Below are 53,704 nucleotides of genomic sequence, written 5' to 3' on the forward strand. Positions count from 1 at the left end.
GCGTTGGATGGGTATTCGCCCAACCGTTCGCGGTGTCGTCATGAATCCGGTCGATCACCCACACGGTGGCGGCGAAGGCAAGACCGGCGAAGGCCGTCATCCTGTCGATCCATGGGGTAACCTGACCAAGGGCTACCGTACCCGCAACAACAAGCGCACGCAAGTGATGATTGTTTCGCGTCGCAAGAAGTAAGGCTAACCCATGACACGTTCACTTAAAAAAGGTCCCTTTGTCGACCATCATTTGGTAGCCAAGGCTGATAAAGCCGTTACCAATAAAGACAAAAAGCCGATCAAGACCTGGTCGCGTCGCTCAATGATCCTGCCCGAGTTCATCGGCTTGACCATCGCCGTGCATAACGGCAAACAGCACGTACCGGTCTACATCACCGATCAGATGGTTGGCCACAAGCTGGGCGAGTTTGCATTGACTCGTACCTTCAAAGGTCATCCGGCTGATAAAAAAGTTGTGAAGAAATAAGGAAAGACCATGGAAACACGTGCAACCCTCCGGGGCGTTCGTCTGTCGGTCGACAAGGGCCGTCTGGTCGCTGACCTGATCCGCGGTAAGACCGTGGAACAAGCGCTCAACATCCTGACTTTCACGCAGAAAAAAGCTGCTGGAATCATCAAGAAAGTTGTTGAGTCTGCTATCGCTAACGCTGAACATAACGATGGCGCTGACATCGACGAGTTGAAGGTTAAAACCATCTACGTCGAACAAGGCGCTACGCTCAAGCGTTTCTCTGCGCGCGCTAAAGGCCGCGGTAACAGCATAAGCAAACCAACGTGCCATGTGTACGTTGTTGTTGGCAACTAAGGGCAGCAGGATATGGGACAAAAAATTAACCCAACCGGTTTTCGGCTGTCAATCAGCCGCAACTGGTCCAGCCGCTGGTATGCAAGCAACCGTGATTTCGCCGGCATGTTGGCCGAAGACATCAAGGTTCGCGAGTACCTCAAAGCCAAACTCAAGAACGCTGCGGTTTCGCGCGTCTTGATCGAGCGTCCCGCTAAAAATGCACGCATCACAATTTTCTCGGCACGTCCGGGCGTTGTGATCGGCAAAAAAGGCGAAGACATCGAAGCGCTGAAAAAAGAACTCAGCCGCCAACTTGGCGTGCCAGTTGCAGTGAATATCGAAGAAGTTCGCAAGCCGGAAATTGATGCCAAGCTTATCGCTGACAGCATCACCCAACAGCTTGAAAAACGCATCATGTTCCGCCGTGCTATGAAGCGCGCTATGCAAAACGCTATGCGTCTGGGTGCCTTAGGCATCAAGATCATGTCGTCTGGCCGTCTCAACGGCATCGAGATCGCACGCTGCGAGTGGTACCGTGAAGGCCGTGTGCCTCTCCAGACCCTGCGCGCCGATATCGACTATGGCACCTCTGAAGCCAAGACCACCTACGGCATTATTGGCGTTAAGGTCTGGGTCTACAAAGGCGATACCCTGGGCCGCAATGATGCGCCAGGCGCCAAGATGGTGGAAACACCTGACGAAGAGCGCAAGCCGCGCGGCCCACGCCGTGATGCACGCCCTGGTGAGCGTACTGATCGCCCAGCCCCACGTGGTGCCCGCCCAGCGGGTCGCCCAACGGGTGGTGTGAACACTGCGCCTGCTGATGGCAGCGACAAGCCGGCTGAAGCTACCGATGGTAGCGAAGCTCCGAAAAACACCGTTAAGCGCGTCCGTAAAGCCGCGCCAGCTGCAGCAGCTGACGGTGCAAAGTCCGAGTAATCGGTCAACAACGAGAGATAAATCATGCTGCAACCCGCGCGTAGAAAATATCGTAAAGAGCAAAAAGGCCGCAACACCGGCGTAGCCACACGGGGTAACTCCGTGGCTTTCGGTGACTTTGGTCTGAAATGCACTGACCGTGGCCGTCTGACGGCCCGTCAAATTGAAGCCGCACGTCGTGCGATTTCCCGTCACGTTAAGCGTGGCGGCCGTATCTGGATCCGTGTCTTCCCAGACAAGCCAATTTCCCAAAAGCCTGCTGAAGTGCGAATGGGTAACGGTAAAGGTAATCCAGAGTATTACGTGGCTGAAATTCAGCCCGGTAAAATAGTCTTTGAAATCGTCGGCGTGCCCGAAGAACTGGCTCGTGAAGCGTTCCGCCTGGCATCTGCCAAGCTGCCGCTGCGCACCACGTTCGTCAGCCGCATGATCGGCCAGTAATCAGGAGAATGAAGAAATGAACACTACTGAACTACGCCAAAAAGACGTTGCCGGTTTGAAGACCGAAGTCAAAGAGTTGCAAAAAGCACACTTTGGCCTTCGCATGCAAAAAGCCACGCAACAGCTAAGCAACACTGCAACGCTGCGCTCGACGCGCCGTTCTATCGCTCGCGCCAAGACTATTCTTGCCGAGACCATCGTCAAGCAAGGAGCAAAATAATGACGGAAGTTAAAAAATCCCTCAAGCGCACCTTGATTGGTAAAGTGGTGAGCGATAAGCGCGCCAAGACTGTGACTGTTTTGGTCGAACGCCGTGTGAAACACGAGCTGTACGGTAAAATCGTGTCCCTGTCGAGCAAATACCACGCCCATGATGAAAAGGGCGAGTACAAAATGGGTGACATGATTGAAATCACCGAAAGCCGTCCAATTTCTAAAACCAAAAACTGGATTGTTTCCCGTTTGGTTCAGAAAGCGGCTATTGTCTAATTCCTGATTTTTTCAGGCTTTGACTTTAAGGCAATAAAAACGGCTCACTATGTGGGCCGTTTTTGTTTCTGCGTTTGCCTCGCCAGTTCTTCGCTTTTAGGCCCTGTAACTAGCCGGTTGGCAATTGCTTTTGCCACTTAGGTAAAAATGCTTTCCGCGCCTTTATTTTTTCGTAAAATTTTTATCCAAACTGGAGCAACCCAATGATTAAAGTCGGTGACACCCTGCCTAGCGCAACCTTGATGGAGTTCTCTGAAGTTGAAGGCAATGGTTGCAGTATTGGCCCTAATGCGGTCGAAGTGAGTACAGCTACAGCTGGTAAGACAATCGCTATCTTTGGTCTGCCAGGCGCTTTCACACCGACTTGCTCGGCTAAACACGTGCCCGGCTATCTCGATGGCTTTTCTGACTTCAAGGCCGCTGGTGTGGACGAAGTTTGGTGTATCAGCGTTAACGACGCATTTGTGATGGGCGCATGGGCGCGTGAGCAAAAGAGCGATGGCAAGATCCGTATGTTGGCCGATGGCAGTGCTGCACTGGCTCAGGCAACCGGCTTGACACTTGACTTGACGTCGCGCGGCATGGGTTTACGCAGCACGCGTTATTCCATGTGGGTTAAGGACGGCAAGGTGATGAGCTTGAACATCGAAGGACCGGGTAAATTTGAGGTCAGCGATGCCGCTACGCTATTAGCGCAGATCAAAGGCTAATTTTCAGCATTGATTTTGGGCAGTAAAAAAGCCTGCGACCTTTTGTTAAGGCGCAGGCTTTTTGCTTGGGCTGTCTGTCTCGTTTTATAGTCTGTCTGGCGCGAATTAAAGGTCAGCCTTAAGGTAATGGGCACCGGCCACAGGATTGAAATAGTAGGGTGCGATTGCCTCAAAGCCTAAGTCTACATAAAGTGCACGAGCCGACTCCATGTCGCTTAGCGTGTCGAGCAACATATGGCTGTAACCCGCCATGCGAGCAGTCTCTAAGACGGCTTCGGCTAATTGGCGTCCCAAGCCCATTCGGCGAAAAGCGCGGCGCACATAAAGACGCTTGAATTCGCAAGCGTTGGGATAGTCGACGGTCTTGAGCGAGCGCATAGCGCAGCAGCCAGCGATCTCTCCGTCGATTGTCGCTAACAGTAATGCGCCTTCAGGTTGCGCATACTCGCCTGGCAAGCCTTTTAGCTCGGCTTCGAAATCTTGAAAGCCCAAATCAATATCGATTTGCGCTGCGTACTCCTGCAAAACAAGACGTGTTGCTTCGAGCTGGTCGGCCGTTGTCGGGGTAATTAATTCAAATTTAGAGTTTTGCACTGTGCCAAGACTTATTTAATTGTTTGGCCCACTATACAGACCCTAAGACCAGCAGCATCAACTAGGCCGCAGCTACAACACAGATAGTCAACATTAGCGCTGTAAAAATGCGCCAACATGACCCGTCCAGACATGGCGTGGCATTGCTTTAGCGGCGATTAGGGAGGCACTTGTAAATGCTTTAAGGCTGACAATAAAAGCCAGTGGAAAGCCTGTGATGGCGAATCCCAGACCCTGTCGTTTGGACTCAAAAGTCACCTTTAAAAGCGGCACCTTTAAGCGTCAAGCTTGAGCCAGCAGCTTTTCAATCAGTTTGTGCAGATCATCAAAGTCAGGCTCGCCAACATACTGCTTGACGATTTGACCGCGCTTGTCGACCAGGTAAGTGGTGGGCGTGAGTTGTACATCGCCCCAAGCCTTGGCGACTACTCCGGTGTTATCTATGGCAACTTTGAACGGCAAGTCGCGTGTCTGGGCAAAGTTAACGACATAGCTTGGCGGGTCGTAGCTCATCGCTACTGCAACGGTGTCGTAGCCTTTGGCTTGGTATTTGTTGTAGGTTGAAATGATTTTTGGCATTTCAGCGACGCAAGTCACGCAGCTAGTGGCCCAAAAATTAACCAGCGTGACTTTGCCCATAAAGTCAGCCGTGCTGTGCTTGCTGCCATCAAGCAGAACAAAGGTCGATTGCGGTGCGGCTCTGGCGCTGCTGCAGCCGTAAAGGCCTGCACCGGCTGCGACACAAAGCACGGCCAGCAATGCGCTGCGGCGTGCTATGGTGCGGTAATTTTTTTTCATTCTGAGGAGGACTCCATCATGCGACGTAGAGAGTTTAACCAGGCCGGAGCCGGGGCGTTTGGCGCACTGGTCTTAGCCGCCATTAGCCAAGCCCATGCTTTGTCCTTAGGCGAGCTGACTGGCGTGACTAACACCGATGCGGGTAATGGCTTGAAAACCATTCTTGAAAAAGGCGTAACTGCCGCTGTTGCTAGCCTTGGCAAGCCAGATGGATTCCTCGGCAACCCGAAAGTTCGCATTCCTTTGCCCGGTTATCTTGAAGATGTATCCAAATTACTAAGAAATTTCGGTCAAAGCAAGCGCATCGATGAGCTGATCACAGCCATTAATCGCGCTGCTGAAGCGGCTGTGCCCTTGGGCAAGAACTTGTTGCTAGAGGCAGTGCGTCGTATGAATGTTGACGATGCTAAGCAAATTTTGTCTGGTGGCGATAATGCTGTGACTACATTTTTCGCAGGAAAAACGCGCTTGCCACTCAGTGAAAAATTTCTACCCATCGTTAATCAGATGACTGAAAAAGTCGCTTTAGCGGCCAAATACAACGATTTCGCGGGTAAAGCGGCTGGTTTCGGACTGGTCAAGCCAGCTGACGCCAATTTGCAGCAATACATCACCGGCAAAGCGCTGGATGGCTTGTATCTAATCATTGGTGATGAGGAAAAGAAAATTCGCCAAGACCCGGCTGCTAGCGCAAGTGCAATTTTGCGAAAAATTTTTGGAGCTGGACGATAGGTGGACAAATAAACGATCATTAAATGCCGTAGATCAGCAGCTAATTCTCAGCGTTGGACTTTTTTGCGAACAGACAACAAAGTCAGTAAACCCTAAAAACCGTTACAAAAAATAACTTTTTAAGTCTGTTTGCCGCGCGCTAGGAGGACCCGATCATCACTCAGATGTTAGGTCTAGATCAGCATCGTAGAAGTCAGTCGACGCAATGCCGGCCGATCAGTCGGCGACTGCGACGCCCGGGCGGTTAAAAAAAACAGCAGTATTGGTGTGACATTCACTTTGAGCGCGCGGACCAACACCATGGTCGTCGTACGCTGGGCTGAAAAGTCCAGCAGCGGTATGGCGTTGTATTGCGTGTTGCTTCGCTACGCATTCAAGCTCTGTGCTCGCATGGGCACTAGACAACTGCGCCTGACCAGCTCGCGATAAAGCTAGCCGGTCAGGCTGATCTGTAGCCCAGTGGCTGGTTCCTGGAATGCGTTTGGACGGCGCCGACATCGCGCTGTTTTCTAAGGAAACTGACGCAGGTAAACCAGCAGGCTAGGCTGGCGCGTGTAGCGGCAAATTGCGGCGAAGACATGAGGCTGTACGGCGTCGTACAAGGCCATTTAATATCAAACTACACGCTCGCTTTTTAGCACCGCGAGCTTTTCTTTTGAATAACCCAGCACATCGTGCAGAACTTCATCCGTGTGTTGGCCCAAGCTAGGCGGCGGCATATCACTGCGCACCGGTGTCAGGCTGAGCTTGATGGGACTGGCGACTAAACGCAAATTGTCATTCAGCGGATGCTGCCAAGTCGTGACCATATCGCGCGCCGCTATCTGCGGGTCAGCGAATACTTCAGCTAGATTGTTAATCGCCCCGCACGGCACCTTAGCGGCTTCTAGTGCTGCCAGCCAGTCAGCTTTGCTGCGCTGGAGTAGCACCGCCTCTAGCAGCGGCACGAGCGCGGCGCGATTAACCACACGGTCGCGGTTTTTGATGTACTGCGGATTACTGGCCAGCTCAGGGCAATTGGCGACCAGACAAAACTTTTGAAACTGTTGGTCGTTACCGACTGCCAGTATTAAGTGGTCACGACTGCCATCGGCCATTGGCGCTACCTCAAACACCTGATAGGGCACGATGTTTTGGTGTGCATTGCCCACTCGGGTTGGCGTGGCGCCGCTAACCAAGTAGTTAGCGCCCAGATTGGCTAGCATTGCAACTTGGGTATCTAACAGTGCCATGTCTACCTGCTGGCCTTGCCCGGTTTTTTCCGCATGCCGTAGCGCAGCGAGTATGGCCACCGTGGCATACATTCCAGTCATTAAGTCAGCCACTGCAACGCCAACTTTTTGCGGCCCACCGCCGAGATCGTCGCGCTCACCGGTCACGCTCATCAGGCCACCAATGCCTTGAATGGCATAGTCGTAGCCGGCACGATCGGCGTAAGGTCCGGTCTGGCCAAAACCAGTGACTGAGCAGTAAACCAAGCGCGGGTTGATAGCGCTCAGACTTGCAAAGTCCAGGCCGTACCTAGCCATATCGCCGACTTTGAAATTTTCTACAAAAATATCGCAATGCTTGGCCAGCTCGCGGATTAAGGCCTGACCTTGTGGCTGTGAAATGTCACAGGTGACGGATTTTTTGTTGCGATTAGTGCCTAGATAGTAGGCTGCCTCTTGGGACTGCGAGCCATCACTGTTGGGCAAAAACGGTGGGCCCCAGCTGCGGGTATCGTCGCCGCTGCCGGGGCGCTCAATTTTGATCACCTCTGCGCCTAAGTCGGCCAAGGTTTGAGTACACCAAGGGCCCGCGAGAACACGGGAAAGGTCAAGAATGCGTATGCCAGCTAATGAATTCATTTGACTATTTTGCCCTGTTGCCAAAGGCTTTTCGGCCAAGATCGGGCGCACCACTAATGCTAGAGCAGAAATTGGCTGGATAACTTCTTCACCAGCTTGTTTAAGTCTTGTTCTTTAAGCCGTTGAGGGCTTTTGTGGTCATGTTTTTCTGTCCGGTAGTTGCGGATCATGGATGGTCAAAAAAATAGAAATTCAAAACACAACAAAAAAATGCACTCGCATTGAGCTGTGAAGTCTTTTCGGTAAGGCGCATATAGCGAGGAACATCTGGCAAGACGCATAGGGCAGGCCGCACATCGCATGGCGCTTATGTCATGGCGCAGACAACACGTCGCCAGCCGTCGCGTAGTGAAACGAGGCGTAACATTGCCCAATGTCAACATTGAAATTTTCATCCTTGAGTCGCCGCAGTGCGCTTGTCGCAAGCTTCGCTACAGTCTTGTTACTGTCTGCTTGCAGCCCCGCCTTAAACTGGCGCGACGTGCGAACCGAGGACACTGGGCTCGGTTTCTTGATGCCTTGCAAACCAGACGCAGCAAAAAAAACTTTACCCATGGGCGAGCAACTTGCCGAACTCAAACTGCTGTCATGCACTGCTGGTGGCGCAACTTTTGCAGTCGCCAGTGCCGATATTACGAATGCAGCGGCTACCTCGGCTGTATTGGCGCAGTGGCAGGCCGCAGCGCTGGCTAATATTCAAGCTGGACCCAGCGCGGTTAGCAGCCCTTTCAAACTACTGGGTGCCAGCACTGAGCCGGCCGCAGTAATGGTTAAAGCCCAAGGCAAACGACCAGACGGTGTGCCTACCAATAGTCAGACGGTTTATTTTGCTCAAGGATCGCGGGTATTTCAGGTGGTAATTTATGCGGAAAAAATTGCACCCGAAGCAGCGCAAACTTTCTTCTCAAGCCTTAAATTGGAATGAATACATCAGATTTTGACCTGCGCAATGTGTTGCTTAAGCGCCGCATATGCTTGAGGCGCTAGTGTGGACGGTCTGAAAGTTGATAATCATCAAATAATGAACGGCATTTTTATCATCGCCCACGCCCCGCTAGCTTCCGCTTTGCGCCAATGTGTCCTGCATGTATTTCCCGATAAACCGGAAGGAATCATCGCACTCGACGTACAGCCTAATATGCCGCCGGAAGAAACCTTGGCGCAGGCGCGCATTTTGCTCAGTCAACTCGGCACAGCGCGCACGCTGCTGTTAGTCGATGTGTTTGGCGCGACGCCCTGCAACGTGGCGCAAAAACTGGCCGATGGCATCAATACAAAACTTATCACCGGCATCAACCTGCCCATGCTACTTCGCACTGTTTGCTACCGACACGAGCCGCTAGAGGCGCTGGTGTCGCGCGCATTAATCGGTGCGACTCAGGGCGTGATGCAAGTTGCCGTCACCGCACCGCAAAATCAAGCACGTAAAAATAATGATCAAGAACAGCACGAGCATCAGCAATAAATTGGGCTTGCATGCGCGCGCCTCGGCCAAACTCACCAAGCTCGCCGGCAGCTTTCCCTGCGAGGTCTGGCTCACCAAGGGTGAGCGTCGGGTCAACGGCAAAAGTATCATGGGCGTGATGATGCTGGCCGCTGGTATCGGCAGCGTGGTGGAGGTTGAAACTATCGGCAACAAGGAGCAAGAGGCGATGGACGCATTGCTGGCGCTGATCGCTGACAAGTTTGGTGAAGGCGAGTGAATGTTGCCCCCACGCATGCTCACTTCGTGTAGCAAGCTGCCCCCCGAGGGGGCGAATTTCCCTAGGGGCGGCCCGTCGGGAAATTGCTTGCCCCACGCTCGCTCACTGCGCGCACCTCGCTACGCCCACTCTCGCTCGCTGTGTAGCGCTCAAGGATTTGCATGACTTTTTCTATTCACGGTTTAGCTGTCTCGCGTGGTATTGCGATAGGTCGTGCGGTGTTGGTTGCGTCGAGTCGCGCCGATGTGGCGCATTACTTTATTGATCCTGCTCTTACGGAGGAGGAAATCTTGCGAGTGAGGGCGGCGCGCAATGCGGTGATTGATGAGGTCACCAAGGTGCAAAAAGAGTTGCCTCGCGATGCGCCCCAAGAGCTGGCCGCCTTGCTCGATGTGCACTTAATGCTGTTGCAAGACGAGATGTTAATCAGCGGCGTCAAACATTGGATTACTGACCGCCACTACAACGCCGAATGGGCGCTGACCACGCAGTACGAAATCATCGCGCGCCAATTCGATGAGATGGAGGACCAGTATTTACGTGAGCGCAAGGCTGACTTGGAACAAGTCATAGAACGTATTCTTCGCTATATGAAGGGGGTCTCCTCACCGATACAGCCTTTGATGCGCGCCGGTGAAGGTCGCAAGCATTCGCAGCAAGACCTGCTACTGGGCGACACCAACGATGTGCCTTTGGTGCTGGTCGCGCACGACATCTCGCCGGCCGACATGATGCAGTTCAAGAAAAGCCTGTTTGCCGGTTTTGCCACCGACGTGGGCGGTAAGACCTCGCATACCGCCATCGTCGCGCGCAGCTTAGACATTCCAGCCGTGGTCGGTGCTCGCAGCGCCAGTCAGCTGATTAAGCAAGATGATTGGGTCATTATTGATGGCGAAGCCGGCGTGCTCATCGTGGATCCTTCGCCCATCATCTTGGCTGAATACGGTTTTAAGCAGCGGCAAGGCGAGCTAGAGCGCGAACGTCTGAACCGTCTCAAGCACACACCCTCGCTGACCATTGACAGCCAACGCGTAGAACTGCTGGCCAATATTGAAATGCCAGAGGACACATTGGGCGCGGTCAAAGTCGGCGCCATGGGCGTGGGTTTGTTTCGCAGCGAATTCTTGTTCATGGGCCGAAGCGGAAATCTGCCTGACGAGCAAGAGCAATATCTCGCCTACCGCAAGGCTGTCGAGGGCATGGAAGGTATGCCCGTCACGATTCGCACGGTGGACATTGGCTCAGACAAGCCGCTAGAGCGTAGCAAGCACCAAGAAACCCATTTAAATCCCGCGTTAGGCTTGCGCGCTATTCGCTGGAGTCTGGCCGATCCACCCATGTTTTTGACTCAGTTGCGCGCCATTTTGCGCGCTGCTGCACACGGTCAGGTCAACCTTTTAGTGCCCATGCTGGCCCATGCTAACGAGATACGCCAGACTTTGGCCTTGCTCGACCATGCGCGCAGCATGCTAGACATCGCTGGCATGGCCTACGGTCAGGTGCGCTTAGGCGCGATGATTGAGATTCCTGCTGCTGCGTTAACGTTAAAGCTGTTTCTCAAGCATTTTGATTTTCTGTCTATTGGCACCAACGATTTGATTCAGTACACGCTGGCGATTGACCGGGCTGACGAGGCCGTTGCTCACCTCTATGATCCCTGCCACCCGGCCGTCTTGCGCTTAATTGCCGACACTATTGCTGAGTGCAATTTACAAGGCAAAGGCGTGAGTATTTGCGGTGAGATGGCTGGCGACATCAGCATGACGCGCTTGCTACTAGGTCTGGGTTTACGTAGTTTTTCCATGCACCCTTCCCGCATATTGGCGGTGAAACAGCAGGTTCTTCGGGCCGATGCCAGCAAGCTTCAGGCGTGGGCGCAACAGGTGCTAGCCAGCGAGGATCCCGCCTCCTTGTTGCAGTGATTTAGTGTTTTTGTACGCGCGAGCCCAGCAGCGCAGCACCCACAATCATGGTGGCTGCCAAGCCCACGCTCCAGCTCAGCGAGCGCCCGCCAAAAAGCATTAAAAGCGCGGTTGAGCCCAGCGGTGTGAGATAGCTCAACAGCCCAATTTGCCGCGCATCACCGAGTTTGAGTGCCTTATCCCATAAAAAGAAAGCCGCACCCAAAGGGCCCAAGCCAGTCAGCGCCAACAGCCAATAGTCACGCTGCGACAGTTGAACAGCAGGTTCTAGCAAAAAGTGGCACAGCAAGGCGAGCAGCCCTGCCAGCAAACCAAACAGACCGATAGCTGCCGTCGGTATGTGTTGACCGACTTGAGCCATACGCTTGGTTTGTAGTGAAAAATTAGCCCAGATAAACGCCGAGCACAGCGCCAGCAAATAAGCCAGTGCAACGCCCCAGCCAGCGTTAACAAACTGATCAGTCGCAGCAGTGCGCGCGCCCAAAATCGCTACTGCTGCGCCGCTAAAACCCAGCAACGCGGCTAGGTAATGCAAGGGCCGTAAAGTCACGGCCGGTAAATAAAGCGGCGCTAGCACCACCATTAGCAGTGGCCATAAGTAGTTGATTAAATTCACCTCTACCGCAGGCGCCATGCGCAGCGCGATGAAGAGCAGAAAGTGAAATCCAAACAAACTCAGCACGCCCAGCGCCAGCGGTTTGGGTTTGATACGCCAGAGCTGCGGCTGGCGCAGCACATGCGGCAGCGCCAACAAACTGCCGAGAATCAGCGCCGCACCAGTGAGTAAAAAAGGCGGCACATGCTTGAGTGCAACACCTAGCAGCGCAAGCAAGGACCACATGGCGATAGCGCCTAGTGCGTAGAGATTCGCTTGCATGAATGAAATTTTCTTGTTTATAAGAGCAGGCCGACAGTTCGAGTGCGTCACGCACAGAGCGGGCCTAATCAGGATTTAGACTGTATCCCATAGGTTCCAGTAGTGAGGCCAAATCGCTCTGCGTCATGATGGGCTGCGTGCCTTGTGTCATCTCACCATACATGCTGTCGGCCAATGCGGCTTTTCGCTCTTGTAACGCCAGTATGCGTTCTTCAATCGTGTCTTGAGCCACCAGCTTGTAGACCATGACCGGCTTGGTCTGGCCAATGCGGTGCGCACGATCTGTTGCCTGGGCTTGGGCGGCGGGATTCCACCAAGGATCGTAGTGAATCACGGTGTCGGCTTCGGTCAGGTTTAGGCCAACGCCACCAGCTTTGAGGCTAATTAAAAACAGCGGCACTTCGCCAGAGGTAAAACGCTCAATTAGCTGCTCGCGGTTTTGCGACTGTCCGGTGAGCTTGACCCATTTAATCTGGCGTTTTTCAAGTTCTTCTTCGATTAATTCCAGCATGCTGGTGAACTGCGAGAACAGCAGCACACGCCGACCCGCCAGCAGCAAATCGGGTAACAACTCCATGAGCAGTTCGAGCTTGGCTGAAGACTTGATTTTTTTCGCCGCCGGCAGCGCCACCAAACGCGGGTCGCAGCAAACTTGGCGCAGCTTGAGCAGCGCGTCGAGTATTTGAATTTGTGAGCCGGCTAAGCCTTTGTTGGCCAGCGCTTCGTGCACGGTTTTCTCGGTGCCAAGGCGTATGGTTTCGTACAAATCGGCTTGCGGCTCGGCCAGTGTCACCACCGATATACACACTTGCTTTTCGGGCAGATCGGTTGCCACTTCGCTTTTTAAGCGGCGCAGCATAAAGGGTTTAAGGCGATGGCGCAGGCGCTCGGCGCGCTGCTGGTCGCCATGCTTTTCTATCGGTGTGCGATACAAGGATTTAAAGCGCGCCTGACTGCCGAGAAAACCGGGCATTAAGAAATTAAACAAACTCCAGAGCTCGCCAAGATTGTTTTCCATCGGCGTGCCGGATAAACACAAACGGTGTTTGGCGTCGAGCGCGCCGGCAATTTGCGCCGCATGCGAGCTAGCGTTTTTAATGTTTTGCGCCTCGTCCAATACCACCATGTGCCAAGACTGAGCTTGCCAGCGTTCGCGGTCGCGCTGCAGCAGTGAGTAAGGTGCGATCACTAAGTCAAAGCTACCCATTTCAGTAGCGGTCTCATGGCGACTATTGCCTTGCACCACCAAGGTTCGCAGCGAAGGCGTGAAGTGCGCCGCCTCTTTGCGCCAGTTGCCCATTAGGCTCACGGGTGCGATCACCAGCACCGGCAGAGCCAGTCGGCCGGCTTCTTTTTCTATCAAAATATGGGTCAGCGTTTGCAGGGTTTTGCCCAGCCCCATATCGTCGGCGAGTATGCCGGACAAGCCGTGGGTATGCAAAAACTGCAACCACTGCACACCGTCGAGTTGATACGGCCTGAGCTGTGCTTTGAGTCCGCTTGGTAGTGTCACTGCCGGCAGGTTTTGGCGGCTCGCCAGCTGACCCAACATTTCTTGCAAACTGTCTTCGCCCTGCCAGTGACCACCGGCCTTGGGGTGTTGCTGCAGTTCGGCTTCTAGGCGCATGGCTTCGAGGCGGGACAGACGCAGGGAGGTGCCGCTTAGCTCAATTTTGAGTTCGTTTTTCTTGCGTAATCCGCGCTCGGTCATGAGTTCAAGCAGCGCTTGCAGCCAAGGCCTGAGCGGCTCGCAAGGCAGGCGCAAATAGCCGTCGTCTTGCTTAATGTAGAGGTAGGTCGGCAACTGCAAAGTGCTAAAACTGGGCGGGTTAGCACTCGTGTCAGTGCTTTGAATAGTCGCTGGTGTTACTGATTGCGCAGCAGCGCCTAGCTGCGCCAGCAGTTCCGGCAGCAGCGGCAAGATGTTGCGGCGCTCACCACCCACGCTCATGCCCAGCGAGAGCTTGAACCAGTCCGCTTGGGTGTCGCCACCAGCGATTGGTTTGGGGTTGGCGCTAGGTGTTTTGCTGTTCAGCGGGTTGACTGGCGGCGAGGCCAGGCTGTGCATATGCGCTTTGAGGTCTTGCGCATGCGCAATCCATCCTTCTAGTGAGCTGTCGGTGGTGACCTCAAAGCCGGCGGCACGCATGATAGCGAAGTCGTTGTCCATCCATTCGAGCCAAAGCTGCTGCTGGGCGGTAGAAATAAACGGCAGGTAAAACCGGCCTAGGCTGTCGCCGCTCAGGCCTAGCGTGTGTAGGCTGTGATGGGCGTTTTGTTCAGCCGCAAGATCGCGCTGGAGTAGTACTTGATGCTTGGGTGGTTTTTTTGTCTTGTCGGCTTTTTTGTCTGGGCTTGATTCGACGTTAATACCGACTGTTAAGTGGATGTCGAGCGCATCAACAAGCACTGGGTTGTGGTCTTCAAGCGCATAAAAAGACAGGCCTTCGTAGTCAAAGCGCAGGGTTGCGCGCAGCAGGCCTAGGCGCTCGCTGTCCGCGTCTTCAACCCGCGTGATGTGTAGTTGGGCTTTGGCTTGACGGCCGCGTAAAACTTCTGCGCTGGCGTTTGCTGGTGCGTTAGGCCGCTGCGCAGATTTGGCTAGGGGTAACGCGGCTTCAGGCACTTGGGCTTTTAGTGGCGATAAATTTGCAGCTTTAGGCGGTGGTTTTTTGGGCCGCTCTGCTGGCTTTTTCGGCGTTGTGGACAGACTTATTTCATCGTCGTCAAACAGACCCTTGCCGGGTTTTAGCGCGACTTTGGGCAGACCCAGACTAGGCGCTGAGCGGGTCAATACTTTGACGGGGATTTTGATGCTTGCGTTAGTTTGGGCATTGACCGGCGCGTTAGTCGCGGCAGGTATTGGTGCGCTTATTGGCGTATGCGTTTCGGTTTCTAACAACACAAAATCAGCACTCTCGCCTTGTACCCAAAGCGCTGCGGATTCAGGTGGATTTTGCGCTTGCTTGTTGGTGTGTGCGGCTTGGCGCATAGAACTGAAGCTGGCCTTAATTGCCAACGCTACGCAGTGCCTGCAATTGCTGCGCAAAGCACAGTTGCATTCGCCCTGAAAGTAGCTCACCACGCCTGCATCTGAGGCCTCTATTACCACCGAGACTCTATGGTTTTGCTGCCCCGTGCCTTGGACCCGACCCAGAATATCGAACGCCTGAGTGCCTGCGGCAGTCAGTGTGCAATCCATGACTTTTTGCTGACGATAAGCTGCAAGGCCCTGCTCAAAAATGGCTTTTGAAACCTTGTCTGAAAGGGAGCTTAGATCGAGTAACAGGCGCGGCTGACTCACGCGAAAACGGTGGCTGTCGAGGCGCTGCGGGAAAGGGCGAGTCTGCAGTGGCAGAGGAGCAGTGTCATTTACGGTGTGTCCTATTGACTGCCGATTATCTCTTGCTTATTTGCCACTGTTTGGCGCCCCTAGGCGTAGTCCTTACTTCGCTAACGGCGGGGCTGTTTTTGAGATTTTTTTTGGTGCTTTTATTTGCGATGGCCTAGGTCTTTTTGTTGGCGCTTGAGTCGGTGCTTTTTCACGCGCCGCTGATTAAATTTAGACCTTTAGTGGAACGCCTGCAGCCAATGCTTGCTCGTCAGCGTGATAGCTGCTGCGCACCATCGCACCAACCGCTGCGTGACTAAAACCCATTTTGTAGGCTTCGGTTTCAAACATCTTGAAGGTGTCTGGGTGCACATAACGGCGCACTGGCAAATGCGAGCTAGACGGCGCTAGATATTGGCCAATCGTTAGCATGTTGATGTCATGCGCGCGCATGTCACGCATGACTTGCAAGATTTCTTCATCGGTCTCGCCTAGGCCAACCATGATGCCGCTTTTGGTGGGCACATTCGGATGCAAGGCCTTGAATTTTTTCAGCAAGTTGAGCGAGTATTGGTAGTCGCTGCCGGGGCGCGCTTCTTTATAAAGGCGTGGTGCGGTTTCCAAATTGTGATTCATTACGTCAGGTGGCGAGGCCTGCAAAATACCCAACGCACGGTCGTCTCGGCCACGGAAATCGGGGACCAAAATTTCAATCGTTGTGCCGGGCGAGAGCTCGCGTATTTTGTTAATACACTCGGCAAAGTGGCCGCTTCCGCCGTCGCGCAAATCGTCGCGGTCAACGCTGGTGATGACAACGTATTTGAGTCTGAGTGCCGCAATCGTGCGGGCTAAATTGAGCGGCTCGTTGACGTCTAGCGGATCGGGCCGGCCGTGGCCTACATCGCAAAACGGGCAGCGGCGTGTGCACTTATCGCCCATGATCATGAAGGTCGCCGTGCCTTTGCCAAAGCATTCGCCGATATTCGGGCAACTGGCTTCTTCGCAGACTGTGTTGAGTTTGTTTTCACGCAAAATCTGTTTGATTTCGTAAAAGCGTGTGGTTGGACTGCCGGCCTTAACGCGAATCCAGTCGGGCTTTTTCAATGCCGGGGCTTGCTCGACTTTGACCGGTATGCGGGAGAGTTTTGCGGCGGCTTTTTGCTTGGCCAGTGGGTTGTAGTTGTCCAAGCTTTGGACCTCGCGAACTACCGGATTAATTGTCTCTTGTGTGCTCATGTTGCATGCCATTCTCCCCGGGCTGTCCAGGGCGGTGATGCGCTCGCTGCGTCACAAGCTAAGGGCTTGAAAAGGCGTTGGGCGAGCGCTGGAACAGAAAATCAGAAAATCATTTAAGGCTATTCGTTAAGGCATTAAGTAATTGCTTAGCTTATGCCCCAACAAGTCCGCAGCCTCCTGCCACGTAACGTCTATGCCGATTGTACGAAGGTCAGTCGTTTGTAGACCCACATATCCACAAGGGTTTATGTTTGAGAAGGCTTGCAAGTCCATCGCTACATTCAGCGCGACACCGTGGTAAGTGCAGTGACGGCTGACTTTGATACCTAAAGCTGCGATTTTCCCCAAGCCTGCAAAACGTTCAGCGGGATTGACTGGACCGGTAAGCGCGGCATGCGATGTCGGGTCGCCTAAGCGCACATAAATGCCGGGTGCGCCGCCCACGCGGTGGCCGGTCACACCAAAATGCGCCAGCGTTTTAATCACTGCTTGCTCGACGCGGTAGACATATTCTTTGACAAAGTAATTGGCGCGCCTGAGGTCTATCAGCGGGTAGGCCACGACCTGACCCGGCCCGTGAAATGTCACCTGACCGCCGCGGTCGGTCTGCACCACCGGTATCCCATTGGGGTTGAGAATATGCTCGCTTTTACCGGCAAGGCCTTGGGTGTAGACCGCATCGTGCTCGCAAATCCATAGCTGGTCAGTCGTGGTGTCGGATCCAGTTGCTGCATGGCCGGGCACTGGCTGGAGCTGGCGAGCGGCGGTAAAACCCTGCATCGCTTGCCAGGTCTCTAAGTAGCCGACGCGGCCGAGCTGACGCAACTCAATAGACATGTTTTTAAAGTACCACTTTGACCATGGGGTGAGCGCTGTAGGTGCGGTAAAGCTCGTCGAGTTGTTCGCGGCTAGTGGCGGTAACGGTGACGGTGACGCCTAGGTATTTGCCGCCTTTGCTCTCTCGCAGTTCCAGTGTGCTGGCGTCAAACAAAGGGTCGAACTGATGGGCGATTGCCGTCACGGCGGCGACCATGCCATCGACTTTCAAACCCATGACCTTGATAGGAAATTGTGAGGGGTACTCGATGAGCGATGGTGCGGGTTCAGGTGTGGTGGGTGTTTTGTTGTCGGTCATTTTTTAGGTGTTTCCTGTTTCGCCTGCTGGTAAGCGGCGTACAGCTTTTGATAAACCGGGCCAGGCTTGCCGCTGCCGACTGGTAAACCGTCTAAAAGTGTGACTGGCAGCACTTCTTTGGTCGCCGATGACAGCAGTAATTCGTCAGCCTCTAAGACCTCGGCGCGGGTGATGCGGCGCAGCTCAAAATCCAGATCGGCGGCGCGGCACATGTCCTCAATCAGTCCGTAGCGAATGCCTTCAAGTACCAGATGGTCGCGCGGCGGGCCCATGACGCAGCCGTTTTTGATGACCCATACATTGCTAGACGCGGCTTCGCTCAGAAAATCGCCGCGAAACATGATGGTCTCAAGCGCACCGGCGTCCACACTGATCTGGCGCGAGAACACTGCGCCTAGCAAGCTAGTGCTTTTAATATGCGCTTTTTCCCAACGAAAATCATTGGCACTGACGCAGGCGACGCCGCCTTCGCGCTGCGCCAAACTCGGCAGCTTCATGGGGCTACACATGACAAAAACTGTGGGGGTCAAGTCTGGCGGCATCGCGTGGTCGCGCAAAGCCACACCGCGTGTGATTTGGATGTAAATGAGCTGGTCTGGGCTTGCTGGGGTCGGTGCAAAGTCGTTGATTAAGCGCATGGCAACTGCGCGCCAATCAGGCTCACTCAAGGGATTGTTGATGCGCATCTCCGCTAGGCTGCGGCTTAGGCGTTTCATATGCTGCTCAAAACGAAACAACGTGCCGCCGTAAGCTGGTACAACTTCATAAATACCGTCACCAAAAATAAAACCGCGGTCGAGCACGCTGATCTTGGCCTGACTCAGTGGCAAGTATTCGCCATTCAGAAAGCAAGTGGTGTTGGGCAGCTCGGTGGCCTTCATCAGGACGGTATTCATAGCGCTTAGCCTAGGTTAAAAAGTAAGCAAGATTGGATGCTGTGCATCAGACCAGCAAAATTACGCCTGAAATAGCGATTGCGCCTAGTGCCAGATTGGTCGCGGCCAGGGTTGAGACTTGGCCAGCACGGCGTCCTGCTTCTTCCCAGTTGCTGGCAACGACTGCCAGCTTAAGTCTGCGAAATGGACCGAAATACAAGTGACCAAACAAAGCCATCATGACTAATCCCAGTGTGAGCATGACGTGCCAGCCGGCTGGTGCGTTTTTCATGCCAACACTGGTGAGCATGTAAACGCCGGACAGCAGCAGCAGCGCTATCGTGAGCCAAACCATGATGAAAAATCGTTGCAACACGGCAGCCGTCAATGTCAAGCGTTCTGGCGCTTGCATCAGAGCGGTCGCCGTTGGCCTTAAGGCATACAGCATAAAACTGATGCCGCCCAGCCAAACGATGGCGGCGAAAAGGTGTAATAGTTTCATCAAAGCGTACATATTGGATCTTTCGAATAAATGCGTGGTGTTGCGTTAAGCCAAATCCCAAGGCCAGTGTGGTGCAGCTGCCAGAGGAGACTAACCCACATTGTGTCCGACTCGGGAATAGCCGCTTGTCTGATAGCCTTTGACGCACCTTGACTATTGCAACAAATTGCATTGATTTCCGGATTGTGAAGTTACGGTCAAGTTTCTACGTATAATCATAGGCTTTGCTGCCCTGCACCCAGGACTTTGCCCTGATTGGCCGCGTCTTTTTGTTTTATCTGCTTTCTTTCTTGTAACCTGCGTGTAATTAGTAATGGTGAAAATGAGAAATCAGCAAAAAAAGACAGAAAATGCTGGCCAGATTGCAGCGGATAAAAAAGCTAGCGGAGTTGTCAATGGCATGGCCGAAAAAGCAAAAATAAGTGCTTACGACAGTGTGGAAATTGAACGTGAAGCTGCGGATAAGAATTTCAAACCGTTAACGCGCGAAGAAGCTCAGGCCATGCGCCTTGCTAACCCTTCAGTGTCGCCATGGTTGGTGTTGACTGGACAGGCTGTTGCTGGTGTTCTAATCGCGCTGTTTTCTTGGTTGGTGACGGGAAGTGCTAGCGCTGGATGGTCCACCTTTTATGGTGCGCTGGTGGTGCTAGTGCCGGGTGTGGTTTTTGCACGCGGTTTGATGAGCAAGGTGGCGACCATGAACCCGGGCGCTGCAGTGACAGGATTTTTTCTCTGGGAGTTTGTGAAAATCGGTTTGGCAATTGCCATGCTTTTCGCCGCTCCCCGATTGGTATTGAACCTGAGTTGGCCAGCAATGTTGGTCGGCCTGGTGGTGACAATGAAGGTGGTCTGGTTGGTGCTTTGGCTCCGCGCTAGATTAAACAGTAACGCAAATGCAAAATAAAGAGATTTGAGAGATGAGTGAATCTTCCGGAAGCGCTTTGACAGCTGGTGAGTACATTGGTCACCACCTCGTTCATTTGCAGAATCATCCCCAAAAGGGCATTATTGACTTTTCAGTCTTTAACATCGACACCATATTTTGGTCCACCACGCTTGGCATACTTGCCTTGTTCGTGATGTGGCTTGTGGCTAAGACTGTTCATGCAGGTGTTCCCGGTCGCTTACAAGCGGCGGTTGAAATTTTGCTTGAAATGGTCGATTCGCAGGCCAAGGGGATCGTTAAAAATGCTGAGTCACGCAAAGTTGTTGGACCTTTAGCATTGACCGTTTTCGTCTGGATTTTCCTGATGAATGCGATGGATCTCTTGCCGGTAGACTTATTCCACACGATTTTTGGAATCGTTGGCTTGGGTGAAGCGATACCGTACTTCCGCATCGTGCCAACAGCAGATCTTTCCGCTACCTTGGGTATGTCGTGTGGTGTCTTGCTGGTCTGCTTGTTCTACAACATCAAGATCAAAGGTTTCGGCGGTTGGGTTCATGAATTGTTCTCTGCCCCCTTTGGTAACAAGTGGTTCCTATACCCGATCAACTTTTTAATGCAGATGATTGAATTCGCTGCAAAAACGGTTTCCCATGGCCTCAGGCTTTTCGGCAATATGTATGCCGGCGAGTTGTTGTTCATGTTGATAGCTTTGATGGGTGCAGTCGGTTTCGGCTCCACCACTGGCGTGTTGCTGTTTATCGGCCACGTTTTGGCTGGCACAAGCTGGGCCATCTTCCACATTCTGATCATTGCGCTGCAAGCGTTTATTTTCATGATGTTGACGTTGGTTTATGTGGGCCAGGCTCACGACCATCATTGATTCGCGGTTAAGCCCGCGCTGTTTTCCGGTTTCCCTTTCGTTTTTTTTTTTGTTAGTTTTTTTAAATCCATAGGAGCATTAAATGGAACACGTACTCGGTTTTGTAGCTTTGGCCGCTGGCCTGATCATTGGCCTGGGCGCTGTCGGCGCATGTATCGGTATCGGCATCATGGGTAGCAAATACCTTGAAGCTGCTGCACGCCAGCCTGAGCTGATGAACGAACTGCAAACCAAAATGTTTTTGCTCGCCGGTCTGATCGACGCTGCGTTCCTGATTGGCGTTGGTATCGCCATGTTGTTCGCATTCGCCAACCCGTTTGTGCTCGTCAAGTAATCACCCGCCTTTCAAGATATCCAACTAGAGAGGTGCTGCCGTGAGTATTAACTCCACATTCTTTGCGCAGCTCGTCGTGTTTGCGATTTTGGTGCTGTTCACGATGAAATTCGTGTGGCCACCGATCGCAGCCGCGCTGGACGAACGTGCACTCAAGATCGCTGCTGGCCTAGCCGCTGCCGATAAAGCTAAATCAGAACTCAGCGTTGCTAATAAGCGCGTTGAAGAAGAGTTGGCCAAATCGCGCAACGAGTCCGCCTTGCGTCTTGCCGAAGCCGAGCGCCGCGCGCAAGGCATGATTGAAGAAGCCAAAGCTAAGGCGACCGAAGAGGGCAGCAAGATTATTGCCGCCGCCAAGGTCGAAGCTGAACAGCAAACCGTTAGAGCCCGTGAGACGCTGCGTGAGCAAGTCGCCGCACTGGCCGTTAAAGGTGCTGAACAGATTCTGCGCAAGGAAGTCAATGCATCCGTGCATGCTGACTTACTAAGCCGCCTGAAGACTGAACTTTGACAGAAATCCTTAGCGAGCACCCACTATGGCCGAATTAGCCACCATTGCACGACCTTACGCCGAAGCCTTGTTCAAGAGCTCTGGCACTGAACTCGCCGCCGCGTCGGTCTGGCTCGATGAGCTAGCTGCGATCGCATCAAACGAACAACTGCAGCAATACGCCGGCAACCCCGGTGTGACTGTGGATCAAACCTTTGATGTGATCGTCGGTGTCGCTAAAAACAAGCTGTCGCCAGCGGCGCAAAACTTTTTGCGCGCGGTCATAGATAACGGCCGCATTAGCGTATTGCCCGAGATTGCCAATCAGTTCCGCGCCCTTAAAAACGCGCAGAGCGGCTCGTCCGATGCCACTGTCTACAGCGCATTTGCGCTTGACGGTGCTGCCTTGGCCGACTTGGCTGTTGTCCTCGAAAAGCGTTTTGCTCGCAAGCTCAACTTAACTGTTGAGATCGAGCTCGCGCTGATAGGCGGCGTACGTGTAGTGGTGGGTGACGAGGTGTTCGACACCTCGGTAAAAGCCCGTTTAGAGCAAATGAAAGCCGCGTTGATCGCCTGAGCCTTTGTGCGCGCAGGCGCCATGGTCCGGTCTTTAGCCAATAACCTAGAAAGAAGGAAAGAGTCATGCAACTCAATCCCGCAGAAATCTCTGAACTGATCAAGAGCCGCATTGAAGGCCTTAGCGCCTCCGGTGACATCCGCAATCAAGGCACCATCGTGTCCGTGACTGACGGTATCGTTCGCATCCACGGCCTGTCCGATGTGATGCAGGGCGAGATGCTTGAATTTCCCGCAACCGCCGATGGCGTGCCTACCTACGGCTTGGCGCTGAACCTCGAGCGTGACTCGGTTGGCTCCGTGATTCTGGGCGAGTACGAGCATTTGGCTGAAGGCGACACTGTTAAGTGCACCGGCCGCATTCTTGAAGTCCCAGTCGGTCCTGAATTGCTTGGCCGCGTGGTCAATGCACTCGGCCAGCCGATTGACGGCAAAGGCCCGATCAACGCAAAACTCACCGACGTGATTGAAAAGGTTGCGCCTGGCGTGATCGCTCGTAAATCCGTTGACCAGCCTTTGCAAACCGGCCTGAAGTCGATTGACTCCATGGTTCCAATCGGTCGCGGTCAGCGCGAACTGATTATTGGTGACCGCCAGACCGGTAAAACGGCTGTGGCCATCGACGCCATCATCAACCAAAAAGGCAAGGGCGTTTATTGCGTCTACGTCGCGATTGGTCAAAAGGCTTCATCGATTAAAAACGTCGTGCGCTCACTTGAGCAAGCTGGCGCCATGGAATACACGATTGTTGTCGCTGCCTCGGCTTCCGAGTCTGCCGCTATGCAATACGTTAGCGCCTACTCTGGCTGCACCATGGGTGAGTACTTCCGCGATCGCGGCGAAGACGCATTGATCGTGTATGACGATTTGTCCAAACAAGCCGTGGCTTACCGCCAAGTCGCTTTGTTGCTGCGTCGTCCACCAGGCCGTGAAGCCTATCCCGGCGATGTGTTTTATCTCCACAGCCGTCTGCTTGAGCGCGCAGCCCGTGTGAATGAGAAATACGTTTCTGACTTCACCAAAGGTGCTGTGACTGGTAAGACCGGTTCACTGACGGCTCTGCCAATCATTGAAACCCAGGCCGGTGACGTGTCTGCTTTCGTGCCAACCAATGTGATCTCGATTACTGACGGTCAGATTTTCCTTGAAACCAGTTTGTTTAACGCCGGCATTCGTCCAGCGATTAACGCCGGTATCTCGGTGTCTCGCGTTGGTGGTGCAGCCCAGACTAAGCTGATCAAGAATCTCTCCGGTGGTATTCGTACCGACTTGGCACAGTACCGTGAACTCGCCGCGTTTGCGCAGTTCGCTTCTGACCTCGACGAAGCCACGCGTAAGCAGCTCGATCGCGGCGCACGTGTGACTGAATTGCTCAAGCAAGCGCAGTACTCGCCTTTGTCGGTCTCCAACATGGGCGCCACACTGTTCGCAGTTAACAAGGGCTTCATGGACGATATCGAAGTCAAGAAGGTCTTGGCTTTTGAAGCCGGTCTGCAAAGTTACCTCAAGGACAAGAACGCTGACCTGATGGCCAAGCTCGAAGCCAACAAGGCAATGGACAAAGAATCGGAAGCTCAATTGCTTGCGGCAGTCGCAGAATTTAAGAAGTCGTTTGCTTAAAGATTTGTTCACGCAAAACTTAGCGTAAACAACTTTTAGACAACATCAGGAACCCTTAGGACCCACTATGGCAGCAGGCAAGGAAATACGCGGCAAGATCAAGTCGGTGGAAAACACCAAAAAGATCACCAAAGCCATGGAAATGGTGGCGGCCTCCAAGATGCGCAAGGCGCAAGAGCGCATGCGCGCGGCGCGTCCTTACAGCGACAAGATCCGCAATATCACGGCTAACCTGAGTCAGGCAAACCCCGAGTACACCCACGCGTTCATGGAGACTAATAGCTCCAAGACCACCGGGTTTATCGTGGTCACGACTGACAAAGGTTTGTGCGGCGGCCTGAACACCAACATCTTGCGTGGCGTTACTGCCAGGCTTAAAGATTTGCAGGCAGCCGGTCAAGACGCGCAAGCCGTTGCCATTGGCAACAAGGGTCTGGGTTTCCTGAATCGTGTTGGCGCAAAAGTGATTTCTCATGTCACGCAACTAGGCGACAAGCCTCACCTCGACAAGCTCATTGGCCCCGTCAAAGTGATGCTAGACGCTTACAGCGAAGGCAAGATTGGTACGGTTTATCTGTGCTACACCCGCTTTATCAACACCATGCGTCAGGAATCCGTGATTGAGCAGTTGCTGCCTTTGACGGCTGATCGCCTGCAAGCAGATAAAGATCAGCACGGCTGGGACTACATCTACGAGCCGGACGCGCAAACCGTGATTGATGACTTGCTGGTTCGATACGTCGAAGCGCTGGTCTATCAAGCTGTGGCCGAGAACATGGCATCCGAGCAATCGGCGCGTATGGTGGCGATGAAGTCGGCAACCGATAACGCCGGCACCGTGATCGGCGAACTCAAGCTGGTCTACAACAAAACACGTCAAGCTGCGATCACGAAAGAACTTTCGGAAATCGTCGCCGGTGCTGCAGCGGTTTAAGCCGCCTCACCTGATTCACAAGATTTAAAGAACGGAAAAGGATTTCCAAATGGCACAGGCTCAAGGCAAGATTGTTCAGTGTATCGGTGCGGTGGTGGACGTTGAGTTCGCGCGCGACCAGATGCCGAAGATTTACGACGCCCTCAAAATGGAAGGCAAAGCGTTGACGCTTGAAGTTCAGCAGTTGCTGGGCGACGGCATAGTCCGCACCATCGCATTGGGTACCTCCGACGGCCTGCGCCGCGGCAACATGGTCTACAACACTGGCGCCAACATCACGGTTCCAGTCGGCAAGGCAACTTTAGGCCGCATCATGGACGTGCTCGGCGCGCCTATCGACGAGCGTGGCCCGGTTGACCAAACCTTGACCGCACCAATTCATCGTAAAGCCCCGGCTTACGACGAATTGAGCCCATCACAAGAGTTGCTGGAAACCGGCATCAAGGTGATTGACTTGGTTTGCCCGTTCGCCAAAGGCGGCAAGGTTGGCCTGTTCGGCGGCGCCGGCGTTGGCAAGACCGTGAACATGATGGAACTCATCAACAACATCGCTAAAGCTCACTCCGGTCTGTCCGTGTTTGCTGGTGTTGGCGAGCGTACCCGTGAAGGCAATGACTTTTATCACGAGATGGCTGACTCTGGCGTTGTCAATCTTGAGAACCTTAGCGAGTCTAAAGTTGCGATGGTTTACGGTCAGATGAATGAGCCACCGGGTAACCGTTTGCGCGTTGCTTTGACTGGCTTGACGATTGCTGAATCCTTCCGTGACGAAGGCCGCGACGTTTTGTTCTTCGTTGACAACATCTACCGCTACACATTGGCCGGAACCGAAGTGTCCGCACTGTTAGGCCGTATGCCATCGGCCGTGGGTTATCAACCTACGCTGGCTGAAGAGATGGGTCGCTTGCAAGAGCGCATCACCTCGACAAAAGTCGGCTCCATCACTTCCATCCAAGCCGTTTACGTGCCTGCCGATGACTTGACCGATCCGTCACCAGCGACCACTTTTGCCCACTTGGATTCCACCGTGGTGCTGAGCCGTGACATCGCTTCTTTGGGTATCTACCCAGCGGTTGATCCACTTGACTCTACCAGCCGTCAGCTCGACCCTAACGTGGTCGGTGAAGACCACTACGCGACTGCTCGCGCAGTGCAGGGCACGCTCCAGCGCTATAAAGAATTGCGCGACATTATCGCGATTCTTGGCATGGACGAGCTCGCACCAGAAGACAAATTGGCCGTGGCTCGCGCCCGTAAAATCCAACGCTTCTTGTCCCAGCCCTTCCACGTTGCTGAAGTGTTCACTGGCTCGCCAGGTAAGTACGTTAGCTTGGCCGAGACGATTCGCGGCTTCAAGATGATTGTTGCCGGCGAGTGCGATCACCTGCCAGAGCAGGCTTTCTACATGGTTGGAACCATTGACGAAGCCTTCGAAAAAGCCAAAAAAATCTGATAGCGCTGTGCACTCTAGCGAATCGCGTCGCTGTCTAAGTTAGCCGTATTAAACCAACGGCTACATTCAGCGCAAGACTTCTCGCTCTTAGTGTCGGCACTTTCAAATTTTTTAAAATATTTTAGGAATCACCATGTCAACCATCAAAGTCGACGTTGTATCTGCAGAAGAGTCCATCTTCTCCGGCGAAGCCAAATTTGTGGTTTTGCCAGGTGAAGCTGGCGAACTCGGCATTTATCCGCGCCACACGCCCTTGATTACCCGCATTCGTCCCGGCACTGTGCGTATCGAAAAAGCCGATGGTAGCGAAGAGTTTGTATTTGTAGCTGGCGGCTTGCTCGAAGTGCAGCCCAACCACGTGACCGTTCTCAGCGACACCGCAATTCGCGGCAAAGACCTCGACGAAGCCAAGGCGCAGGCGGCCAAAGCGGCGGCTGAAGAAGCGCTGAAAAATGCTAAGAACGATATAGATATTGCTTTAGCTCAGTCTGAGCTGACCGTGATGGTCGCCCAGATTGCAGCGTTGCGCAAATACCGTATGAAGAAGTAATCCTTTTGCGCTGATATGAACCCGGTTTTTAACCGGGTTTTTTTTTCGTTTGAAAAAGGTTAGTCAGCCTCTGTCAATGTCATCTTCTCTGATTGATGCAAAATCAATTAGCTATCGGTCAAATAATTTTTCCAAGATGTCTTTATGCAAAAACCAAAAATGCCACCAGTCGGTAGCGCAGATGATACTGAAACTGCTTTTTATGAAGCCCTGCAAAACAGCGATATAGACAAGCTCATGGGTTGCTGGGCGGATGAAGATGACATTGTTTGCATACATCCCGGCGGCGGCAGGCTTATAGGTGCTGCGGCCATACGTGCCAGTTTTGAGGGCTTGTTTGCCAATGGCAGTCTACGGTTAAATATTGAGCAAGTACGCCGGGTTGAGTCCATGAGTGCGAGCGTTCACAGCCTCGTCGAACGTATCGAATTACTCACCGACGAAGGCCCGCGCTACGCTTATGTACTGGCCACCAATACCTATCTGAAAACTGCTCAAGGCTGGCGCATTACTACTCACCATGCCAGCCCTGGAAGTGCGCAACAGTCGTTTGAGGCTGGTTCTGTCAGTGGTCTCTTGCATTAATGCGAAGCTTTAAAAGCCGCACCTCACCATGTCTAGTCCGATAGTGAACAACTTGACCTTAGAGTCTGTCAGCACAGCGGTTATGAATCAGCCTATGACTTACGCCGCACCATGGTGGTTACCGGGTGGAAATCTACAGACTATTTGGGCCGCCAAGGCCGCGCAGCGCTTTGATGGTTTACCACCGCAGTTCACGCGTGAACGTTGGAGCACACCGGATAAGGATTTTGTGGATGTCGATTTTGCTACCCACAATGCGGCTGGCGGTGTACCTCTATTGGTGGTGTTTCATGGGCTAGAAGGCTCATCGTCTAGCCATTACGCACAGGCATTTGCTGAGGTCGCTCGTGCGCGCGGCTGGGCTTGTGCTGTGCCTCATTTTCGAGGCTGTTCGGGCGAGTTAAATCACGGGCCGCGTGCCTACCATTCTGGTGATTTTGAAGAAATCGACTGGATGCTACGCCGTTTTCGCGTCACCCATAACGGTCCGTTGTTGGCTGTCGGTGTTTCGTTGGGCGGTAATGCCTTGATGCGCTGGGCGGGTGAGTTTGGCGCTACTGCTAAGCATGTTGTTAATAGCGTAGCTTCCGTATGTTCACCGCTAGATCTTGCTGCCAGTGGTCACGCCATAGGGCGCGGTTTTAATCGTTTGGTTTATACCCGCATGTTTCTCAGCAGCATGCGGCCCAAGGCTTTACAAAAATTAGACCAGCATCCAGGTTTGTTTGATCGCAAGGCGCTACTGGCTGCGCGCGACCTCTACGAATTCGATAATGTTGTGACTGCGCCCTTGCACGGATTTTTAAATACCGATGACTACTGGCGCCGCGCTTCAGCTAAACCGTATCTGATGGGGATTGACGTGCCGGCCTTAGCCTTGAATGCACGCAATGATCCGTTTGTGCCAACTAACAGTCTGCCCAATGCGTCTGAAGTTAGCGCCAGTGTTAGTCTTTGGCAACCTGATCAAGGCGGTCATGTTGGCTTCCCTTCTTCGCCTTTTCCCGGCCATGTGCGCAGCATGCCCGAGGCGGTCGCAAGCTTTTTTGCGGCCCATCTTTAAGTTGGCTAAGCGCTACTCACAATCATCAACGGCATAAGTTGTTACAAGGAAAAAATCATGGATGAAATCGTCAAGGCAGCGATTGCCAAATGGCCAAATGTTCCGCATTGCTACGGTTGGCTGGGCCTAGATGCGCGCGGTAACTGGTATTTACGTGACGACAATGCGCAAGCCGCTGGTGCTTTTTGCAACCCACTCAAAGGCGTAGACCCAGTACAAAAGTTAGCCAGCAAAGGCTCGCTTTTAGAGCATGAAAAGCTTATCAGTTTCATTCAACGAAATTACGAATGCGAAGATGCGGGATCGCTAAAAGGTCAGTGGTTTTTTCAAAACGGACCGCAGCGGGTTTACGTTGAACTTGAAGCCACGCCCTTTATTTGGCGCATAGGCAGTGCGCCTGATTTTGAGGTTAGCTCGCATACCGGTCAAACTGTGCGTGCGCAGCGCTGCGTGGTTGATGAGCATGGTCGACTTTATCTAGAGACAGAACTTGGTTTTGGACTCGTGCATTCGCTAGACATGCTTAACGCCGCCGACGCTTTAGAGTCTGGCCTTTGGGTGCCGCAAGACTTGCTGACAAGAGATTTACCGCAGCGCTTTGGTTATGTGCGCAGCCCACAGGCATTACAGAGCGCATGAAAAAGCCGGCAATAAGCCGGCTTTTAATGACGACTAAGCGCCTTTATGGGTGACGGTTTATTTGGCTGCGTTGGCCATGTACTCGACGGCTGAGCGAATGTCGGCGTCCGTTGCTGAATTGGCTCCGCCTTTTGGCGGCATAGCGCCCTTGCCTTTAATAACGCTTGATGTCATGGCATCAATACCCGTTTGAATGCGTGGTGCCCAAGCGACTTTGTCACCAAACTTTGGAGATCCTGCCACACCGGCTGCGTGGCAGCCGATGCAAACTTGTTTGTAGAGCGCTTCACCATTGCCATTAGAAACCTTAACTAGAGCTGATGTTGGTGCGGTTACAGGAGCAGCGACAGGCGCAGCCGCGACAACTATTGGTGCAGGCATGCTGACAACAGCTGGTGCCGATGCATCAGCAGCCGCTGTCGGCGTTGGCGCAACTGGTTCGGCAAACTTGCCACCGGCTGCAGCAGTCATGTAAACCACTGCGCGACCGATTTCTAGATTTTCATAATCGCCACCGCCTTGAGCGGCCATTGCGCCTTTGCCTTTGAGCGCTGAGTTCAGCAAAGCTTCGTAGCCAGTAGCTATTCGCGGTGTCCATGCCGCAACATCACCAAACTTTGGTGAGCCGGCTGCGCCTATTGCGTGGCAAGCTACGCATTGGCCTTTGTAGACTTCTTCACCAGTTTTGAGAATACGGTTGGCATCACGAATTTCAACACTACCGATTTTTTCAATCCGCTGCGCCATCACGCTAGGTGTATCGACAGTGCCTGCAGGTTTGTTGGCGGAACTGACGTAGTAAACCAAGCCAATGATGCCGAATATCGGAATCACGAAGGAGAAAAAAACCGCAGCAAGAAGTTGCTTAGGTGTTTTGATCGGGCCGTTGTGGGCTTCTTCGTGGGCCGTGTTGTGGTCGTTTGCGCTCATGGCGTCCTCAAAAACAAATGGATAAGGGGAATCAGACTCGCTCTGGGCCGGCAAAGACCCTTGCGGGCACGGGCTTTAAAGATGTTGGGATTATAGCGGTGGCTATACAAATGAAAGTTGAGTTCGGCTTGCATTGCTATTGCCGCTGTTAGAATCAATCGTGCACTGCTTCGACAGCCGTCGCACCGGCTTTGCGGCTGTAGCTCAGTGGATAGAGTATTGGCCTCCGAAGCCAAGGGTCGTGGGTTCGATCCCCGCCAGCCGCACCAATTTTTAGCCTTAAACCGTATGCCACTGGCCCATCATAAAACCACGTTTTATTTAGCCACAGCGAAATGCACGGCAGTGTACTTTTGCTCAAGGCACGCGCAACAGATACGCCCAGCACACGACGATGACCACTCGCTGTGACGCCTCCGCAACTAAGACCGCGTAGTCAACAACATGCCCACCTTCGCGCACTCGCTCATCGCGTGCATCAAGCAGCACGTGAGACGTTTCATCAAGTGAGCGGTTGCACCAAGCCGCTAGGCTGTCGTCTAACTTTTTAGTGCAGTTGCTGGTTTGAGTTGAAGTAATTCAGACCTCATGGACAACAAGTTTTCGCGGATTCAAGTCTGAAGTGCAACTTTGAAATTAACCGTACGGGTGGGTGAGATGTGAGAGCATCCAAGCTTCCCGACTACCAAGTCAAAGTTGCCCAGAATGATTTACACACACCTCACCCGTGACGAACGTTACCAGATTGCAATCCTCGTCAAAGCAAACTTCAATCAAAGTGAAATTGCAAAAATGATGGACCGTGATAAATCGAGCATCAGCCGTGAGTTGCGTCGTAACCGCGGTCTACGAGGCTATCGCCCTAAGCAGGCAAATGACAAAGCCCAAGAACGTAGACTTGCCTGCGCCAATAGTCCTAGAGTTGCTGACTCGACATGGGCTGTAGTGGAGGAAAAGTTGGCTGAGGCTTGGAGCCCCGAGCAAATCAGCGGCCACCTCGAAGCTAGCCACCAACCCGGTGTTAGCTATGAGAGCATTTACCAGTACATCTACGCTGACAAACGCGCGGGCGGCACCTTGCATAAAACACTGCGTTGCCAGAAGACGCGAAAAAAACGCAGCAGTGGCCGTGAACGGCGCGGCACCATCTCTCACCAGGTCTCAATAGAACTGCGACCCGACATCGTGCTTGAGCGTGCGCGCTTTGGCGACTGGGAGGCTGATCTGGTGATTGGTGCCGGGCAGAAGCAAGCACTAGTGACGATTAATGAGCGTGTCTCTCGCTATTCAATAATTTTCCACGTGCCATTCAAAACAGCGCAAGCCGTAGGGGACGCGTTAATCACTTTACTCAAACCGTTCGCTCATTGCGTGCACACTCTCACGACTGATAACGGCAAGGAATTTGCCCAGCATGAACGAATAGCTTCTGCGCTGAGTGCAGATTTCTTTTTCGCCCATCCATACGCCTCGTGGGAGCGTGGGGCGAACGAGAATATGAACGGTTTGATTCGCCAGTTTTTCCCAAAGGGGATGCGCTTTAATTGCATAACCGACGATGACATTGCTTTAGCGATGCACAGGCTCAATCATCGTCCTAGAAAATGTTTAGGGTATCGAACGCCGCATCAGGTTTTTATGGAACAGTTAGAGTCCTATCAGCATACGGTTGCACTTCAAGCTTGAATCCGCCTTTTGTAAAACTGCTGACTCTGCGCGATTAGAAACACGGTGCTTGCAAATCTCAGCGAGCGTAAACTTTACCGATTTTGAGTGTCGACTGTCGCGTTCTAATGCGCTGGGAAAAAAAACTTATCTGACCTCCTTCGATGCAGTTCAAAATGATTTCGCCTATGCGGAAAAGCATAGTCTTGAATTTGTAATCATTGGCTTGATTCTGCCGCTGAGCACCGCGCTCGTACCCAATAGCTTGTACATGCTGTGAGCGCTTAATAAGCAAGACTAGGTTAACAAAAATACGCAGCGTTTAGCAGTATCGTCAAGAAAGTTAGCCAGACAAGCAAGCGTAAGCGTCGAGCAATAAATTTGTTTCAGCACCAAAATTTATGTCCTGAGACAAAGTCATTTATTTTTGTAGAGAAGATACTTTTTAAAATTAAAGAAGTGAACTTCAGTAGATATGAAAAAAAATTTCAAAATTAGATTGATAAAAAATTTCGCTTTAGTGCAGGAAAAATTATAGAAAAAAAGTTGCACAAACTATAAAAGCGTTGGTACAAAAGTAAACGCGCCTAAAAAGTCGAGTGGGTTTTATTTGGCTAGTTACCTTGACAAAAGTCATTAATTTTATTTTTCAAAATATTACTTTTCTTAGAAAAAATTTTCTGAACTAAAGGTAAATATAAGTTAATTTGAAACTTAGACTTAATGCTCGTACTTAAAAAATAAAGTCGATAACCATATCAGAAAATGATAATTTTTACATTTTTAAGTTGATGTTTGATAGATTTTATTAGCCTATCTTTGATGCCAATGTCTCTCGTGTTCAGAAGCCTGGCTGTGACTGCTATGGATAGCGATAGATGACTTTAAACATGTTCGATAGGAAAAGTTTTAAACTTTTCACGAAGACTAATGCTTCATTTTTTTTTAAAGTTAGATTTAAACCTGTGAAGGAAATTCTTGTCTAACTTATGCTTAAAAAAGATGAGATCGGCGTTCTGCAGTTTAGATTAGGACGCAAAAATACGTCTTAGTACGAATCAAGATAGATCAAGAATGGAGACGATTGAATATGGTTCAACTACCACTACATCACTGCAGAATCACCAACGTCAAGTCCTTTGACGCGGACACAGCAACTGCGATTGATAGAACGGACTAGTAGTCAAAAAAATCACAAGAATGAAATTTAGTGTGTACATCTCAGTACACGCCTACAATAAATAATTAATACTGTCACTTTATGAGGCACAATTTATGATTCTTGAACAGCTAGTACGCGATGACGTGGTTATTTTGAAAATAAAAGGTCGAGTGGACAGCACCAATTCTTCAGAGATTGAACGAGCCGCTCTTGAACTGATAGACGCCGGTAACAAGCGGTTTATTTTCGACCTAAGCAGCATGGACTACATCAGCTCAGCTGGCTTACGTGTAATTTTGTTGACGGGTAAAAAATTACGTGCATGTAAGGGAAAGATGGTACTGATGGAAATGCGAGAAATGGTCAAAGACGTTTTTGAAATGAGTGGTTTTCTTAGCTTGTTTGCAGCTGCAGAAAGCTTAGATGAAGCTTTAAAGCTCGTCTAGTTTTGAGGATGCTAAAGCGCTACACAAACTTATTCAGACATGAAGATATGACCTGATACGTGTAATGCACGCATAGTCTTTATTGCAAATAAAAACCTCAATAAAGATTATTTGTGAACTTAATTAAATCGTGAAATTTTGAGAGATTTTCAATTTATACACATGTTTAAGCCTTTTGAATTTTATATTGGTCAAAGACGACTTAATCGAGAACATAAACATAAATATGAATAATTTATGAATATATTTTATTTTAATAAATTTATTAAATTTATAGATTTTGTCTCGTGCCAGTTAGGGCTTAGTCATTGCTTCTGAATGTTAAATGAAGTACGCCATGCATAACATTACCGATCTCAGCAATACCGTTGACACACCTGTAGTTAAACCTGACTCACAAGCCTTGTTGATACAGCTGGTTAACGATCATCAAAATCGTTTATATAGATTCATCGTTAAAAATATTGGTTACGGCAGTGACGCCGAAGACTTGACACAACAAGCTTTTGTTGAAGCAGTGAAGGCTTATGACACTTTTCGAGGTGCATCAGAACTATCAACATGGCTATATGGTATTGCTATGAATTTAGTTCGTAACTATTTGTCACGCTCACCGCATCGGCGATATATTTTTGAAGACGATGAATCTTTAGCTGATATTCAATCCAATAATCCTGATCCTAGCGAGCAACTCGCGCAGACCCAGTTGATTCGGATGCTGCAAAAGGAGATTAATCAATTACCGGTAGAAATGAGAGATGTACTTCTCTTGGTCGCTCTTGATGACTTAAGTTATGAAGAGGCTGCAACTATGTTAAGTATTCCGGTTGGAACTGTGCGTAGCCGCGTCTCACGCGCAAGAGCAACTCTGCGCAAGCGCTTGCGAGAGAACCAGTTCGAAATTAATCTTTAACGATATAAACATTTCGACGCTGCAAAAAAATAGCTATTTGTAGCGAATCAACTTTTTGTTAAAGCCGTCAAGGCTTTGGTCTATCAACGCTTAATCGATATAAATTTTCTATAAATTTAGCTTCAAACCTAACGCCTAAAAAATTCCGCTTGAATAAACAATTGTTAAATTTTTAGCGCTAACTTTTACAGCGGGAACTGTGCAAAAGTACCCGTTACTAAATTTGCAAGTGTACGAAAATTTTTACTTTTTCGATCGCATTTAATTTTTCTTTTGTAAAAGTTAGGATTAAAAATTATGTCACTGCCTGAAACAAATATTGATCTCATTATTTCAAAAAATAAAGAAATCATTCAACAAGCCCAAGCAGCATTAGAGAGAGGAAGAGAAATACTCAATTCAACAGGAATGAATGTAGCTGTTGATTTTCAAAAAATGACTAGTTTATTAAGTGTTGAACAAAAAAAAATGATGGGCGGATTCAAGCTTGAAGTGCAACCGTATGCTGATAGGACTCTAACTGTTCCATAAAAACCTGATGCGGCGTTCGATACCCTAAACATTTTCTAGGACGATGATTGAGCCTGTGCATCGCTAAAGCAATGTCATCGTCGGTTATGCAATTAAAGCGCATCCCCTTTGGGAAAAACTGGCGAATCAAACCGTTCATATTCTCGTTCGCCCCACGCTCCCACGAGGCGTATGGATGGGCGAAAAAGAAATCTGCACTCAGCGCAGAAGCTATTCGTTCATGCTGGGCAAATTCCTTGCCGTTATCAGTCGTGAGAGTGTGCACGCAATGAGCGAACGGTTTGAGTAAAGTGATTAACGCGTCCCCTACGGCTTGCGCTGTTTTGAATGGCACGTGGAAAATTATTGAATAGCGAGAGACACGCTCATTAATCGTCACTAGTGCTTGCTTCTGCCCGGCACCAATCACCAGATCAGCCTCCCAGTCGCCAAAGCGCGCACGCTCAAGCACGATGTCGGGTCGCAGTTCTATTGAGACCTGGTGAGAGATGGTGCCGCGCCGTTCACGGCCACTGCTGCGTTTTTTTCGCGTCTTCTGGCAACGCAGTGTTTTATGCAAGGTGCCGCCCGCGCGTTTGTCAGCGTAGATGTACTGGTAAATGCTCTCATAGCTAACACCGGGTTGGTGGCTAGCTTCGAGGTGGCCGCTGATTTGCTCGGGGCTCCAAGCCTCAGCCAACTTTTCCTCCACTACAGCCCATGTCGAGTCAGCAACTCTAGGACTATTGGCGCAGGCAAGTCTACGTTCTTGGGCTTTGTCATTTGCCTGCTTAGGGCGATAGCCTCGTAGACCGCGGTTACGACGCAACTCACGGCTGATGCTCGATTTATCACGGTCCATCATTTTTGCAATTTCACTTTGATTGAAGTTTGCTTTGACGAGGATTGCAATCTGGTAACGTTCGTCACGGGTGAGGTGTGTGTAAATCATTCTGGGCAACTTTGACTTGGTAGTCGGGAAGCTTGGATGCTCTCACATCTCACCCACCCGTACGGTTAATTTCAAAGTTGCACTTCAGACTTGAATCCGCGATGCAAAAAATGATTGATTTAGATAATGAAGAGATTCAAAGAGACGTTGATTTAGAAAAATCAAGACTTCAATTGAATTCTAAATATTCAGGGAATGTATCTAGAAAAAATAAAAAAATTATTTAGTAAATATTTAAAAATTGAAAGAAATTATATGACCTCAGTAAACTCAGCAACTGTAAATAGCATGATGACGGTTGACATTAGTCAGCTGTCAATTGAAGATGCCATATACGTGGTCAATATGAACCGAATGAAAAATGCTGAAGATAGAGTCACTATCAAGATGACTGAAGCACAGGCTAGAAACGTAGAGCTAGCTAATTTAAATAGTACCTATGCAGCGCTACAAAATTTATCATCAGGATTTCCCGCTAACTCGTCTCCCACTACAAAGGTAGATAAAATTTCAGGTTGGACTGATGGTGGTTATGCAAAAGAACAAAAATCTAACGATGTGCTTGAAGATGCAGGTCTTCGTACTTCGACTGCTGGTTTAGGATTAACTGGAAATGGTATTAATAGTGAGGGCAAACGCGAAGTCGAGTCTGGAAAGCAAGGTAACGGTATCGACAGCAACACTACAAAACTTCAGATTGATAATGCGATGACTACTTTGAAATCTAGGATTGATAACTTAGCCAGTATTTCTCAAACAGACATGATCGAGCTTCTATCTGCTACTGGTAAGTACACAGCTTCAACAGATGCAACTTCAGGAAACATGAAAAAATTCCAAGAGCAAAACGAAAAAATTCAAAGTAATATAAATAGATAAGCTTGGTAAATCACAAAAACAGGAGTGCAAGATGTCAGTTGTATTTAATTCAAATGATGAGAGCGGCTCCTTGGTAGAAGACATCTTGCCGCTGATTCTTAACGGTGCTACCTTGGGTGATTTACTTGGTTTTGAAGATTGTAGTTACGAGGCACTCTACGCTTTAGGCCATGGTTTTTATGGCCAAACAAAATATCAAGATGCAATGAAGATATTTGGTTATCTGGTCATGCACAACCACTTGGAAAGCCGCTACATCAGCGCTTTCGCATCTAGCTTACAAATGCTAAAACGTTATGAAGAGGCTATCACTTACTACAGCTTGGTTTCAGTAATGGACATGAGTGATCCAGTGCCCACTTTTCACACTTGCGAATGTTTGCTTGCGCTAGGTCATATTCCTGAAGCGTCTCAAGGTTTGGAGTTAGTCATTGAGCAAAGCCAGGCACCAGAGCGTATCGACTTAAAAGAACGTGCCCAAGCCAGATTAGACATTATTAAAAATTATTCTAAATCTTCAAATATTGCGTGAGGAGTTTTAAATGAGAACTGATCCTACATCACCGCAGCAACCACCGCGGCAATCAAATCAAGAATATGGATCTTCTACCGCAGGTACGGCGTCTACTGCTGCGGGCAGTTTAAGTGACTATCCTAATAATGCGCAGCCAAGCACGGTTGATCCAAAAGCTTCGGGAATTCCATGGTTGCCAGACGCTACTAATTTCAGTCCAGAAGATTTTGCAATAGCGCTTGGTGCTATGCAAAATTTATCAACTGATGCGCAATTAAGTTGTGCACAAACACGTGTCAAGGTATCTCAAAAGAAAATGCAGGACATTAATAAAAAATGTATGCAGAAAATTGCAGATTGGTCTAAAAATTCTGCAAATGCAGAAAAAAAAGGTGAGTGGATGGGCATCTTGGGTGTTTGTATAAAAGCTTTAGCGGTTGTGGCGACTGTGGCGGCAGTCGTTATGACGGGTGGTTTAGCCGCCCCTTTGATGTTCGTTGCCGTTGTGGGTATGGTGGGCGCTGGTATAAGTTTAGCAAGTGACATTTCTAAACTTAGCGGTGGTAAAGGTTTTGAATTAACCACTTTAGTATTTGATGCACTAGGCAATTTAGGACTTTCTTATAGAGATAGACAAATAGTTACCGGTGCCATTGGTTTACCATTAATGATTGCTGATCCTGCATTTTTTGGAATGTTTGTGACTGGTATTGCTGGACACATTACTGCTGACAAATCTAAATTAGCTATTGTGATGACAACTTTTACAGTTGTTGCCGGCTTGGCGATGGCTGTTAGTGTCGCCCGCGCTGCAAGTTCTGGCGCTGCTAAAGCTGCTGCTGAAGTTGCTTCTGAAACGGGTAAAACGGTTGCTAAAACAGCTCTCTCACCGACTGTTGTTGCTGCGCTAGTGCAAAGATGCACCGCACTTCTTAGTGGCGTACTAGGCATACCTACTGCTGTCATTACGGGGCTAAAAGCTGTTGATACAAAAAATGCAGATAAGGCATTGATTGATAAAACAGAACTTGATAATTTCTCAATTAAGATAGAAAAAATCTTAATGGACGGTCAAGAAGATATGAAAAAACTTTATTCAGATCTAATGGATCAATTCCAAGCAGTTAGTTCGATTATTAATGAAAATAGTAAAAGTATTTCACAAACAGCTAAAAATATAGCTCCTAATACTGTTTAATTTAAATTAGTAAAAACTGGGAAAATATCATGATAACTAATAGTAGTTCTGCAACGTCATCAAGTTATAAAACATCAACTACGAGTGATCCAAGTCCAACAAAAAAATCAGAAAATCCAAGTAATTTCTCACCTGATGAAAATACTAAATCTTATTTTTCTAGTTCCAAAAATTTATCGTTACCACCTCTTAGCGTATATCAATCTGCTAATGAAGAGACATTAGCAGATTTGGAATCTGTTAACAAAAAAATAATAGAGCTGGATGAAAATAAAAATCAAAGCATGACTGATATTTTTGCATTAATGGCACTTTTTAATGAGACAGGCAGGATTATGAAGAGTTCTGCATTTATGCAGCGTGAGGCTAATTTCCAACAACAAATAAAAAGTCTCGAGAATAGCGTCGTAGAAATGAAAAATGCTGCGACTGAGCGTTTTGCAGCTGGAATGACAGCTGCGGCTTTTCAAGGCGCAGGTTCTTTAGCGCAGATTGGTTTATCAACAACGGCTTTTAAAAAGGGTGTCGAGGGCGCAAATGCTGAAAAAATATCCCGTCTGGGTGATCCCACAAATGTTATCACTGCGCAGCAATCAACGCCAAGTCTTGCCGCAGCTAGTTACAGTAGTTCCGCACAAGCTGCTGGTGGTATGGGTTCGGCATTTTCTTCTGGTGGAAGTGCTATTTTTAACAATTCTGCCGATGCTGCTGATCAGGCGAAAGTCAATAGTGACACAAAGGCAAAAGTAAGTGAAACGGCTGTTGCGCGTTCTGACGAGGCTTATCGCGCAGCTGCAGAAATCGTTGCTGACACCATTGCAAAAATGCGCGATATTGTGGCGGCTTTGGATGCAAGCATTAGTTCTTTAAATCGTAATATTTAGCTATTGGTTTCACCTATGCTGCAAACAAACAAATCAGGTGACACTCCAGATTTCATGCAGAAGTTTGCGCATGACTTAGAGGCCTTGCCGTCAAGTAGTCGACTGACATCGGTTGAAAGTGACGTCATCTATTCTTTAGCAGTGGATGCAGTCAATAAAAATGATGTAGAAAAAGCCGCACGTTTCTTTTCATTATTAACTATTTACAACCCAACCAATTCTTTATATTTATACGGTTTTGGATTTTGTTTACGCCAACTTGGAAAATATGATGAGGCGCTACAGCAATTTTCTTTGGCTGCTAGTTTGTATCCTGAAGAGGCAGCGCATACGCTATCGATTGCTGAATGTTTACTAATGAAGCGCGAATATGCAGAGGCTCATCAAACTCTTGATATGCTGATTCGGTTTTGTAAATTAAAAGTTGCTGATTCACCAGAATTAGCCGGTAAAAATAATCAACAGTTAGATGGTTGCTTGCTTGGAGACACAGCTAAAGTTCTTTTAAAAGCTGAAGCTTTAAAAAATATATTGTTATCGGGAGCTGGCGCTGCTTGATTCAAAAGACATTCGCCTGTTAACTGAAATCGGATTTTTAGCTGCTGCAAAGACAGACGTTAAACGCGCAGCTATTATTTTTTCAGCACTTGAGAAAATTCGGCCTAGTGGTCTTTATGTGTATGTTGGCTGGGCATGTGCGCTACTGAATGCGCAGCAATTTGAATCTGCCATAGAAATTTTAGAGCGCGGTCTTGGCCGGATTGGTGCTGAAGATTTAGCAATGCTAAATGCTTTTCGTGCGCTTGCTTTTCAGCTGGCGGGTAGGTCATCTGAAAGCCGTAAAGCATTAGAAGCAGCGGGTGATTGTCGGCTTGGCTTACTGATGTCTGGGCGTATTTGTTAGCAATCTTTGGGAGATGTTAAAAATGGATATCAGTAGTATTAATTTAGCTGCTGCACGCGTGCCAGATACAGCGATGTTGCCTAGCAATATGTCTGAGCTATCTGCTCTAAACACTAGTGCTGATATAGATCAGAATTCTTTAGTCGCTCGACAATTTTCTGCAATCATGAGCGGTGGCGCAGCTCAGCCATCACTTATTTCTGATGTGAAGGCGTCGGGTGTTGGTAACCCTGTTTCTCTAGATCGTATTAACGCATCAACCCAAAACTCTGATTTGCTGTCTGATGTAGTTGCTGCGCCCGCCACCATGGGCGATGGCATTCTCGCTGGTATGCAAAACCTTTCTGATAATTTTAAAAAGGTTCATGCAGATGTAGTTCGAACGCTTGACAACACAGGCGATATGAATTTATCTGACATGCTCAAGTTGTAAATGCATCTTTCTGAAATGTCATTTCAATGGGATGCATTTAGCAAGGTTGTGACCAAATCAACTCAAAATTTAGAACAGCTATTGAAATTGCAATGAAAAATTATTGCTGGGTGCGTGGTTTTGTCTACTGTGTTTTAAGTTTGCTTTTGCTCGCATGTAGTAGCAAGGTCGAGTTACTAGGCGGTATTCCTGAAGTAGAAGCTAACGAGGTATTGGCTGCGCTGCAAAATGCTGGTATTGCATCGGAGAAGACACCTGGTAAAGAGGGCATGGTGGGTGTGTCAATACCAGCTGAAGAAGTTGGCAGAGCCGTCGATATGCTGCGTGCCAAAGGTTTGCCGCGTGAGCGCTTTGCAGGTATGGGGCAAGTGTTTAAAAAAGAAGGTTTGATATCTTCACCGCTTGAAGAGCGTGCTCGTTATTTATACGCTTTGTCCCAAGAGTTGGGCTCTACTCTCTCGCAGATTGATGGTGTGCTGGTTGCCCGTGTTCATGTGGTTTTACCGGAACGTGGTGCCGCTGGTGATCCTAATTTACCGTCCTCGGCCGCTATTTTTATTAAGTATCAGGATGGCTATAACCTTGATACGGTTTTGCCCCAAGTTAGACGCTTGGTCACTAATAGTATTCTTGGGCTCACCACAGATAAAGTTTCTATAGTGTTAGTCGGTGCCGAGCCTAGGGCACCAAACGTCAAAACCCGTGCGCCAGTTAATACTGAAACTTTAACCCCAGGTGTGCCAATCCCCATTTTCTTAGCTATCGCATTGCTTTTACTCGGTAGTGTGTGTTTGTCCGCTTTCTTGGCGTGGAAGTTTTGGTGGCCTAACCGCGCACAAAATAAAGCTATGTCTGCAAAAGACCCAATATGAACGAGCCACGCGTTGATATTGGATGGCTGGGCCAAGCAGTTGCTGAGCACGTATTAAAGTTAAGTTTGTTCCCCTCGCTGGGTCTACATTCAACACAGGCTGCGGCCTTACTACCGCCACTCATGCAAGTTTGCTTTGAGAATATTCAATCGCCGGTGAGTGCGCGCCTTATACGCGCTGAGGTCTTGCACCGTCACATTTCACGATGGCTACTTAATTCGCAGCAGCTTTCACCTATTCTTGATATATCTGATCCTGCTTTGCCTTTAGCCGCCTTGCCGGTTTCAGTTTTTCAAAAGCTCGTTTTATATATCGGTTTAGGTATGCTTTCTCACAGTCTTCGCCAATCTATTTCTCGAGAAGAAGTTGGTTTATTGCGTCAAGTGTTGGGCGTTTCTGCAATGGACTTTTCACTACGCTGTGAAGTACAAGATATTAAATCTGTGCCTGTTGATTTCACCCGTTTACCAGAGCAGGCAACTCAAATCGGGTCTGCGGTTTTAGCGAATATTTTTGAGCGATCGAGTGATGCTGTCGGTAAACGTGGATTATTGAGATTGCCAGCGCAACTCGATGCCGCACCTATTCAAAGTGATCATCAGTCTTTTGCGTTGGCTATTTCAGCACTTAACTTTATAGACCCAGAATGGCTTTCATCCTTCCCGTCAATCCATTGACTCCATTACGCCGACTTTCAATCGGCATAGATCCGTCGGTGAAAGTAGTACGTGCGCATGAGCTTGTCGCACTCCGCACGGCTGAGCAGGCGGTGATAGATGCTTGCGCACAAGCTGACACTATTCGTGAAGATGCTAAGCAAGCTTATGAGGATGAGCGTCAACGTGGATATCTTGAAGGTCAAGAGGCGGCAAGGCTTGAGCAGGTCGAGCAAATGATTGAAAACGTTTCGCGAACTATCGATTATTTCAGCCGAGTTGAAAGTCGCATGGTCGATCTGGTGATGCAGGCGGTACAAAAAATTATTGACGACTATGACGACAATGCGCGCATTTTGTTGACGGTAAAAAATGTACTGTCGGTAGTGAGAAACCAAAAGCATATGACGCTACGTCTTCACCCTCAGCAGGTAGCGTTGGTTAAGGAGCGGATTGGCAGCTTGCTGTCTGACTACCCTGGTGTGGGTTATTTAGATATCGTTGCTGACCCGCGGCTGAACTTTGACGCTTGTATTCTTGAAAGCGATATCGGCATGGTCGAAGCCAGCATGGAAGGCCAGCTTTCTGCTTTGCGTCGTGCGTTCGAAAAAGTCTTGGGAAGTCGCGTTTAAGTTAGCTCACACAACAGGCAAAAAATGCGTGAATTTGAATACATTACTGAAATGATGTCACTGGCCTTAGAAGACACGCCAACCTTGCGCATCAAGGGCCGTGTGATTCAGGTAATCGGCACCATCATCAAGGCGGTAGTACCAACGGTAAAAATTGGTGAGGTTTGCTTGCTAAAAAATCCTGGTGAAGATTTTGAGATGAAAGCTGAAGTCGTTGGCTTTGTCAAAGACGCCGCCTTGCTTACGCCGATTGGTGATATGTATGGCATCAGTGGTGCAACAGAAGTAATTCCGACGGGTCGTGCGCACCGGGTGCCTGTCGGCTATGGATTATTGGGACGTGTGCTCGATGGTCTTGGACGTCCATTAGATGAGAAAGAGCGCGGGCCTTTGGAGGCCGATAAGTTCTACCCAGTTTTTGCTGATGCGCCTGACCCATTAACGCGGCGCCTAATCACTGAGCCGCTAGAGTTGGGTGTGCGTGTTCTCGACAGTGTGTTGACCTGTGGCGAAGGTCAGCGCTTGGGTATTTTTGCTGCGGCTGGTGGTGGTAAATCTACGCTGATGGGCATGTTGGTTAAGGGCGCTGCAGTCGATGTAACGGTGATTGCTTTGATTGGTGAACGTGGCCGTGAGGTCAGAGAGTTTTTAGAGCATGAGCTCGGTGAAGCTGGTCGGCGAAAAAGTGTGGTGGTTTGTGCGACCTCGGATAAAAGCTCCATGGAAAGAGCCAAGGCCGCTTACGTTGCCACTGCAATTGCTGAATATTTTCGGGATCAAGGGAAAAAAGTTTTGTTTCTCATGGATAGCGTCACCCGCTTTGCCCGCGCACAACGCGAGATTGGTTTGTCTGCTGGAGAGCCGCCAACACGGCGCGGCTATCCGCCCAGTGTGTTTGCGATATTGCCTAAACTTATGGAGAGGGTTGGCATGAATGACAAGGGCTCTATTACCGCCCTGTATACCGTGTTGGTCGAGGGTGACGATATGACAGAGCCGATTGCCGATGAAACTCGCTCGATTCTGGATGGGCATATCGTCCTGTCACGCAAACTTGGTTCTGCCAATCACTACCCAGCGGTTGATGTTCTGGCCTCTGCTAGCCGTGTCATGAATAACGTCATCAGTTCTGAGCACAAAGCTAACGCCGGTCGCCTTCGTGAACTCATGGCTAAGTATGCTGAAGTTGAGTTACTCGTGAAAATTGGCGAATATAAACATGGCGGTGATGCCACTACCGATGAGGCTATCGACAAGCAAGAACAGATCAAACATTTTTTGCGTCAGGCAACAAACGAAAAGTCCAGCATGGACCAGACGCTGCGAGACTTGCAGGCCTTAGTAGGTAGATAACCCAGCATGACTATCCTCAAGGAACTTCTGGCTATTAAAAGCTTTCGCGAAAGCAAGGCTGAACTGGCCATGTTTCGTCAGCGTTCAATTTTGCAAAAGGCAGTCATTCAAAAAAAAGAATCAGAAAAAAAATTAAATGATTTTCGTGATTTCGCGTCTGAACATGAGCGTTCTTTGTATGCCGATTTGTGCAGCCGTGTGGTCAGACTGCACGATATAGAAAATGTGCAACACAGCGTGGTTGATCTGCGCAGCCGAGAATCAAAACACGAGCAGGCTATGCACGCTGCTGAAGTAGAGCGCGCGCAGCAGGCAGAAAAATTAGAAGTTGATAAAGAAAAGCATGCCGAAGCTTCGCGTGTGAAACAAAAATTTGTAGAGCTATCGCAGGCCAATGATGAAGAAATAAGTAAAGAGCTCGAACGCAAAGAAGATGCAGAAATTGAAGAGGTGAATGAAACGCGCCGTGATCGGAATGGTTGGGCTGACGCTGATGGGACGGATGTATGAACAACGATAAGTCAGTTAATTTAAATTTATCTATTCCCGATTTTGGCGCTCAACGCTCGACAGATGGGTTTTCAGATCAACAGGGCGGTAGTGGATCAACACGTGAAGAAGCCGATTCAACCGCACGAGAACGTTTTGAAAGCTTGATGGCTGCTAAAGAAAAAAATCAGGATAAGCCTTCAGCTGCGTTACTAGGACCAACTGGGTCTGCAGGCCCTGGTCCAGCCGGCCCCAAGTCAGCAGAAGTTATGCTTCAGCCCTTTGCGCTGTTTCAGCCGCAATACGCGCTGAACGGTAGACCTGAAAAAGTTATGGCGACGAATTTGTTAGGGCGTGTTGATCATCTCTTTGGTCGAATGATGGTGGGAGATGGCAGCAGTGGCAACCGACAAGTGCGCATAGAACTTCAGGACGATGCATTGCCAGGCGTGAGCATAACCGTGCAGCAAATCGATGGGCGTTTGCAGGTGGATTTTGTCTGTAGCAATGAGCAGTCTCGTTTGCAGCTCAACCGCGCCGCACCAAGCTTGGCCAATCAACTCGCCGCTCGCCTTAAGCAAGATGTGCTTGTTCGGGTGCAAACAGATGATGACGAAGATCTTTGCTTGTATGAAATCGTTGGGACAGCTTTCACATGACGCAAAACTTTTCGCCTCTACCGCTGTCGTTGTTAAGGCTAAGCCGCAACGAGGTTGATGCCCGCAACCTAATCGTCCAACGCGCTCAAGCGTTGGAGATAGAACTGCAAGACCAAATCTGCACAGTCACGCTTGAGCCGCTTTTGGCCATGCACATGCATGAGTCGACTTTCAGTAGTGACGATTGGCTGGTGCAAGCGCAGTGGGCGGGCGCACCTTTTGACATTGTTTTACCAGCCAGTGCGGCCCAATCTTGGATGGCTGCACGCTTTCCAGAATTGGCGCTTGCGGACATGCCCGACTGTCTTGCTGCGGCCTTGCTTGAAACGGTTTTTGAAGATCTGTCCTGTATGCAGCTTCTGTGTAGTCGGGGTCAATTACAAATTCAATCATTGGCGCAAAATCCGCAATCTAGCCGCAGTCTGCCGCAATGCTTTGCGCTGAGCTTGAGTAGTCTGAGCGGCTGTATCTACGGTCAGATTCAAACTGATTCATTAGGCCTTATGTTGATGGCGGGTTTGATGTCAAGTTTGCCAATGCAAGATAACCGTATTGATGTCGACGCTTTGCCGATTGTGTTGAATGTTGAAATTGGAAGAACCTGCCTGACAACAAAAGCACTCTCTGAACTAGCGCTAGGTGATAGCGTTTTGTTTGACCATATCTGGATTGGTCAAGACCAATCGCTTTGGTTGGGTTACGAAGATATCGGCGTACGCGTGCGTTGGCAAGATTTTGATTTGCAAGTAATTGAGCCTCTGCAAGTGACAGATCTGCGCATGTTTTTAGACAAGGAATCGGATATGAATCAACACAATATTTCACCCATTTCTGAAGTTGGAATTGATCTGCGTTTTGATTTAGGACAGCGCAGCATATTGCTCAGTGATTTAAAAGCAATGCAAGTCGGTCAAACTTTAAGTCTTGATCGGCCATTAAGTGCAAGTGTAACTATCCGAGCTAACGGCACAGCGATTGGTACCGGCGAATTGGTGGGCGGATTCAAGCTTGAAGTGCAACAGCGTGTTAGTTGGACTTTAACTCTTCCATAAAAACCTGATGCGGTGTTCGATACCCCAAACATTTTCTAGGACGATGATTGAGCCTGTGCATCGCTAAAGCAATGTCATCGTCGGTGATGCAATTAAAGCGCATCCCCTTTGGGAAAAACTGGCGAATCAAACCGTTCATATTCTCGTTTGTCCCACGCTCCCACGAGGCGTATGGATGGGCGAAAAAGAAATCTGCACTCAGCGCAGAAGCTATTCGTTCATGCTGAGAAAATTCCTTGCCGTTATCTGTCGTGAGTGTGTGCACGCAATGAGCGAATGGTTTAAGTAAAGTGATTAACGCGTCCCCTACGGCTTGCGCTGTTTTGAATGGCACGTGGAAAATTATTGAATACCGAGAGACACGCTCGTTAATCGTCACTAGGGCTTGCTTCTGCCCGGCACCAATCACCAGATCAGCCTCCCAGTCGCCAAAGCGCGCACGCTCAAGCACGATGGCGGGTCGCAGTTCTATTGAGACCTGGCGAGAGATGGTGCCGCGCCGTTCACGGCCGCTGCTGCGTTTTTTTCGCGTCTTCTGGCAACGCAGTGTTTTATGCAAGCTGCCGCCCGCGCGTTTGTCAGCGTAGATGTACTGGTAAATGCTCTCATAGCTAACACCGGGTTGGCATCGAGCTTCGAGGTGGCCGCTGATTTGTTCGGGGCTCCAAGCCTCAGCCAACTTTTCCTCCACTACAGCCCATGTCGAGTCAGCAACTCTAGGACTATTGGCGCAGGCAAGTCTACGTTCTTGGGCTTTGTCATTTGCCTGCTTAGGGCGATAGCCTCGTAGACCGCGGTTACGACGCAACTCACGGCTGATGCTCGATTTATCACGGTCCATCATTTTTGCAATTTCACTTTGATTGAAGTTTGCTTTGACGAGGATTGCAATCTGGTAACGTTCGTCACGGGTGAGGTGTGTGTAAATCATTCTGGGCAACTTTGACTTGGTGGTCGGGAAGCTTGGATGCTCTCACATCTCACCCACCCGTCCGGTTAGTTTCAAAGTTGCACTTCAGACTTGAATCCGCGGTATGTTAAATATTTTTATTTTTATTTTTATTTTTATTTTTATTTTTATTTTTATTTTTATTTTTATTATTTATTTTTTAAGTCGTGCGTCAGTATTTCTAATTTAAGCCAAAGAGGCAGAATTTTTTCAACGAAGCGATGTGCGTTATTTTTAAAGGCTGTCAGCGAGTCATGTTCGGTGTTCATTAAGCCGTTAGCAGTCGCCATAGGTTGACCTAAGGCTGAAAAATATTCCCATCCTCGCTTTGCCAGCTCTTCGGGTGTTCGTTTTCCTTCCTGCCAAGCAAGCCAAAAAAGTAATTCAAAACGATTGGCTTCAACGGCTTTTCCTGTTACTGGCGACGATAGATATTTGATATCGTTGTAATAAAGTGCTCGCTCTGCAATTACTTGATTGAGTTTTTTACATTGTGTTTTTGCGTATGAAAAATCTTCATTTTCAAATATTGGATGTATATCTTGTCTTGCAACCATTACACCTATTACTTCTACTAGGTCGCTCACGCTCAATGTTGCAACCTCTTGATCTTGTCTGAGTTGGTTTAAAGTTATGGGTTTGATGACACTTGAAAATGCGTTGATAACAGGTCTGTAAAGTGATTCAGATAACGTAAATGAGCCATATGGTGTTTTAGCCTGTAGACTGATTTCTTCGGTCGCTTTGACTGGCATGAACTTTAGTGCAAGCAGTCGTGCATTTCTTTCCTGTTCAGATAATCGTCTTGCGCCACGTACAAATACATCACGTCTAAAGCGCCTGTTTAATGCGTAATCATTGACGGTTTCACGCAATAAATTACTGGCATTTTTGTCGAGTAAACCATTGAACTGTGGCTTATGGCGAAACTCTCCCAAAAGATCTGATGCGTGCAGAGAGCAGGCAAATGTGAGTTTGGCTGCTTCTAGCGTCGCGGCTAGATCGGCAAAATAAGTTATCTCCCATGAGCGATTAAAGTATTCATGCGCGAGATAACTGCTGTCGCTTCCGAGCATGTCTTGTAATTGATTAGCTGCTTGGGGATGCTCTGTGAAATACGCCGCGCCGCTTTCCTTCAAGGTTTGCGCAAAGTTCAAAGCTTGAGTTATTTTATTTGATGTGGTTGTGCCTGTCGGTGATGCGTATTGTGTGTGCATGCGCAGCAGCTCTCGCAGTGGCATTTCTGCCCCCCATCCTGGCAGCACGTTGTAGCTTAGAAAAACGGCACCGCCTACTTTAAGTTTACGACGTAAGATTTCAACGATTGTGTGCTGCGCTGCTGGACTTATCCAAGACCAAACGCCGTGAAGTGTGATGAAATCAAATTGTGGTGTGTCTAGTTCTAAAAATTCCTCGAAGCTGCAATCCTTCCAGTTTGCAGAAATCCCAGATGTGTTGGCTATATTGCTGGCGAAAAGGGCGTGATCGGGGTTGATGTCTGTGCCCCAGAATTGTCCGCGTGGATTTGCTGCTGCGAATATATTGGCTGATACTCCATGCCCGAATCCTAATTCACAATAGTTGTATTTGCCGTGTGTTGCTGGCGGTGAGTAGCCGTTTAAAAGTAATGCAAATTGAATGAAGCTGGGTGCTAGTTCTTGGTAGTAACCGAACGAGTAATTGATATCCGAGACATAACCATCAGCCCAATCTCTCTTCATAGAATTTTCCTTATTTTTCGTAATAGTTAATTTTTAATTACTCTTGTACGAAGTTCATTTCATCAGTGTGAATACTTTTTTAAGCGCGCCAAAAAGCTGTATTCATATCAATTGAGTTAGTGGTGATTTCTGTTGTCACATCTTGTTGTGGGCTGTTTAGCTTCAGCTCCCATGCTTCTGCTGTTGCCACAAACTGTTCAATAATGGTCGCAAAGGCTTCGCTACCGATATTGTTGGCATTTACATTTCTGCATAGAATTATTTCGTGGTGCGTCACGTCGATCGCTAGCGTTGCGCCCAAGGTTTGATTGCAGAAAAGATTTCCTACTAAAAGTTGTTGGTAAATATTTTCTTTTTCCTGGGATGGAATCGGACCAAGGATTGAGTAGATTTGAAGTGCTTCTGTTTCCGGATCATGTTCTATGCTTACTGCTGTTTTCCCGTCAAACAACATACGCGTACAACCGTTTTCGTCAAACCGCAAGTCGGGAAGACCCATTGCAATACCCAAACATTTTAGTAATTGATTTGCATCCATAAAAGTATGAGTAACTGCTTTATTGAGTTGGTTGCATGCTGGGTTACTAAATGAATAAGCTTCTGCAATAAAGATACAAAGTCAATATTTTTAGTTTATTTATTTAATAATTTGAGTTGTGCCGGGGAGCCTAAATCATAAATATATTAATTTCAAACATTGAAATCTGCTTTATTTTTGCTACTTTGTTTCGTCTAGCTACGTACATTTTGATTTACATTTGTACAGGATTTTTTAATTTATCAATACGATTCTTTAATCTAACTGGCTATTTATAAGATGATTTCTTTTTCAAATCTCAATTCGCTATCTTTAACAACCATTATTTTTTCAGCTTTTGTTAGCACTGGCGTTGCTCGTGCTGGTGTTGGCGTTGATCCCTTGACCGAGGTACTTGATTCCACTGGTAGCGCCGGGTTAGGTCTGTTGGCGCAGGCTGCGCCTTCGCCCTATAAGGACGGTGGTGTGCGTTTTGACCTGCTGCCGCTTTATCTTTACGAAGGTAAGACTCTTTTCTTGCGCGCTAACCGAGGTGGTCTTAAGCTATTTTCTGATAATGCTCAACGTTTGGATTTATTTCTTGAGCAACGACTTGAAGGCTTTCCAGTTGATAGGTTGCCCTCTAGCCTTGTTGGAATGGCTAACCGTGACAGCGGCATTGATTTGGGCTTGTCATACCGCAACACCCAGCCTTGGGGCACTGTGCATGCAGAATTTCTACACGATGCGGGCAACACCTCCAAAGGTAATGAAGCGCGGCTCGGTTATAGCTATCAGTGGCGTTCAGGTCTTTGGTCACTGCGACCTAGCCTTACCTTCGCTATGCGCGACGCAAAGCTTAATAATTACTACTACGGTGTAAGACCTAATGAGGCTAGAACTGGTCGTTTAAGCTATATGCCTGGCGCTGGCGTGAACACTACGTTAGGCCTTTATGGTGCGTATGACTTAACTCAGCGCTGGCAATTGCTAGGGGGTGTTTCGGTGACTAGTTTTAGTCAAGGCATCAAGGCTAGCCCGATAGTGGAGAAGGGGGTTATTCCGGCTTTGTATTTTGGCGCGGCTTATAACTTTGGCGTTCAGCAGCGCGGATGGGCGCAAGACGAATCGCCTACCTATTTCAAAGCTTTGTATGGCAAAGCAACTGAAGATGGTTGCCATCTCATCAAAATACTGACGGCGCGTTGCTTTGCAACAAATACGGCCAATCCAACCAGTATTGCCGGCATTCAAATAGGTAAAACTTTTATTCAAGAATTGAACGGTTGGCCGCTGGACTTCGTTGGCTATGTCGGCTTAACAGATCATAGCGACCGAGGCTTGCAGTCCAATGGTTTGCAACTTGACTTGTTTATGAAGGCTTACTACTCAGGCTTTGCCTGGAGTCAGAAAATCAAGACGCGTCTTGGCCTAGGTGTTGGTTTATCCGCGGCGCAGCGTGTGCCTTATGCCGAAATTGAGAGCGGCAAGACGGGTTCTCGCTTGCTCAACTATCTTGATCCAACGCTCGACGTAAGCTTGGGTGACCTGATTGGTTCGCGTGCGCTGAAAAATACATTTATAGGCGTTGGCGTATCGCATCGATCTGGCATTTTTGGCACCTCCAGTCTTTTGGGTAACGTCAATGGCGGCTCGAACTATATCTACACCTATCTTGAGACTGCGCTTTGATTTCGATTAACGATTTTGGCTGGCAGCAATGACGCCACCGCCTAGACATACATCGCCTTGATAGAGTACGGCTGATTGGCCAGGCGTGACGGCCCATTGGGCTTTCTCAAAAGACAGTGATATAGCTTTAATATCGTCGGCCAAAATAATTTGACTTAAATCGCAAGCCGCATCGGCTTGCCGGTAGCGCGTTTTAGCCGCTAGATCGCTAAGTCCTTGAGGCGGTGGTGAGCCGGCTACCCAGCTGCAGTCTTGTGCACTCAGGCTGTTTGACGCCAGCCAAGGGTGGTCGTGGCCTTGCACTACCCACAGCGTGTTGCTGTCCATGTCTTTGCGAGCGACAAACCAAGCTTGGTGCTCACCCACGCCGCGAAGACCTTTGGCCTGGGCTGCTTTGAGGTCAGCCCCTTTAGCTTTAACGCCACCTATACCCAAGCCTTGGCGTTGACCTAAGGTGTAAAAAGATAGGCCAATGTGCTCGCCTAATACCCGGCCTTTATCCGTTTTGATCGGGCCTGGCGCTTTGGCGATGTAGCGGTTGAGGAAGTCACGAAAGGGCCGCTCGCCGATAAAGCAAATGCCAGTTGAGTCTTTTTTACGAGCATTGGGTAAGCCGATCTCAGCGGCGATGCGGCGTACTTCAGTTTTATGCATCTCTCCAATGGGAAACAAGGTCTTAGAAAGCTGGGCCTGACTGAGACGGTGCAAAAAGTAGCTTTGGTCTTTAGAGGGGTCCAGTCCCTTGAGCAATTCGAACAAACCACTTTGGCTGTTTTGCCTGACGCGCGCGTAATGACCAGTGGCTATTTTTTCGGCACCCAAGCGCATGGCATGGTCTAAAAAAGCTTTGAATTTGATCTCTGCGTTGCACAGAATGTCTGGGTTGGGTGTGCGGCCAGCCTGATATTCACGCAGGAATTCAGCAAATACTCGGTCTTTGTAGTCGGCCGCAAAGTTGACATGTTCTATCTCTATGTCAATCACGTCGGCTACGGCAGCTGCATCAACGAAGTCAATGTTGGAGGAGCAGAACTCGCTGTCGTCGTCATCCTCCCAGTTCTTCATGAAGATACCGATGACCTCATGGCCTTGTTGCTTAAGCATCCAAGCGGTCACAGCCGAGTCGACTCCACCGCTTAAACCGACCACCACACGTTTTCTGTTACTTGTTCCCATCTGCCGGATTATCCCTGCAGCGGCTTTCACCAGAAGCGCTGCGGGAATTCAGTTGTGCAAGCGCTGTTAAAGCACGGTGGTGAGGTTTTTCGCGGGCACTAGCGCGGGCGTAAGAGTTGTCGTTATTGCCGCGGGATGTTGGGCGTAAACCGAATCGTCAGTGGTAAGCAGTGACAGGGGAAAGCGTTGGCCTATCAAGTAATCGTCCAGACACTTGATGAGCAGTGGGCTGCGGTGCATGGCGGTGCTGGCTCGGATTTCGGCTTCGCTTAACCAAACTGCGCGCACTATGCCTTCGTCTAAGGCTTGACCAGGTACGAATGCGCCTAGCTGACCGCAAAAGGCAAAACGCAGATAAGTGATGTCCTCAATGTCATTTTGGCCTGGTGTGGCGCGCTCAAAGCGTGACATGTAAACGCCAATAATGGCTTCGGGTTTGAAGTGAAACGCGGTCTCCTCCAGGGTTTCACGCGCGCAAGCTTGTTCTGGGTTCTCACCGGGGTCTAGGTGTCCGGCTGGATTATTTAATTTCAGACCGTCGCGGGTTTCCTCTTCGACCAGCAAAAATTTGCGTACGCCGTCAAAGTCGCGTTCAATCACAGCCGCTACGGTGACGCTGGGTTTCCATCGTGTTTTCATGGCGGTGATTATGATCGCGAACGGTCACTACTAAGGTAATTCGCATCAGCAATTAGCGGTGATAAATGAGGTCTTTGTGTCTCATTGGGGACTTATCTGGCGTCCGCATTGGCGAAGTCTTGCGCAAAGCTTTGACGCAGATGGGTGACAAACACTTCTACCGACTTAGGAACCTGAGGCGACCACGGGCGTAACGCATAAATTCGTTCACCAAAAAAGCCTTGTACCTGCCAGTCTGGCAGCACTTGTATTAATGCAGGCGACGACTCTGTGCCGGTAAGAGGCAAGCTGAAATCTGGCAGCAGGCCAATACCGAGTCCGGCCAGCATGGCGTCGCGCAGCACTTCGCTGTTATTGGCTTTGAGCATGCCTTTGATGTTCACGCCTATGCGCTCTGGGGTCTTGCGCTTACCTTTATGTATGAACGTCCAGTTGCCGGCGTGGCTGCCTAGGTAAAGCAGGCAGTCGTGGTTACTCAGCTCCGAGGGATGGCTGGGCGTGCCGCGCCGTAACAGGTAATCCGCGCTGGCCAGCAATATGGAGCGGGTTTGGCACAACTCCCACGCCACATGGGTTTCAGGCGGTGTGTTGGTGTGACGTATGGCTAGATCAAAACCTTCTTTGGCTAAATTCACAAAGCGGTCGGTTAACTCCAGCTCTATTTGTATCTCTGGAAACTGACGCAAAAAGTTGGCGATGATGCGCGCCAAATGCTGTCGACCTAATGCCACCGGCGCAGTCACGCGGATCAGGCCGCGCGGCGTGCCGACCAAGTCACGTGCGGCTGTGTAGCTTTGCTGGATGCGGTCAAACGCCGGCTGCATATCGTTGACCATTTGCTGGCCGGCTTCGGTCAGGCCGACTGAGCGCGTAGTACGCCGCACCAGCATCACACCGGCTGAGCGCTCTAGCTCGCTGATGCGCATGCTGGCCGAGGCCTTGGACACGCCTAGCCGTA

The 53,704-nt window shown here is 49.7% G+C and carries 64 protein-coding genes and 1 tRNA gene (2 of these 65 running past the window's edge); 45 read left to right on the top strand and 20 right to left on the bottom strand.

The window, feature by feature from the left end; all coding sequences use genetic code 11:
• From rplB to HC248_RS00850, 8 genes are all read left to right on the top strand, one after another.
• Positions 1–193 carry the final stretch of a 50S ribosomal protein L2 gene (rplB, locus tag HC248_RS00815; RefSeq protein ID WP_168920831.1) on the top strand. The gene continues 632 nt to the left of window position 1, outside the view, so the window shows 193 of its 825 coding nt (coding positions 633–825); its start codon lies beyond the left edge, outside the window; its stop codon occupies positions 191–193.
• Between the two features lie 9 nt (positions 194–202).
• Complete coding sequence (rpsS, locus tag HC248_RS00820) at positions 203–481, top strand: 30S ribosomal protein S19 (protein WP_011481233.1); 279 nt, start codon at positions 203–205, stop codon at positions 479–481.
• 9 nt (positions 482–490) lie between these two features.
• A complete protein-coding gene (gene rplV / locus HC248_RS00825) occupies positions 491–820 on the top strand; it encodes a 50S ribosomal protein L22 (protein ID WP_168920832.1) in 330 nt (109 codons plus the stop codon).
• Between the two features lie 12 nt (positions 821–832).
• Complete coding sequence (gene rpsC / locus HC248_RS00830; protein WP_168920833.1) at positions 833–1,741, top strand: 30S ribosomal protein S3; 909 nt, start codon at positions 833–835, stop codon at positions 1,739–1,741.
• A 24-nt stretch (positions 1,742–1,765) separates the two neighbouring features.
• Positions 1,766–2,182, top strand: coding sequence for a 50S ribosomal protein L16 (rplP, locus tag HC248_RS00835; protein WP_011481235.1), 417 nt, complete (start codon positions 1,766–1,768; stop codon positions 2,180–2,182).
• A gap of 16 nt (positions 2,183–2,198) precedes the next feature.
• Positions 2,199–2,402: a 50S ribosomal protein L29 gene (gene rpmC / locus HC248_RS00840; protein ID WP_168920834.1), complete on the top strand. Its 204-nt coding sequence runs from the start codon at positions 2,199–2,201 to the stop codon at positions 2,400–2,402.
• Complete coding sequence (rpsQ, locus tag HC248_RS00845; protein ID WP_168920835.1) at positions 2,402–2,671, top strand: 30S ribosomal protein S17; 270 nt, start codon at positions 2,402–2,404, stop codon at positions 2,669–2,671. Before rpmC ends, rpsQ begins: the two co-directional genes overlap by 1 nt.
• A gap of 203 nt (positions 2,672–2,874) precedes the next feature.
• Complete coding sequence (locus tag HC248_RS00850) at positions 2,875–3,381, top strand: peroxiredoxin (protein ID WP_168920836.1); 507 nt, start codon at positions 2,875–2,877, stop codon at positions 3,379–3,381.
• A gap of 105 nt (positions 3,382–3,486) precedes the next feature.
• Here HC248_RS00850 and HC248_RS00855 read toward each other — a convergent pair whose 3' ends face one another.
• Entirely contained in the window at positions 3,487–3,951 is a 465-nt protein-coding gene (locus tag HC248_RS00855) for a GNAT family N-acetyltransferase (RefSeq protein WP_420372007.1), read from the bottom strand.
• Positions 3,952–4,257: 306 nt separating this feature from the next.
• On the bottom strand, positions 4,258–4,773 hold the full coding sequence (locus HC248_RS00860; RefSeq protein WP_168920838.1) for a TlpA family protein disulfide reductase: 516 nt from the start codon (positions 4,771–4,773) through the stop codon (positions 4,258–4,260).
• Positions 4,774–4,791: 18 nt separating this feature from the next.
• Here HC248_RS00860 and HC248_RS00865 point away from each other — a divergent pair, with 18 nt between their 5' ends.
• Both HC248_RS00865 and HC248_RS00870 read left to right on the top strand, forming a co-directional pair.
• The gene (locus tag HC248_RS00865; RefSeq protein ID WP_168920839.1) at positions 4,792–5,505 is read left to right on the top strand and encodes a DUF4197 domain-containing protein; all 714 of its coding nucleotides are present in this window, start codon (positions 4,792–4,794) and stop codon (positions 5,503–5,505) included.
• Positions 5,506–5,772: 267 nt separating this feature from the next.
• Positions 5,773–5,934: a hypothetical protein gene (locus tag HC248_RS00870; protein ID WP_168920840.1), complete on the top strand. Its 162-nt coding sequence runs from the start codon at positions 5,773–5,775 to the stop codon at positions 5,932–5,934.
• A gap of 185 nt (positions 5,935–6,119) precedes the next feature.
• Here the strand turns inward: HC248_RS00870 and HC248_RS00875 are convergent, their stop codons facing one another.
• Positions 6,120–7,355, bottom strand: coding sequence for a CaiB/BaiF CoA transferase family protein (locus HC248_RS00875; RefSeq protein ID WP_168920841.1), 1,236 nt, complete (start codon positions 7,353–7,355; stop codon positions 6,120–6,122).
• 312 nt (positions 7,356–7,667) lie between these two features.
• Positions 7,668–7,910, bottom strand: a complete 243-nt coding sequence (locus tag HC248_RS17550) for a hypothetical protein (protein WP_238342680.1) — start codon at positions 7,908–7,910, stop codon at positions 7,668–7,670.
• On the opposite strand from HC248_RS17550, the gene HC248_RS00880 reads away from it, so the two are divergent.
• From HC248_RS00880 to ptsP, 4 genes are all read left to right on the top strand, one after another.
• Positions 7,909–8,280 carry a hypothetical protein gene (locus HC248_RS00880; RefSeq protein WP_238342681.1) on the top strand — a complete coding sequence of 124 codons (372 nt, stop codon included), beginning with the start codon at positions 7,909–7,911 and terminating at the stop codon, positions 8,278–8,280. The genes HC248_RS17550 and HC248_RS00880 overlap by 2 nt on opposite strands.
• Before the next feature lie 96 nt (positions 8,281–8,376).
• Positions 8,377–8,820, top strand: a complete 444-nt coding sequence (locus tag HC248_RS00885; protein ID WP_168920843.1) for a PTS sugar transporter subunit IIA — start codon at positions 8,377–8,379, stop codon at positions 8,818–8,820.
• Positions 8,789–9,058 (top strand): HPr family phosphocarrier protein, encoded by a 270-nt coding sequence (locus tag HC248_RS00890; RefSeq protein WP_168920844.1) that lies wholly within the window; start codon positions 8,789–8,791, stop codon positions 9,056–9,058. Before HC248_RS00885 ends, HC248_RS00890 begins: the two co-directional genes overlap by 32 nt.
• A 161-nt stretch (positions 9,059–9,219) precedes the next feature.
• Complete coding sequence (gene ptsP, locus HC248_RS00895) at positions 9,220–10,980, top strand: phosphoenolpyruvate--protein phosphotransferase (RefSeq protein WP_168920845.1); 1,761 nt, start codon at positions 9,220–9,222, stop codon at positions 10,978–10,980.
• 1 nt (position 10,981) lies between these two features.
• On the opposite strand, the gene HC248_RS00900 is transcribed toward ptsP, so the two are convergent.
• From HC248_RS00900 to HC248_RS00930, 7 genes are all read right to left on the bottom strand, one after another.
• Positions 10,982–11,857, bottom strand: a complete 876-nt coding sequence (locus tag HC248_RS00900; protein WP_168920846.1) for a DMT family transporter — start codon at positions 11,855–11,857, stop codon at positions 10,982–10,984.
• A 64-nt stretch (positions 11,858–11,921) separates the two neighbouring features.
• On the bottom strand, positions 11,922–15,059 hold the full coding sequence (locus HC248_RS00905) for an SNF2-related protein (RefSeq protein WP_168920847.1): 3,138 nt from the start codon (positions 15,057–15,059) through the stop codon (positions 11,922–11,924).
• A 360-nt stretch (positions 15,060–15,419) separates the two neighbouring features.
• Positions 15,420–16,424 (bottom strand): lipoyl synthase, encoded by a 1,005-nt coding sequence (lipA, locus tag HC248_RS00910; RefSeq protein WP_168920848.1) that lies wholly within the window; start codon positions 16,422–16,424, stop codon positions 15,420–15,422.
• Between the two features lie 126 nt (positions 16,425–16,550).
• Positions 16,551–17,261 carry a lipoyl(octanoyl) transferase LipB gene (lipB, locus tag HC248_RS00915; RefSeq protein ID WP_168920849.1) on the bottom strand — a complete coding sequence of 237 codons (711 nt, stop codon included), beginning with the start codon at positions 17,259–17,261 and terminating at the stop codon, positions 16,551–16,553.
• A 4-nt stretch (positions 17,262–17,265) separates the two neighbouring features.
• Complete coding sequence (locus HC248_RS00920; protein WP_168920850.1) at positions 17,266–17,559, bottom strand: YbeD family protein; 294 nt, start codon at positions 17,557–17,559, stop codon at positions 17,266–17,268.
• Positions 17,556–18,455 carry a D-amino acid aminotransferase gene (locus HC248_RS00925; RefSeq protein ID WP_168920851.1) on the bottom strand — a complete coding sequence of 300 codons (900 nt, stop codon included), beginning with the start codon at positions 18,453–18,455 and terminating at the stop codon, positions 17,556–17,558. Before HC248_RS00925 ends, HC248_RS00920 begins: the two co-directional genes overlap by 4 nt.
• Before the next feature lie 46 nt (positions 18,456–18,501).
• Positions 18,502–18,936 (bottom strand): CopD family protein, encoded by a 435-nt coding sequence (locus tag HC248_RS00930; protein WP_238342682.1) that lies wholly within the window; start codon positions 18,934–18,936, stop codon positions 18,502–18,504.
• A gap of 322 nt (positions 18,937–19,258) precedes the next feature.
• Between HC248_RS00930 and HC248_RS00935 the strand changes: the two genes are divergently transcribed.
• From HC248_RS00935 to HC248_RS00990, 12 genes are all read left to right on the top strand, one after another.
• On the top strand, positions 19,259–19,840 hold the full coding sequence (locus tag HC248_RS00935) for an ATP synthase subunit I (RefSeq protein WP_238342683.1): 582 nt from the start codon (positions 19,259–19,261) through the stop codon (positions 19,838–19,840).
• Between the two features lie 13 nt (positions 19,841–19,853).
• On the top strand, positions 19,854–20,705 hold the full coding sequence (gene atpB / locus HC248_RS00940; RefSeq protein ID WP_168920853.1) for a F0F1 ATP synthase subunit A: 852 nt from the start codon (positions 19,854–19,856) through the stop codon (positions 20,703–20,705).
• Positions 20,706–20,787: 82 nt separating this feature from the next.
• Positions 20,788–21,039 (top strand): F0F1 ATP synthase subunit C, encoded by a 252-nt coding sequence (gene atpE, locus HC248_RS00945; RefSeq protein ID WP_168920854.1) that lies wholly within the window; start codon positions 20,788–20,790, stop codon positions 21,037–21,039.
• Positions 21,040–21,079: 40 nt separating this feature from the next.
• Positions 21,080–21,550, top strand: coding sequence for a F0F1 ATP synthase subunit B (locus HC248_RS00950; RefSeq protein ID WP_168920855.1), 471 nt, complete (start codon positions 21,080–21,082; stop codon positions 21,548–21,550).
• Positions 21,551–21,575: 25 nt separating this feature from the next.
• The gene (locus tag HC248_RS00955; protein ID WP_168920856.1) at positions 21,576–22,106 is read left to right on the top strand and encodes a F0F1 ATP synthase subunit delta; all 531 of its coding nucleotides are present in this window, start codon (positions 21,576–21,578) and stop codon (positions 22,104–22,106) included.
• Between the two features lie 65 nt (positions 22,107–22,171).
• Positions 22,172–23,725, top strand: a complete 1,554-nt coding sequence (atpA, locus tag HC248_RS00960; protein WP_168920857.1) for a F0F1 ATP synthase subunit alpha — start codon at positions 22,172–22,174, stop codon at positions 23,723–23,725.
• A 67-nt stretch (positions 23,726–23,792) separates the two neighbouring features.
• Positions 23,793–24,659, top strand: a complete 867-nt coding sequence (gene atpG / locus HC248_RS00965) for a F0F1 ATP synthase subunit gamma (RefSeq protein ID WP_168920858.1) — start codon at positions 23,793–23,795, stop codon at positions 24,657–24,659.
• Positions 24,660–24,708: 49 nt separating this feature from the next.
• On the top strand, positions 24,709–26,112 hold the full coding sequence (gene atpD, locus HC248_RS00970; RefSeq protein ID WP_168920859.1) for a F0F1 ATP synthase subunit beta: 1,404 nt from the start codon (positions 24,709–24,711) through the stop codon (positions 26,110–26,112).
• Between the two features lie 133 nt (positions 26,113–26,245).
• Positions 26,246–26,662 (top strand): F0F1 ATP synthase subunit epsilon, encoded by a 417-nt coding sequence (locus HC248_RS00975; RefSeq protein WP_168920860.1) that lies wholly within the window; start codon positions 26,246–26,248, stop codon positions 26,660–26,662.
• A gap of 144 nt (positions 26,663–26,806) precedes the next feature.
• A complete protein-coding gene (locus HC248_RS00980; RefSeq protein ID WP_168920861.1) occupies positions 26,807–27,247 on the top strand; it encodes a YybH family protein in 441 nt (146 codons plus the stop codon).
• A gap of 94 nt (positions 27,248–27,341) precedes the next feature.
• A complete protein-coding gene (locus HC248_RS00985) occupies positions 27,342–28,310 on the top strand; it encodes a YheT family hydrolase (protein WP_168923603.1) in 969 nt (322 codons plus the stop codon).
• Positions 28,311–28,367: 57 nt separating this feature from the next.
• Positions 28,368–28,949 (top strand): DUF2946 family protein, encoded by a 582-nt coding sequence (locus tag HC248_RS00990; protein ID WP_168920862.1) that lies wholly within the window; start codon positions 28,368–28,370, stop codon positions 28,947–28,949.
• A 57-nt stretch (positions 28,950–29,006) separates the two neighbouring features.
• Here the strand turns inward: HC248_RS00990 and HC248_RS00995 are convergent, their stop codons facing one another.
• Positions 29,007–29,879: a c-type cytochrome gene (locus HC248_RS00995; protein ID WP_168920863.1), complete on the bottom strand. Its 873-nt coding sequence runs from the start codon at positions 29,877–29,879 to the stop codon at positions 29,007–29,009.
• A 193-nt stretch (positions 29,880–30,072) separates the two neighbouring features.
• Between HC248_RS00995 and HC248_RS01000 the strand changes: the two genes are divergently transcribed.
• Positions 30,073–30,148: transfer RNA gene (locus tag HC248_RS01000), tRNA-Arg, on the top strand.
• 88 nt (positions 30,149–30,236) lie between these two features.
• Here HC248_RS01000 and HC248_RS17925 read toward each other — a convergent pair.
• Positions 30,237–30,458: a transposase gene (locus HC248_RS17925; RefSeq protein ID WP_168923604.1), complete on the bottom strand. Its 222-nt coding sequence runs from the start codon at positions 30,456–30,458 to the stop codon at positions 30,237–30,239.
• Positions 30,459–30,584: 126 nt separating this feature from the next.
• On the opposite strand from HC248_RS17925, the gene HC248_RS01010 reads away from it, so the two are divergent.
• From HC248_RS01010 to HC248_RS01025, 4 genes are all read left to right on the top strand, one after another.
• The gene (locus HC248_RS01010) at positions 30,585–31,565 is read left to right on the top strand and encodes an IS30 family transposase (RefSeq protein WP_168920864.1); all 981 of its coding nucleotides are present in this window, start codon (positions 30,585–30,587) and stop codon (positions 31,563–31,565) included.
• A 1,254-nt stretch (positions 31,566–32,819) separates the two neighbouring features.
• A complete protein-coding gene (locus tag HC248_RS01015; RefSeq protein ID WP_168920865.1) occupies positions 32,820–33,152 on the top strand; it encodes an STAS domain-containing protein in 333 nt (110 codons plus the stop codon).
• 337 nt (positions 33,153–33,489) lie between these two features.
• Positions 33,490–34,065, top strand: coding sequence for an RNA polymerase sigma factor (locus HC248_RS01020; protein ID WP_238342684.1), 576 nt, complete (start codon positions 33,490–33,492; stop codon positions 34,063–34,065).
• A gap of 297 nt (positions 34,066–34,362) precedes the next feature.
• Positions 34,363–34,596: a hypothetical protein gene (locus tag HC248_RS01025; RefSeq protein ID WP_168920867.1), complete on the top strand. Its 234-nt coding sequence runs from the start codon at positions 34,363–34,365 to the stop codon at positions 34,594–34,596.
• Here the strand turns inward: HC248_RS01025 and HC248_RS01030 are convergent.
• Entirely contained in the window at positions 34,547–35,527 is a 981-nt protein-coding gene (locus tag HC248_RS01030) for an IS30 family transposase (protein ID WP_168920864.1), read from the bottom strand. The two genes, HC248_RS01025 and HC248_RS01030, sit on opposite strands and share 50 nt — an antisense overlap.
• Before the next feature lie 195 nt (positions 35,528–35,722).
• Between HC248_RS01030 and HC248_RS01035 the strand changes: the two genes are divergently transcribed.
• The 13 genes from HC248_RS01035 (at position 35,723) to HC248_RS01100 (ending at position 46,052) form a co-directional block, all read left to right on the top strand.
• On the top strand, positions 35,723–36,406 hold the full coding sequence (locus HC248_RS01035; protein WP_168920868.1) for a hypothetical protein: 684 nt from the start codon (positions 35,723–35,725) through the stop codon (positions 36,404–36,406).
• Between the two features lie 31 nt (positions 36,407–36,437).
• On the top strand, positions 36,438–36,938 hold the full coding sequence (locus tag HC248_RS01040; RefSeq protein ID WP_168920869.1) for a SycD/LcrH family type III secretion system chaperone: 501 nt from the start codon (positions 36,438–36,440) through the stop codon (positions 36,936–36,938).
• Between the two features lie 10 nt (positions 36,939–36,948).
• Positions 36,949–38,118 carry a type III secretion system translocon subunit SseC family protein gene (gene sctE, locus HC248_RS01045; RefSeq protein ID WP_168920870.1) on the top strand — a complete coding sequence of 390 codons (1,170 nt, stop codon included), beginning with the start codon at positions 36,949–36,951 and terminating at the stop codon, positions 38,116–38,118.
• A gap of 29 nt (positions 38,119–38,147) precedes the next feature.
• Complete coding sequence (locus HC248_RS01050) at positions 38,148–39,002, top strand: hypothetical protein (RefSeq protein WP_168920871.1); 855 nt, start codon at positions 38,148–38,150, stop codon at positions 39,000–39,002.
• A 15-nt stretch (positions 39,003–39,017) separates the two neighbouring features.
• Positions 39,018–39,560 (top strand): tetratricopeptide repeat protein, encoded by a 543-nt coding sequence (locus HC248_RS01055; protein ID WP_168920872.1) that lies wholly within the window; start codon positions 39,018–39,020, stop codon positions 39,558–39,560.
• A gap of 368 nt (positions 39,561–39,928) precedes the next feature.
• On the top strand, positions 39,929–40,339 hold the full coding sequence (locus HC248_RS01060; RefSeq protein WP_168920873.1) for a hypothetical protein: 411 nt from the start codon (positions 39,929–39,931) through the stop codon (positions 40,337–40,339).
• A gap of 92 nt (positions 40,340–40,431) precedes the next feature.
• Positions 40,432–41,211 (top strand): type III secretion system inner membrane ring lipoprotein SctJ, encoded by a 780-nt coding sequence (gene sctJ, locus HC248_RS01070; RefSeq protein WP_168920875.1) that lies wholly within the window; start codon positions 40,432–40,434, stop codon positions 41,209–41,211.
• Positions 41,208–41,888 carry a SctK family type III secretion system sorting platform protein gene (locus HC248_RS01075; RefSeq protein WP_168920876.1) on the top strand — a complete coding sequence of 227 codons (681 nt, stop codon included), beginning with the start codon at positions 41,208–41,210 and terminating at the stop codon, positions 41,886–41,888. Before sctJ ends, HC248_RS01075 begins: the two co-directional genes overlap by 4 nt.
• A complete protein-coding gene (locus HC248_RS01080) occupies positions 41,858–42,499 on the top strand; it encodes an HrpE/YscL family type III secretion apparatus protein (protein ID WP_168920877.1) in 642 nt (213 codons plus the stop codon). Before HC248_RS01075 ends, HC248_RS01080 begins: the two co-directional genes overlap by 31 nt.
• Positions 42,500–42,523: 24 nt before the next feature.
• Positions 42,524–43,852 (top strand): type III secretion system ATPase SctN, encoded by a 1,329-nt coding sequence (sctN, locus tag HC248_RS01085; RefSeq protein WP_168920878.1) that lies wholly within the window; start codon positions 42,524–42,526, stop codon positions 43,850–43,852.
• A gap of 6 nt (positions 43,853–43,858) precedes the next feature.
• On the top strand, positions 43,859–44,362 hold the full coding sequence (sctO, locus tag HC248_RS01090) for a type III secretion system stalk subunit SctO (protein WP_168920879.1): 504 nt from the start codon (positions 43,859–43,861) through the stop codon (positions 44,360–44,362).
• A complete protein-coding gene (locus HC248_RS01095; RefSeq protein ID WP_168920880.1) occupies positions 44,359–45,000 on the top strand; it encodes a flagellar hook-length control protein FliK in 642 nt (213 codons plus the stop codon). The genes sctO and HC248_RS01095 overlap by 4 nt, the downstream gene beginning before the upstream one ends.
• A complete protein-coding gene (locus tag HC248_RS01100) occupies positions 44,997–46,052 on the top strand; it encodes a FliM/FliN family flagellar motor switch protein (RefSeq protein WP_168920881.1) in 1,056 nt (351 codons plus the stop codon). Before HC248_RS01095 ends, HC248_RS01100 begins: the two co-directional genes overlap by 4 nt.
• On the opposite strand, the gene HC248_RS01105 is transcribed toward HC248_RS01100, so the two are convergent.
• The 3 genes from HC248_RS01105 to HC248_RS01115 all read right to left on the bottom strand — a co-directional run bounded on the left by HC248_RS01105 (position 46,027) and on the right by HC248_RS01115 (position 49,260).
• Positions 46,027–46,983, bottom strand: coding sequence for an IS30 family transposase (locus tag HC248_RS01105; RefSeq protein WP_168920698.1), 957 nt, complete (start codon positions 46,981–46,983; stop codon positions 46,027–46,029). The two genes, HC248_RS01100 and HC248_RS01105, sit on opposite strands and share 26 nt — an antisense overlap.
• A gap of 167 nt (positions 46,984–47,150) precedes the next feature.
• A complete protein-coding gene (locus HC248_RS01110; protein ID WP_168920882.1) occupies positions 47,151–48,722 on the bottom strand; it encodes a class I SAM-dependent methyltransferase in 1,572 nt (523 codons plus the stop codon).
• A gap of 79 nt (positions 48,723–48,801) precedes the next feature.
• Positions 48,802–49,260 carry a type III secretion system chaperone gene (locus HC248_RS01115; RefSeq protein WP_168920883.1) on the bottom strand — a complete coding sequence of 153 codons (459 nt, stop codon included), beginning with the start codon at positions 49,258–49,260 and terminating at the stop codon, positions 48,802–48,804.
• 279 nt (positions 49,261–49,539) lie between these two features.
• Here HC248_RS01115 and HC248_RS01120 point away from each other — a divergent pair, with 279 nt between their 5' ends.
• Positions 49,540–50,931, top strand: a complete 1,392-nt coding sequence (locus HC248_RS01120; protein WP_168920884.1) for a MipA/OmpV family protein — start codon at positions 49,540–49,542, stop codon at positions 50,929–50,931.
• Positions 50,932–50,937: 6 nt separating this feature from the next.
• On the opposite strand, the gene mnmA is transcribed toward HC248_RS01120, so the two are convergent.
• From mnmA to HC248_RS01135, 3 genes are all read right to left on the bottom strand, one after another.
• Complete coding sequence (mnmA, locus tag HC248_RS01125; protein WP_168920885.1) at positions 50,938–52,107, bottom strand: tRNA 2-thiouridine(34) synthase MnmA; 1,170 nt, start codon at positions 52,105–52,107, stop codon at positions 50,938–50,940.
• A gap of 66 nt (positions 52,108–52,173) precedes the next feature.
• The gene (locus HC248_RS01130; protein ID WP_168920886.1) at positions 52,174–52,746 is read right to left on the bottom strand and encodes an NUDIX hydrolase; all 573 of its coding nucleotides are present in this window, start codon (positions 52,744–52,746) and stop codon (positions 52,174–52,176) included.
• 92 nt (positions 52,747–52,838) lie between these two features.
• Positions 52,839–53,704, bottom strand: the 3' portion of a protein-coding gene (locus HC248_RS01135) for a LysR family transcriptional regulator (protein ID WP_168920887.1). The gene runs 88 nt beyond the window's last position; only the last 866 of its 954 coding nucleotides appear in the window; its start codon lies beyond the right edge, outside the window; it ends in the stop codon at positions 52,839–52,841.

This window comes from Polaromonas vacuolata, assembly GCF_012584515.1.
In the GTDB taxonomy this organism is placed as follows: domain Bacteria; phylum Pseudomonadota; class Gammaproteobacteria; order Burkholderiales; family Burkholderiaceae_C; genus Polaromonas; species Polaromonas vacuolata.

What these genes read in the sequence shown, in the direction of transcription:
- HC248_RS00865 (WP_168920839.1), top strand. Translation starts at nt 4,792, where the DNA reads ATGCGACGTAGAGAGTTTAACCAGGCCGGAGCCGGGGCGTTTGGCGCA.
- atpG (WP_168920858.1), top strand. Translation starts at nt 23,793, where the DNA reads ATGGCAGCAGGCAAGGAAATACGCGGCAAGATCAAGTCGGTGGAAAAC.
- rpsS (WP_011481233.1), top strand. Translation starts at nt 203, where the DNA reads ATGACACGTTCACTTAAAAAAGGTCCCTTTGTCGACCATCATTTGGTA.
- HC248_RS00990 (WP_168920862.1), top strand. Translation starts at nt 28,368, where the DNA reads ATGGATGAAATCGTCAAGGCAGCGATTGCCAAATGGCCAAATGTTCCG.
- atpA (WP_168920857.1), top strand. Translation starts at nt 22,172, where the DNA reads ATGCAACTCAATCCCGCAGAAATCTCTGAACTGATCAAGAGCCGCATT.
- sctO (WP_168920879.1), top strand. Translation starts at nt 43,859, where the DNA reads ATGACTATCCTCAAGGAACTTCTGGCTATTAAAAGCTTTCGCGAAAGC.
- sctE (WP_168920870.1), top strand. Translation starts at nt 36,949, where the DNA reads ATGAGAACTGATCCTACATCACCGCAGCAACCACCGCGGCAATCAAAT.
- HC248_RS01110 (WP_168920882.1), bottom strand. Translation starts at nt 48,722, where the DNA reads ATGAAGAGAGATTGGGCTGATGGTTATGTCTCGGATATCAATTACTCG.
- HC248_RS00850 (WP_168920836.1), top strand. Translation starts at nt 2,875, where the DNA reads ATGATTAAAGTCGGTGACACCCTGCCTAGCGCAACCTTGATGGAGTTC.
- lipA (WP_168920848.1), bottom strand. Translation starts at nt 16,424, where the DNA reads ATGAGCACACAAGAGACAATTAATCCGGTAGTTCGCGAGGTCCAAAGC.
- HC248_RS00980 (WP_168920861.1), top strand. Translation starts at nt 26,807, where the DNA reads ATGCAAAAACCAAAAATGCCACCAGTCGGTAGCGCAGATGATACTGAA.
- HC248_RS01015 (WP_168920865.1), top strand. Translation starts at nt 32,820, where the DNA reads ATGATTCTTGAACAGCTAGTACGCGATGACGTGGTTATTTTGAAAATA.
- HC248_RS00925 (WP_168920851.1), bottom strand. Translation starts at nt 18,455, where the DNA reads ATGAATACCGTCCTGATGAAGGCCACCGAGCTGCCCAACACCACTTGC.
- HC248_RS01050 (WP_168920871.1), top strand. Translation starts at nt 38,148, where the DNA reads ATGATAACTAATAGTAGTTCTGCAACGTCATCAAGTTATAAAACATCA.
- HC248_RS00900 (WP_168920846.1), bottom strand. Translation starts at nt 11,857, where the DNA reads ATGCAAGCGAATCTCTACGCACTAGGCGCTATCGCCATGTGGTCCTTG.
- HC248_RS01095 (WP_168920880.1), top strand. Translation starts at nt 44,359, where the DNA reads ATGAACAACGATAAGTCAGTTAATTTAAATTTATCTATTCCCGATTTT.
- HC248_RS00905 (WP_168920847.1), bottom strand. Translation starts at nt 15,059, where the DNA reads ATGGATTGCACACTGACTGCCGCAGGCACTCAGGCGTTCGATATTCTG.
- HC248_RS00860 (WP_168920838.1), bottom strand. Translation starts at nt 4,773, where the DNA reads ATGAAAAAAAATTACCGCACCATAGCACGCCGCAGCGCATTGCTGGCC.
- HC248_RS00995 (WP_168920863.1), bottom strand. Translation starts at nt 29,879, where the DNA reads ATGAGCGCAAACGACCACAACACGGCCCACGAAGAAGCCCACAACGGC.
- HC248_RS00985 (WP_168923603.1), top strand. Translation starts at nt 27,342, where the DNA reads ATGACTTACGCCGCACCATGGTGGTTACCGGGTGGAAATCTACAGACT.
- HC248_RS00930 (WP_238342682.1), bottom strand. Translation starts at nt 18,936, where the DNA reads ATGAAACTATTACACCTTTTCGCCGCCATCGTTTGGCTGGGCGGCATC.
- HC248_RS01120 (WP_168920884.1), top strand. Translation starts at nt 49,540, where the DNA reads ATGATTTCTTTTTCAAATCTCAATTCGCTATCTTTAACAACCATTATT.
- rpsC (WP_168920833.1), top strand. Translation starts at nt 833, where the DNA reads ATGGGACAAAAAATTAACCCAACCGGTTTTCGGCTGTCAATCAGCCGC.
- sctN (WP_168920878.1), top strand. Translation starts at nt 42,524, where the DNA reads ATGCGTGAATTTGAATACATTACTGAAATGATGTCACTGGCCTTAGAA.
- rpsQ (WP_168920835.1), top strand. Translation starts at nt 2,402, where the DNA reads ATGACGGAAGTTAAAAAATCCCTCAAGCGCACCTTGATTGGTAAAGTG.
- ptsP (WP_168920845.1), top strand. Translation starts at nt 9,220, where the DNA reads ATGACTTTTTCTATTCACGGTTTAGCTGTCTCGCGTGGTATTGCGATA.
- HC248_RS17550 (WP_238342680.1), bottom strand. Translation starts at nt 7,910, where the DNA reads ATGGGTAAAGTTTTTTTTGCTGCGTCTGGTTTGCAAGGCATCAAGAAA.
- HC248_RS01105 (WP_168920698.1), bottom strand. Translation starts at nt 46,983, where the DNA reads ATGATTTACACACACCTCACCCGTGACGAACGTTACCAGATTGCAATC.
- rpmC (WP_168920834.1), top strand. Translation starts at nt 2,199, where the DNA reads ATGAACACTACTGAACTACGCCAAAAAGACGTTGCCGGTTTGAAGACC.
- HC248_RS00955 (WP_168920856.1), top strand. Translation starts at nt 21,576, where the DNA reads ATGGCCGAATTAGCCACCATTGCACGACCTTACGCCGAAGCCTTGTTC.
- HC248_RS01060 (WP_168920873.1), top strand. Translation starts at nt 39,929, where the DNA reads ATGGATATCAGTAGTATTAATTTAGCTGCTGCACGCGTGCCAGATACA.
- HC248_RS00875 (WP_168920841.1), bottom strand. Translation starts at nt 7,355, where the DNA reads ATGAATTCATTAGCTGGCATACGCATTCTTGACCTTTCCCGTGTTCTC.
- rplP (WP_011481235.1), top strand. Translation starts at nt 1,766, where the DNA reads ATGCTGCAACCCGCGCGTAGAAAATATCGTAAAGAGCAAAAAGGCCGC.
- HC248_RS01035 (WP_168920868.1), top strand. Translation starts at nt 35,723, where the DNA reads ATGTATCTAGAAAAAATAAAAAAATTATTTAGTAAATATTTAAAAATT.
- HC248_RS01130 (WP_168920886.1), bottom strand. Translation starts at nt 52,746, where the DNA reads ATGAAAACACGATGGAAACCCAGCGTCACCGTAGCGGCTGTGATTGAA.
- HC248_RS00975 (WP_168920860.1), top strand. Translation starts at nt 26,246, where the DNA reads ATGTCAACCATCAAAGTCGACGTTGTATCTGCAGAAGAGTCCATCTTC.
- HC248_RS01025 (WP_168920867.1), top strand. Translation starts at nt 34,363, where the DNA reads ATGTCACTGCCTGAAACAAATATTGATCTCATTATTTCAAAAAATAAA.
- HC248_RS00880 (WP_238342681.1), top strand. Translation starts at nt 7,909, where the DNA reads ATGGGCGAGCAACTTGCCGAACTCAAACTGCTGTCATGCACTGCTGGT.
- HC248_RS01115 (WP_168920883.1), bottom strand. Translation starts at nt 49,260, where the DNA reads ATGGATGCAAATCAATTACTAAAATGTTTGGGTATTGCAATGGGTCTT.
- HC248_RS00920 (WP_168920850.1), bottom strand. Translation starts at nt 17,559, where the DNA reads ATGACCGACAACAAAACACCCACCACACCTGAACCCGCACCATCGCTC.
- HC248_RS01080 (WP_168920877.1), top strand. Translation starts at nt 41,858, where the DNA reads ATGGCTTTCATCCTTCCCGTCAATCCATTGACTCCATTACGCCGACTT.
- rplV (WP_168920832.1), top strand. Translation starts at nt 491, where the DNA reads ATGGAAACACGTGCAACCCTCCGGGGCGTTCGTCTGTCGGTCGACAAG.
- HC248_RS00935 (WP_238342683.1), top strand. Translation starts at nt 19,259, where the DNA reads ATGAGAAATCAGCAAAAAAAGACAGAAAATGCTGGCCAGATTGCAGCG.
- HC248_RS01040 (WP_168920869.1), top strand. Translation starts at nt 36,438, where the DNA reads ATGTCAGTTGTATTTAATTCAAATGATGAGAGCGGCTCCTTGGTAGAA.
- atpD (WP_168920859.1), top strand. Translation starts at nt 24,709, where the DNA reads ATGGCACAGGCTCAAGGCAAGATTGTTCAGTGTATCGGTGCGGTGGTG.
- HC248_RS01010 (WP_168920864.1), top strand. Translation starts at nt 30,585, where the DNA reads ATGATTTACACACACCTCACCCGTGACGAACGTTACCAGATTGCAATC.
- mnmA (WP_168920885.1), bottom strand. Translation starts at nt 52,107, where the DNA reads ATGGGAACAAGTAACAGAAAACGTGTGGTGGTCGGTTTAAGCGGTGGA.
- HC248_RS01030 (WP_168920864.1), bottom strand. Translation starts at nt 35,527, where the DNA reads ATGATTTACACACACCTCACCCGTGACGAACGTTACCAGATTGCAATC.
- HC248_RS01100 (WP_168920881.1), top strand. Translation starts at nt 44,997, where the DNA reads ATGACGCAAAACTTTTCGCCTCTACCGCTGTCGTTGTTAAGGCTAAGC.
- atpE (WP_168920854.1), top strand. Translation starts at nt 20,788, where the DNA reads ATGGAACACGTACTCGGTTTTGTAGCTTTGGCCGCTGGCCTGATCATT.
- sctJ (WP_168920875.1), top strand. Translation starts at nt 40,432, where the DNA reads ATGAAAAATTATTGCTGGGTGCGTGGTTTTGTCTACTGTGTTTTAAGT.
- HC248_RS01020 (WP_238342684.1), top strand. Translation starts at nt 33,490, where the DNA reads ATGCATAACATTACCGATCTCAGCAATACCGTTGACACACCTGTAGTT.
- atpB (WP_168920853.1), top strand. Translation starts at nt 19,854, where the DNA reads ATGAGTGAATCTTCCGGAAGCGCTTTGACAGCTGGTGAGTACATTGGT.
- HC248_RS00885 (WP_168920843.1), top strand. Translation starts at nt 8,377, where the DNA reads ATGAACGGCATTTTTATCATCGCCCACGCCCCGCTAGCTTCCGCTTTG.
- lipB (WP_168920849.1), bottom strand. Translation starts at nt 17,261, where the DNA reads ATGTCTATTGAGTTGCGTCAGCTCGGCCGCGTCGGCTACTTAGAGACC.
- HC248_RS01055 (WP_168920872.1), top strand. Translation starts at nt 39,018, where the DNA reads ATGCTGCAAACAAACAAATCAGGTGACACTCCAGATTTCATGCAGAAG.
- HC248_RS00890 (WP_168920844.1), top strand. Translation starts at nt 8,789, where the DNA reads ATGATCAAGAACAGCACGAGCATCAGCAATAAATTGGGCTTGCATGCG.
- HC248_RS01075 (WP_168920876.1), top strand. Translation starts at nt 41,208, where the DNA reads ATGAACGAGCCACGCGTTGATATTGGATGGCTGGGCCAAGCAGTTGCT.